General features: G+C 74.1%; 55 protein-coding genes and 1 riboswitch (1 of these 56 cut by a window edge). Of the genes, 29 read left to right on the forward strand and 26 right to left on the reverse strand.

Annotated features, from left to right (window positions below; genetic code table 11):
* The 5 genes from ACIP67_RS35775 to ACIP67_RS35795 form a co-directional block, all read right to left on the reverse strand.
* Nucleotides 1-49 carry the start of an urease accessory protein UreF gene (locus ACIP67_RS35775; RefSeq protein ID WP_401697500.1) on the reverse strand. Its footprint begins 626 nt before the window's first position, so 49 of the gene's 675 nt are visible here — the first part of the coding sequence; the start codon lies at nucleotides 47-49; its stop codon lies off the left edge, out of view.
* Nucleotides 50-59: 10 nt separating this feature from the next.
* Nucleotides 60-1781, reverse strand: coding sequence for an urease subunit alpha (locus ACIP67_RS35780; protein ID WP_401697502.1), 1722 nt, complete (start codon nucleotides 1779-1781; stop codon nucleotides 60-62).
* Entirely contained in the window at nucleotides 1774-2085 is a 312-nt protein-coding gene (locus tag ACIP67_RS35785; protein ID WP_385077339.1) for an urease subunit beta, read from the reverse strand. The genes ACIP67_RS35780 and ACIP67_RS35785 overlap by 8 nt, the downstream gene beginning before the upstream one ends.
* An 11-nt stretch (nucleotides 2086-2096) precedes the next feature.
* A complete protein-coding gene (locus ACIP67_RS35790; protein WP_067256018.1) occupies nucleotides 2097-2399 on the reverse strand; it encodes an urease subunit gamma in 303 nt (100 codons plus the stop codon).
* A 134-nt stretch (nucleotides 2400-2533) separates the two neighbouring features.
* Nucleotides 2534-3163 carry a TetR/AcrR family transcriptional regulator gene (locus ACIP67_RS35795; RefSeq protein ID WP_401697503.1) on the reverse strand — a complete coding sequence of 210 codons (630 nt, stop codon included), beginning with the start codon at nucleotides 3161-3163 and terminating at the stop codon, nucleotides 2534-2536.
* Nucleotides 3164-3280: 117 nt separating this feature from the next.
* Between ACIP67_RS35795 and ACIP67_RS35800 the strand changes: the two genes are divergently transcribed.
* Nucleotides 3281-4294: an ABC transporter permease gene (locus tag ACIP67_RS35800; RefSeq protein WP_401697505.1), complete on the forward strand. Its 1014-nt coding sequence runs from the start codon at nucleotides 3281-3283 to the stop codon at nucleotides 4292-4294.
* A gap of 180 nt (nucleotides 4295-4474) precedes the next feature.
* Here the strand turns inward: ACIP67_RS35800 and ACIP67_RS35805 are convergent, their stop codons facing one another.
* Nucleotides 4475-4756 carry a type II toxin-antitoxin system Phd/YefM family antitoxin gene (locus tag ACIP67_RS35805; protein WP_401697507.1) on the reverse strand — a complete coding sequence of 94 codons (282 nt, stop codon included), beginning with the start codon at nucleotides 4754-4756 and terminating at the stop codon, nucleotides 4475-4477.
* 63 nt (nucleotides 4757-4819) lie between these two features.
* On the opposite strand from ACIP67_RS35805, the gene ACIP67_RS35810 reads away from it, so the two are divergent.
* From ACIP67_RS35810 to ACIP67_RS35820, 3 genes are all read left to right on the forward strand, one after another.
* On the forward strand, nucleotides 4820-5455 hold the full coding sequence (locus ACIP67_RS35810) for an ATP-dependent Clp protease proteolytic subunit (protein WP_401697509.1): 636 nt from the start codon (nucleotides 4820-4822) through the stop codon (nucleotides 5453-5455).
* Nucleotides 5456-5462: 7 nt separating this feature from the next.
* Nucleotides 5463-5771 carry a hypothetical protein gene (locus ACIP67_RS35815; RefSeq protein WP_401697511.1) on the forward strand — a complete coding sequence of 103 codons (309 nt, stop codon included), beginning with the start codon at nucleotides 5463-5465 and terminating at the stop codon, nucleotides 5769-5771.
* 339 nt (nucleotides 5772-6110) lie between these two features.
* Nucleotides 6111-6323: riboswitch (cyclic di-AMP (ydaO/yuaA leader) on the forward strand.
* A 3-nt stretch (nucleotides 6324-6326) separates the two neighbouring features.
* On the forward strand, nucleotides 6327-6800 hold the full coding sequence (locus tag ACIP67_RS35820) for a C40 family peptidase (RefSeq protein WP_389517124.1): 474 nt from the start codon (nucleotides 6327-6329) through the stop codon (nucleotides 6798-6800).
* A 611-nt stretch (nucleotides 6801-7411) separates the two neighbouring features.
* Here ACIP67_RS35820 and ACIP67_RS35825 read toward each other — a convergent pair.
* Nucleotides 7412-7870: an ATP-binding protein gene (locus ACIP67_RS35825; RefSeq protein WP_401697513.1), complete on the reverse strand. Its 459-nt coding sequence runs from the start codon at nucleotides 7868-7870 to the stop codon at nucleotides 7412-7414.
* A gap of 212 nt (nucleotides 7871-8082) precedes the next feature.
* Between ACIP67_RS35825 and ACIP67_RS35830 the strand changes: the two genes are divergently transcribed.
* Together ACIP67_RS35830 and ACIP67_RS35835 are read left to right on the forward strand one after the other, a co-directional pair.
* Entirely contained in the window at nucleotides 8083-8943 is an 861-nt protein-coding gene (locus tag ACIP67_RS35830; protein ID WP_401697515.1) for a helix-turn-helix domain-containing protein, read from the forward strand.
* A 9-nt stretch (nucleotides 8944-8952) separates the two neighbouring features.
* Nucleotides 8953-9195: a DUF397 domain-containing protein gene (locus ACIP67_RS35835; protein ID WP_401697517.1), complete on the forward strand. Its 243-nt coding sequence runs from the start codon at nucleotides 8953-8955 to the stop codon at nucleotides 9193-9195.
* A 71-nt stretch (nucleotides 9196-9266) separates the two neighbouring features.
* Here ACIP67_RS35835 and ACIP67_RS35840 read toward each other — a convergent pair whose 3' ends face one another.
* Nucleotides 9267-10394, reverse strand: coding sequence for an 8-amino-7-oxononanoate synthase (locus ACIP67_RS35840; protein ID WP_401697518.1), 1128 nt, complete (start codon nucleotides 10392-10394; stop codon nucleotides 9267-9269).
* Nucleotides 10395-10543: 149 nt separating this feature from the next.
* Here ACIP67_RS35840 and bioB point away from each other — a divergent pair, with 149 nt between their 5' ends.
* The 3 genes from bioB to bioD are packed head-to-tail and all read left to right on the forward strand — an operon-like array spanning nucleotide 10544 to nucleotide 13864.
* On the forward strand, nucleotides 10544-11785 hold the full coding sequence (bioB, locus tag ACIP67_RS35845) for a biotin synthase BioB (protein WP_401697520.1): 1242 nt from the start codon (nucleotides 10544-10546) through the stop codon (nucleotides 11783-11785).
* On the forward strand, nucleotides 11778-13058 hold the full coding sequence (locus ACIP67_RS35850) for an adenosylmethionine--8-amino-7-oxononanoate transaminase (RefSeq protein ID WP_401697521.1): 1281 nt from the start codon (nucleotides 11778-11780) through the stop codon (nucleotides 13056-13058). The genes bioB and ACIP67_RS35850 overlap by 8 nt, the downstream gene beginning before the upstream one ends.
* 2 nt (nucleotides 13059-13060) lie before the next feature.
* Complete coding sequence (gene bioD, locus ACIP67_RS35855; protein ID WP_401697659.1) at nucleotides 13061-13864, forward strand: dethiobiotin synthase; 804 nt, start codon at nucleotides 13061-13063, stop codon at nucleotides 13862-13864.
* A 29-nt stretch (nucleotides 13865-13893) separates the two neighbouring features.
* Here bioD and ACIP67_RS35860 read toward each other — a convergent pair whose 3' ends face one another.
* Nucleotides 13894-14268 (reverse strand): fic family toxin-antitoxin system, toxin component, encoded by a 375-nt coding sequence (locus ACIP67_RS35860; RefSeq protein ID WP_401697522.1) that lies wholly within the window; start codon nucleotides 14266-14268, stop codon nucleotides 13894-13896.
* 4 nt (nucleotides 14269-14272) lie between these two features.
* The gene (locus ACIP67_RS35865) at nucleotides 14273-14560 is read right to left on the reverse strand and encodes a toxin-antitoxin system HicB family antitoxin (RefSeq protein ID WP_401697523.1); all 288 of its coding nucleotides are present in this window, start codon (nucleotides 14558-14560) and stop codon (nucleotides 14273-14275) included.
* A gap of 138 nt (nucleotides 14561-14698) precedes the next feature.
* Between ACIP67_RS35865 and ACIP67_RS35870 the strand changes: the two genes are divergently transcribed.
* Both ACIP67_RS35870 and ACIP67_RS35875 read left to right on the forward strand, forming a co-directional pair.
* Nucleotides 14699-15733, forward strand: a complete 1035-nt coding sequence (locus tag ACIP67_RS35870) for an ATP-binding cassette domain-containing protein (RefSeq protein ID WP_401697524.1) — start codon at nucleotides 14699-14701, stop codon at nucleotides 15731-15733.
* Nucleotides 15734-15737: 4 nt separating this feature from the next.
* Entirely contained in the window at nucleotides 15738-18302 is a 2565-nt protein-coding gene (locus ACIP67_RS35875) for an ABC transporter permease (protein ID WP_401697525.1), read from the forward strand.
* A 128-nt stretch (nucleotides 18303-18430) separates the two neighbouring features.
* Here the strand turns inward: ACIP67_RS35875 and lspA are convergent, their stop codons facing one another.
* Nucleotides 18431-19027, reverse strand: coding sequence for a signal peptidase II (lspA, locus tag ACIP67_RS35880; protein ID WP_401697526.1), 597 nt, complete (start codon nucleotides 19025-19027; stop codon nucleotides 18431-18433).
* Nucleotides 19028-19587: 560 nt separating this feature from the next.
* Between lspA and ACIP67_RS35885 the strand changes: the two genes are divergently transcribed.
* From ACIP67_RS35885 to mug, 7 genes are all read left to right on the forward strand, one after another.
* Nucleotides 19588-20013: a GNAT family N-acetyltransferase gene (locus tag ACIP67_RS35885; protein WP_401697527.1), complete on the forward strand. Its 426-nt coding sequence runs from the start codon at nucleotides 19588-19590 to the stop codon at nucleotides 20011-20013.
* A gap of 177 nt (nucleotides 20014-20190) precedes the next feature.
* The gene (locus tag ACIP67_RS35890; RefSeq protein WP_401697528.1) at nucleotides 20191-21525 is read left to right on the forward strand and encodes a hemolysin family protein; all 1335 of its coding nucleotides are present in this window, start codon (nucleotides 20191-20193) and stop codon (nucleotides 21523-21525) included.
* Nucleotides 21522-22535, forward strand: coding sequence for a hemolysin family protein (locus ACIP67_RS35895; RefSeq protein ID WP_401697529.1), 1014 nt, complete (start codon nucleotides 21522-21524; stop codon nucleotides 22533-22535). The genes ACIP67_RS35890 and ACIP67_RS35895 overlap by 4 nt, the downstream gene beginning before the upstream one ends.
* Nucleotides 22536-22754: 219 nt before the next feature.
* Nucleotides 22755-23543, forward strand: a complete 789-nt coding sequence (locus tag ACIP67_RS35900; RefSeq protein WP_401697530.1) for an SGNH/GDSL hydrolase family protein — start codon at nucleotides 22755-22757, stop codon at nucleotides 23541-23543.
* A gap of 119 nt (nucleotides 23544-23662) precedes the next feature.
* Nucleotides 23663-23986 carry a hypothetical protein gene (locus ACIP67_RS35905; RefSeq protein WP_401697531.1) on the forward strand — a complete coding sequence of 108 codons (324 nt, stop codon included), beginning with the start codon at nucleotides 23663-23665 and terminating at the stop codon, nucleotides 23984-23986.
* Between the two features lie 193 nt (nucleotides 23987-24179).
* Nucleotides 24180-25622: an adenylosuccinate lyase gene (gene purB / locus ACIP67_RS35910; RefSeq protein WP_401697532.1), complete on the forward strand. Its 1443-nt coding sequence runs from the start codon at nucleotides 24180-24182 to the stop codon at nucleotides 25620-25622.
* The gene (mug, locus tag ACIP67_RS35915; protein ID WP_401697660.1) at nucleotides 25619-26194 is read left to right on the forward strand and encodes a G/U mismatch-specific DNA glycosylase; all 576 of its coding nucleotides are present in this window, start codon (nucleotides 25619-25621) and stop codon (nucleotides 26192-26194) included. Before purB ends, mug begins: the two co-directional genes overlap by 4 nt.
* Here mug and ACIP67_RS35920 read toward each other — a convergent pair.
* From ACIP67_RS35920 to ACIP67_RS35930, 3 genes are all read right to left on the reverse strand, one after another.
* Nucleotides 26172-26615 carry a hypothetical protein gene (locus ACIP67_RS35920; protein WP_401697534.1) on the reverse strand — a complete coding sequence of 148 codons (444 nt, stop codon included), beginning with the start codon at nucleotides 26613-26615 and terminating at the stop codon, nucleotides 26172-26174. The two genes, mug and ACIP67_RS35920, sit on opposite strands and share 23 nt — an antisense overlap.
* Nucleotides 26616-26742: 127 nt before the next feature.
* Complete coding sequence (locus tag ACIP67_RS35925) at nucleotides 26743-27468, reverse strand: ABC transporter permease (protein WP_401697536.1); 726 nt, start codon at nucleotides 27466-27468, stop codon at nucleotides 26743-26745.
* A gap of 1 nt (nucleotide 27469) precedes the next feature.
* On the reverse strand, nucleotides 27470-28390 hold the full coding sequence (locus ACIP67_RS35930; RefSeq protein WP_401697537.1) for an ATP-binding cassette domain-containing protein: 921 nt from the start codon (nucleotides 28388-28390) through the stop codon (nucleotides 27470-27472).
* Nucleotides 28391-28498: 108 nt separating this feature from the next.
* Here ACIP67_RS35930 and ACIP67_RS35935 point away from each other — a divergent pair, with 108 nt between their 5' ends.
* The 3 genes from ACIP67_RS35935 (at nucleotide 28499) to ACIP67_RS35945 (ending at nucleotide 31726) form a co-directional block, all read left to right on the forward strand.
* Nucleotides 28499-29695, forward strand: coding sequence for a sensor histidine kinase (locus ACIP67_RS35935; RefSeq protein ID WP_401697539.1), 1197 nt, complete (start codon nucleotides 28499-28501; stop codon nucleotides 29693-29695).
* Nucleotides 29696-29791: 96 nt separating this feature from the next.
* Entirely contained in the window at nucleotides 29792-30454 is a 663-nt protein-coding gene (locus ACIP67_RS35940; protein WP_401697540.1) for a response regulator, read from the forward strand.
* A gap of 99 nt (nucleotides 30455-30553) precedes the next feature.
* Nucleotides 30554-31726, forward strand: coding sequence for an ROK family transcriptional regulator (locus tag ACIP67_RS35945; protein ID WP_401697542.1), 1173 nt, complete (start codon nucleotides 30554-30556; stop codon nucleotides 31724-31726).
* Nucleotides 31727-32014: 288 nt separating this feature from the next.
* On the opposite strand, the gene ACIP67_RS35950 is transcribed toward ACIP67_RS35945, so the two are convergent.
* Nucleotides 32015-32776, reverse strand: coding sequence for a GntR family transcriptional regulator (locus ACIP67_RS35950; protein ID WP_401697543.1), 762 nt, complete (start codon nucleotides 32774-32776; stop codon nucleotides 32015-32017).
* Between the two features lie 287 nt (nucleotides 32777-33063).
* On the reverse strand, nucleotides 33064-33945 hold the full coding sequence (locus ACIP67_RS35955; RefSeq protein ID WP_401697545.1) for an RNA polymerase sigma-70 factor: 882 nt from the start codon (nucleotides 33943-33945) through the stop codon (nucleotides 33064-33066).
* 135 nt (nucleotides 33946-34080) lie between these two features.
* Between ACIP67_RS35955 and ACIP67_RS35960 the strand changes: the two genes are divergently transcribed.
* The 4 genes from ACIP67_RS35960 to ACIP67_RS35975 all read left to right on the forward strand — a co-directional run bounded on the left by ACIP67_RS35960 (nucleotide 34081) and on the right by ACIP67_RS35975 (nucleotide 40139).
* Complete coding sequence (locus tag ACIP67_RS35960) at nucleotides 34081-34911, forward strand: alpha/beta fold hydrolase (protein WP_401697546.1); 831 nt, start codon at nucleotides 34081-34083, stop codon at nucleotides 34909-34911.
* Between the two features lie 153 nt (nucleotides 34912-35064).
* Nucleotides 35065-36639 carry an alkaline phosphatase D family protein gene (locus tag ACIP67_RS35965; protein ID WP_401697548.1) on the forward strand — a complete coding sequence of 525 codons (1575 nt, stop codon included), beginning with the start codon at nucleotides 35065-35067 and terminating at the stop codon, nucleotides 36637-36639.
* 191 nt (nucleotides 36640-36830) lie between these two features.
* Nucleotides 36831-38246, forward strand: a complete 1416-nt coding sequence (locus ACIP67_RS35970; RefSeq protein ID WP_401697549.1) for a GNAT family N-acetyltransferase — start codon at nucleotides 36831-36833, stop codon at nucleotides 38244-38246.
* Between the two features lie 201 nt (nucleotides 38247-38447).
* Entirely contained in the window at nucleotides 38448-40139 is a 1692-nt protein-coding gene (locus tag ACIP67_RS35975; RefSeq protein WP_401697550.1) for a DUF885 domain-containing protein, read from the forward strand.
* Nucleotides 40140-40231: 92 nt separating this feature from the next.
* Here ACIP67_RS35975 and ACIP67_RS35980 read toward each other — a convergent pair whose 3' ends face one another.
* Complete coding sequence (locus tag ACIP67_RS35980; protein WP_401697551.1) at nucleotides 40232-40729, reverse strand: rhodanese-like domain-containing protein; 498 nt, start codon at nucleotides 40727-40729, stop codon at nucleotides 40232-40234.
* Between the two features lie 159 nt (nucleotides 40730-40888).
* Between ACIP67_RS35980 and ACIP67_RS35985 the strand changes: the two genes are divergently transcribed.
* The gene (locus tag ACIP67_RS35985; protein ID WP_401697552.1) at nucleotides 40889-41335 is read left to right on the forward strand and encodes an Lrp/AsnC family transcriptional regulator; all 447 of its coding nucleotides are present in this window, start codon (nucleotides 40889-40891) and stop codon (nucleotides 41333-41335) included.
* A gap of 86 nt (nucleotides 41336-41421) precedes the next feature.
* Here the strand turns inward: ACIP67_RS35985 and ACIP67_RS35990 are convergent, their stop codons facing one another.
* From ACIP67_RS35990 to ACIP67_RS36010, 5 genes are all read right to left on the reverse strand, one after another.
* Nucleotides 41422-44415, reverse strand: a complete 2994-nt coding sequence (locus ACIP67_RS35990) for an AAA family ATPase (RefSeq protein WP_401697553.1) — start codon at nucleotides 44413-44415, stop codon at nucleotides 41422-41424.
* Entirely contained in the window at nucleotides 44412-45575 is a 1164-nt protein-coding gene (locus ACIP67_RS35995; RefSeq protein WP_401697554.1) for an exonuclease SbcCD subunit D, read from the reverse strand. The genes ACIP67_RS35990 and ACIP67_RS35995 overlap by 4 nt, the downstream gene beginning before the upstream one ends.
* A gap of 124 nt (nucleotides 45576-45699) precedes the next feature.
* Nucleotides 45700-46326 carry a YigZ family protein gene (locus tag ACIP67_RS36000; protein ID WP_401697556.1) on the reverse strand — a complete coding sequence of 209 codons (627 nt, stop codon included), beginning with the start codon at nucleotides 46324-46326 and terminating at the stop codon, nucleotides 45700-45702.
* A 603-nt stretch (nucleotides 46327-46929) separates the two neighbouring features.
* The gene (locus ACIP67_RS36005; RefSeq protein ID WP_401697557.1) at nucleotides 46930-47493 is read right to left on the reverse strand and encodes a SixA phosphatase family protein; all 564 of its coding nucleotides are present in this window, start codon (nucleotides 47491-47493) and stop codon (nucleotides 46930-46932) included.
* Nucleotides 47490-48338, reverse strand: a complete 849-nt coding sequence (locus ACIP67_RS36010) for a hypothetical protein (protein ID WP_401697559.1) — start codon at nucleotides 48336-48338, stop codon at nucleotides 47490-47492. The genes ACIP67_RS36005 and ACIP67_RS36010 overlap by 4 nt, the downstream gene beginning before the upstream one ends.
* Nucleotides 48339-48452: 114 nt before the next feature.
* Between ACIP67_RS36010 and ACIP67_RS36015 the strand changes: the two genes are divergently transcribed.
* Both ACIP67_RS36015 and ACIP67_RS36020 read left to right on the forward strand, forming a co-directional pair.
* On the forward strand, nucleotides 48453-48860 hold the full coding sequence (locus ACIP67_RS36015; RefSeq protein ID WP_401697560.1) for a CoA-binding protein: 408 nt from the start codon (nucleotides 48453-48455) through the stop codon (nucleotides 48858-48860).
* 57 nt (nucleotides 48861-48917) lie between these two features.
* Nucleotides 48918-50141, forward strand: coding sequence for a 4-hydroxybenzoate 3-monooxygenase (locus ACIP67_RS36020; protein WP_401697561.1), 1224 nt, complete (start codon nucleotides 48918-48920; stop codon nucleotides 50139-50141).
* Between the two features lie 46 nt (nucleotides 50142-50187).
* Here ACIP67_RS36020 and ACIP67_RS36025 read toward each other — a convergent pair whose 3' ends face one another.
* On the reverse strand, nucleotides 50188-50535 hold the full coding sequence (locus tag ACIP67_RS36025) for an ArsR/SmtB family transcription factor (RefSeq protein WP_401697661.1): 348 nt from the start codon (nucleotides 50533-50535) through the stop codon (nucleotides 50188-50190).
* 75 nt (nucleotides 50536-50610) lie between these two features.
* Here ACIP67_RS36025 and ACIP67_RS36030 point away from each other — a divergent pair, with 75 nt between their 5' ends.
* A complete protein-coding gene (locus ACIP67_RS36030) occupies nucleotides 50611-51861 on the forward strand; it encodes a cation diffusion facilitator family transporter (RefSeq protein ID WP_401697563.1) in 1251 nt (416 codons plus the stop codon).
* A 2-nt stretch (nucleotides 51862-51863) separates the two neighbouring features.
* Here ACIP67_RS36030 and ACIP67_RS36035 read toward each other — a convergent pair whose 3' ends face one another.
* The 3 genes from ACIP67_RS36035 to ACIP67_RS36045 all read right to left on the reverse strand — a co-directional run bounded on the left by ACIP67_RS36035 (nucleotide 51864) and on the right by ACIP67_RS36045 (nucleotide 54143).
* On the reverse strand, nucleotides 51864-52421 hold the full coding sequence (locus ACIP67_RS36035) for a YbaK/EbsC family protein (protein WP_401697564.1): 558 nt from the start codon (nucleotides 52419-52421) through the stop codon (nucleotides 51864-51866).
* A 240-nt stretch (nucleotides 52422-52661) separates the two neighbouring features.
* Nucleotides 52662-53234 carry a helix-turn-helix domain-containing protein gene (locus ACIP67_RS36040; protein WP_389517206.1) on the reverse strand — a complete coding sequence of 191 codons (573 nt, stop codon included), beginning with the start codon at nucleotides 53232-53234 and terminating at the stop codon, nucleotides 52662-52664.
* A gap of 144 nt (nucleotides 53235-53378) precedes the next feature.
* A complete protein-coding gene (locus tag ACIP67_RS36045; protein ID WP_401697566.1) occupies nucleotides 53379-54143 on the reverse strand; it encodes an acyltransferase in 765 nt (254 codons plus the stop codon).
* Nucleotides 54144-54184 lie beyond the last annotated feature (41 nt).

Consider the following 54184-nt stretch of genomic DNA (forward strand, 5'->3'; position numbering starts at 1 on the left):
CCGCGGGGAAGCGGCCGTCGGCCAGGACAAGAAGTGCTGCCCTTGTCATACCGGCGTCCTCAGAAGAGGAAGTAGCGCTGGGCCATGGGCAGTTCCGCGGCCGGTGTCGCCTCGACGAGTTCCCCGTCGACGCGCACGGCGAAGCTGTCGGGGTCGACCTCGACCCGGGGCCGGGCGTCGTTCTCCCGCATGTCCGCCTTGGTCACGCCCCGCGTGGAGTCGATGGCGACGAACCTCTTGCCGAGGCCCAGCCGTTCCGGCAGCCCGTCGTCGAGGGCGAGCGGGGCCACGAAGTTGACGGAGTTGGCGGCCGGTGCCCGGCCGATCGCCCCGTACATCGGGCGGGGCAGGATGGGCTGCGGGGTCGGGATGGAGGCGTTGGCGTCGCCCATCTGCGCGTACGCGATCTGCCCGCCCTTGAGGACGAGGTGCGGCTTGACGCCGAAGAACGCCGGTTCCCACAGCACGAGGTCGGCGAGCTTGCCCGTCTCGACGGAGCCGATCTCCCGGGCGAGGCCCTGGGCGAGCGCCGGGTTGATCGTGTACTTGGCGACGTACCGCCGTACCCGCCGGTTGTCGGCCCGGCCGTCCCCGGGCAGCGCGCCCCGCCGCCGCTTCATCACGTGCGCGGTCTGCCAGGTCCGCAGGACGACCTCGCCGACCCGCCCCATGGCCTGCGCGTCGGAGGAGATGATGGAGATGGCGCCCAGGTCGTGGAGGACGTCCTCCGCGCCGATGGTCGAGGGCCGGATCCGGGACTCGGCGAACGCCAGGTCCTCGGGCACCGCGGGGTTGAGGTGGTGGCACACCATCAGCATGTCGAGGTGTTCCTCGGCGGTGTTCACGGTGTACGGCCGCGTCGGGTTGGTCGAGCTGGGCAGGACGTGCGGCTCGGAGACGACGGTCATGATGTCGGGCGCGTGCCCGCCGCCGGCGCCCTCGGTGTGGTAGGCGTGGATGCCGCGGCCGGCGATCGCGGCGAGCGTGTCGCCCACGAATCCGGCCTCGTTGAGGGTGTCAGTGTGGATGGCGACCTGGATGCCGGTCTGCTCTGCGACGGTCAGCGAGGCGTCGATGACGGCCGGCGTGGAGCCCCAGTCCTCGTGCAGTTTGAGGCCCAGCGCCCCGCCCCGGATCTGCGACAGCATCGCCTCGTGGGAGACGGTGTTGCCCTTGCCGAGGAAGCCGATGTTCAGCGGGTACTGCTCCATCGCCTCCAGCATGCGGGCGAGGTGCCAGGGGCCGGGCGTCACGGTCGTCGCCTTGGAGCCCTCGGCGGGCCCGGTGCCGCCGCCGACGAGCGTGGTGACGCCCGCCGCGAGCGCCTCGTCGGCGATCTGCGGGCAGATGAAGTGGACGTGCGCGTCGACGGCTCCGGCGGTGAGGATGCGGCCGTTGCCGGCGATGATCTCGGTCTCCGGGCCGATCACCAGGTCCGGGTGGACCCCGTCCATGGTGTCGGGGTTGCCCGCTTTGCCGATGCCGGTGATCCGGCCGTCGCGGATGCCGACGTCGGCCTTGACGATCCCCCAGTGGTCCACGATCACGGCGCCGGTGACGACGGTGTCGGGCGCGCCGTCCGCGCGGGTGGCGCGGGACTGGCCCATGGACTCGCGGATGACCTTGCCGCCGCCGAACACGGCCTCGTCACCGGCGAGTCCGGGACCGCCGGAGCGGTCCTCCTCGATCTCGACGATCAGGTCGGTGTCGGCGAGCCGGATACGGTCACCGGTGGTGGGGCCGAACAGGTCGGCGTACGCGGCACGGGAGATCTCAGGCATCGAGGGCGCCTCCGGTCTCGCCGCGCAGCCCGGGCACCACGCGGGCGCCGGTGAGGGGGACGAGGGCGACGTCGACGGGCAGCCCCGGCTCGAAGCGCACGGCGGTGCCCGCGGGAACGTTCAGCCGCTTGCCGCGGGCGGCGGCGCGGTCGAACTCCAGACCGGGGTTGGCCTCGGCGAAGTGGTAGTGGGAGCCGACCTGGACGGGCCGGTCGGCGGCGTTGAGGACGGTGAGCCGGGTGACCTCGCGGCCCTCGTTGTACACGATCGGGTCCTCGGCGAAGAGGATCTCTCCGGGAATCATCGGGGCCCCTCTCAGACGATCGGGTCGTGGACGGTGACGAGCTTGGTTCCGTCCGGGAAGGTCGCCTCGACCTGGACGTCGTGGATCATCTCGGGGATGCCCTCCATGACGTCGTCGCGGGTGAGCAGCTTGCGGCCGGATGCCATGAGCTCGGCGACCGTCCGGCCGTCCCGTGCCCCTTCGAGGATGTGCGCGGTGATGAGGGCGACGGCCTCGGGGTGGTTGAGCCTCAGCCCGCGCGCGCGGCGCTTCTCGGCGACGTCGGCCGCCACGTGGATCAGCAGCCTCTCTTGCTCGTGCGGCGTCAGTTGCACGTCCCACCTCACATCCTCGCTCCGGACCTTCGCGGGACCCGGTTGCCGCGGCCACGAGGGAAAAGTCCCAGGTGGCGTGAAGGGGCAGGGTAGTTGGGCCGCGTTTCACGCACGTTACCCGAGCGGTGTGAGCGTCAGGTCCCGGGGTCGGTGCCCGGCATACTCATCAACGCGCGCAGGCCGTCCCGCAGGACGTCCACCGAGGCCGGCCCGAACAGGGACTGCTGGGCGATGAAGCCGAGGACGGTGGCGATCATCGTGCGGGCCACGTGGTCCGGCGGTACGTCCGAGCGCATCGTCCCGGCCGCCTGGTGGGCCTCGACGATCCGCGCCCACGCCGCGCGCACGACGGTGTAGCCCTCGCGCAGGACGTCCGCGAGGGTGTCGTTGCGCGGGATCTCCGACCAGACCTGGACGACCAGGCGGGGGAAGGCGGGAACGCCGTCCACGGTGAGGGACTCGCGCAGGCCCAGGGTCCGGTCGAGGACCGCGGGCACGAGGCGGTCGGGCGGCGGGGGCGGGCTCTGCTCGGCCGCCGCCTCGAAGGCGGCCCGGACCTCGCCCAGCACCTCCGAGACGATCGCGGCGATCAGCTCGTCCTTGCCGGCGAAGTACCGGTACACGGCGCCGGCCGAGAGATCGGCCTCCTTCAGGACGTCCTGCATGGAGGTGGCGTGGAAGCCGTTGCGCGCGAAGCAGAGCGCGGCGGCGTCGAGGATCTGCCGGCGGCGGGCGTCGAGGTGGGCCTGGGATACGCGTGCCATGACCCAAAACTAAAACGAACGTTCCTTCTTGACAAGCGCCCCCGGGGCGGAGCACGGTGGTGACAGAACTAAAACGAACGATCCTTCTTTTTCGAGCCGGAGCCGGAGGAGATCCCCATGAACACCGCCCCCACCCCCGCCACCAGGGCTCCCGCCCGGCGCGCGATCGCGGTCGTCGTCCTCGTCCCCGTGCTCGCGGCGCTCGCCCTGTGGGCCTTCGCCTGGCCGGCCGCCCGCACCGCGCCCCGCGACCTGCCGCTCGGCGTGGCCGGCCCCGAGGCCGCGATCACCCAGGTGGAGCAGACCCTCCAACAGCACGAGGGCGCCTTCGAGATCCACCGCTACGACGACGAGGCCGCGGCCCGAGCCGCCATGGCGGACCGGACGGTGTACGGCGCCGTGGTCGTCACTCCCCAGGGCCCCGAGCTGCTGACCGCGTCGGCCGCGAGCCCGGTCGTCGCCCAGCTGTTGCAGCAGGCGGTCGACCGGCAGGCCGCGGCCGACGGCACCGACGTCCGGACGGTGGACGTCGTCGCCGCCTCCCCGAACGACCCGCGCGGGGCGGCGCTGAGCGCGAGCGTGCTCCCGCTGGCGCTGGCCGGCATCGCGGCGGGCGCGGTGGTGACCCTGCTCGGCCTGCGCGGCGTCCGCGCCGTGCTCGCGCTGGTCGGCACCGCCGCCCTGGTGGGCCTCGTCGCGGCGGCCCTCGCGCACAGCTGGCTGGGGGTGCTCCCCGGCGACTGGTGGGCGGAGGCGGCGACGTTCGGCCTGTCGACACTGGCGGTGAGCGCGGCCGTGGCCGGGTGCGCCGCCCTGCTGGGCCCCGCGGGCATCGGCCTGACGGCGTTCACGGTGATGTTCCTCGGCAACCCGTTCTCCGGGGCGGCCTCGGCGCCGGAGATGCTGCCCGAGCCGGTCGGCACGGTCGGCCAGTGGCTGCCGCCGGGCGCGGGGACGACGCTGCTGCGCTCGGTGTCCTTCTTCGACGGCGCGGCGGCCACCGGCCCCGCCCTGACCCTCACCTGGTGGGCCGCGCTGGGCCTGGGAGCGGTGCTGCTGGGGAACGCGCTGAAGGGCCGCGCGCGGAGCGCCGCACCGACCGCCGGCCGGGAGGCCGCCCTCGTCGGCTGACCCCCCCACCGGCAGGCCGCACCCACCGGGAGTCACGCGCACCGGCGCCCCAGCGGCCCGACGGCCCGGACCGGCCGCCACCGGATCCCCGACCCCGACCGTGTGCCCTCCGCCTCGGCGGAGGGCACACGGTCCTGCGCGTCCGGCCGCACCCGCCCGGGTGCGGCCGGACGCGGCCGCCTATCGGTGGTTCGGCCCCCGATGCTCGGCCGCGATCCCGAACCGCTGCTGTTCACGGGGAGCCGAGGCCGCCGCCTCGCGCACCGCGGAGACGGAGCTGATCACCTGCTCGCCCCCCGGGGCGTCGAGCGCGTCGAGCCGTTCCAGGTCGGCGGCGGAGACCAGGGCGACGAGGGGCTTGCCGTGCCGCGTCACGACGACGCGCTCGCCGCCGTACACCACCCGGTTGATCAGGTCGGCGAGCTCTGCCCTGGCTTGCGTCACCGGAATCTCGTAGGCCATGACCCCATTCTAACGTCACGTACGTCCTGTACATTTTTTACAGACGTCAAGGAGGGGGTTCCCATGACCCGACCGTCCGCCCGCCATGTCCTGCCCGAGTTCACCGAACGCACCGGCTCTGGGCACCGGACGCTGGACCCGTACTCCAAGCTGCTGGAGGAGCGCATCGTCTTCCTGGGCACGCCGATCGACGACACCGCGGCGAACGACGTGATGGCCCAGCTCATGTACCTGGAGCACCGGGACCCCGACCGGGACATCTCGCTGTACGTCAACTCCCCGGGCGGCTCGTTCAGCGCGATGTCGGCCGTCTACGACACGCTGCGGTACGTCACCTGCGACGTGGCGACCGTCTGCCTGGGCCGGGCCGACTCGTCCGCCGCCGTCCTGCTGGCCGCGGGCACACCGGGCAAGCGGTCCGTGCTGCCGGGCGCGCGCGTGGTGCTCCGCCAGCCGGCGCTGCCGGAGCCGGTGCGGGGGCAGACCAGCGACCTGGTCGTCCAGGCCGGGGAACTGGCCCGCACCCGCACCCGCCTGGAGGAGATGCTCGTACGGCACACCGGGCGCCGTCCGGAGCAGGTGAGCGCCGACCTCGAACGCGACCGGATCCTCGACGCCCGCCAGGCCGTGGAGTACGGCCTGGCGGACCGGGTGGTCCCGGCCCGCAGGGCTTCCGGCGGCCTGCCGGGCGTGGGGTGAGCCGCCGATGCTGCCTCCCGAGCTGCCCCCGCTGCCCGCGCTGACCCGGGCCGAGGCCGAGTTGATCGACCGTTACCTGGAGGTGGTCGACCTGCTCGGCCGGATCAACCCCGCCCGCGACGGCGACACCTACCGCGGACTGCGCGCCGCCCAGGCGCTGGTGAGCAGGGCGACCGCGCTGCGCGACGCGCTGACGCTGATGCACCAGCGGGGCGAGAGCGAACTGCACGCGCCGACGCTCGCGCGGGCGCTGCGCGTGCTCGACGGGGAGCGCCGCACGGCGCGCGTCACGATGCCTCCGCTCCCCGACCGATGACGTACGGGTGTCCCGACGGCTCCGTGTTCGCCGAAAGCGTGACGCGCGGACCCGAGTTGAAACGGACCGAACGGCGTACCCCCGGGCGGCCCATCCTCGGCTGCTTTTTCCAGCCCACAGCGGTTGCGCGAAATGAGGGGCACCGCGCCGGAACGGAGGGTTCCAGTGCTGGTCGGGGGGTATGTCGTCGCCTTGACACCTGACCCGCCATCAGGGTGTCCACCCGAACGGGTGAGTGGTGAGTAACCCCACAAATCCCCGGTTGCGTTGGGATTTTCGGACATCGGTGCGCCAAGATCCCTGACTGACGACAAGCCCCCGCCACAAGCGGCGGGGCGGTCCGGGCGGACGCCGAGTCCTGCCGCCGCCCGGATGACCGGTCGACAGGAGTGCATCGGCAGGAGTGGAGGACCCAAGCACGACGGGTCGCCGGGAGCGGTCGCGCCATGACCGGACCGAGCAGCCCTTGGGGTGAAGCCGCAGCAGCGGCCGGGCAACTTCGCCAGCCCGAATCCGACAGGTCATCCTTCACAGGCGGCTGACGAAGGGTTGCGCATGACTGCGCTGAATCGTGTCCCGTCGCTCATGGCCCGGGCCGGCACGGCCTCGGCCTTCGCCATCGCCGCCGTGGGCGGCTCGATCGTGGTCCCGGGTGTCGCCTCCGAAGCGGCGGCCGCCACCCCGGCGACGAAGGCACTCCAGATCGCGGCCTCCAAGAAGGGTTCGCCCTACCGGTACGGAGCCGCCGGGCCGAACAGGTTCGACTGCTCCGGGCTCACGCTGTACTCGTTCAAGAAGGCGGGCAAGAAACTGCCTCGTACGGCGGCCCAGCAGTACAACAAGACCACCCACATCTCGGCGAGCAAGCGCAAGGCCGGGGACCTCGTGTTCTTCCACTCGGGGTCGTACGTCTACCACGTCGGGATCTACGCCGGTAAGGGCAAGATCTGGCACTCCCCGAAGACCGGGGACGTGGTGAGGCTGCAGAAGATCTGGACCAAGAGCGTCTGGTACGGCCGGGTCAAGTGACCCTCCGGAGGCGGTGGCGGCGTCCCTGACGCGCCGCCACCGCCTCCGGAGCCCGCCTCCCGGAGCCCGGGGCCGGTCAGGCGGCCTCGCGCCGTCTGCGCCACGCCCAGGGCCGTCACACAGCCGTTCACAGCCGCCCGCAGCCGGTGACAGCCCTCTGTAGCCTTCGCGGCCCTCCGTAGCCTTCGCAGTCCTCCACGGCTGCACAGCCCTCCGCAGCCGCCGATCCCCGCCCGTCCCCACCGGTCGCCTCGGACCTCGCCCGGCTGCGCGGCACCACGCCCTCGGCCGTTCCCGGTCCCTCGGCGGCAGCCGCTGCCACCCCCACGCCGCCTCTGCCGGCCGAGCGCGCGGCCCGCCCTCACGCCCTCCGAAACCACCCGTTCGGCGGACACCCGCGCCCGCACCCCGCACACCACTCGTCCGGCGGACGGCCACGCCCGTGCGGCCCCCGCCTCCCCGCGCACCTCCCACTGGCCCCGCACCCGCACGTCCCCGAGCCCTCCGCACCCCGTCCCCGCACCCCGTCCCCACAGCCGTCCGCCACCCGCCCCCACACACACCCCACCCCCCTCACCGCTCCTCGTTCCGCCACCGGAATCCGAGCGGGGTCAAGGTTCCTGTTGGCCCGCCGTCGCCACCGGCTCCACGGGCACCGTCCACGGGAGGTCGACGCAGATGGTCTTGCCGCCCTCGCGGGTGGGGCGGACGCGGAGTCTGCCACCGCACTCCGCGGTCAGCCACCGGATGATCACCAGGCCACGGCCGTTGTCCTGCTGGACGGCGGCCGGCAGGCGCCTGGGGAAGCGCGGGTGGCTGTCCGTGACGCCGATGCGCAGCAGCTCGTCCCGGTCGAGCCGGAGGTCCACCCTGAAGGTGGGCGACTGTCCGAAGGTGTGCTGTACAGCGTTGGTGGCGAGCTCGGAGACGATGAGGCGGACGGTGTCGGCCGTCTCCGCCTCCGCGGGAAGACCCCATCCCCCCAGCGTGGTCAGCACGAACGCGCGAGCCGTGGACACCGAGGCGGGATCGCTCGGCAGAGTGAGGGATGCTTCCAGATGGTCTGCCATGGCGGTGCCGTCCCTTTCCCACGGGACCGGAGTCCGACACGGTGCGGATGGTTCGAGTACGGTCCCGGACTGGTGCTTCGTCGCCAGATTGCCATCAGCGGGCCGCCACCGGTGGCGATCCCCCAAGATGTGCATATATCTGTCGCTCGATGCGGTGAACTCTGCCACGGCAGAGCGTATTTGGACGGCTCGTAGGGAGTAAGGAGAACTCCATGCAGCACGGTCCCGCGGTGCGCCGCCGGAAACTGGGCGCCGAACTGCGGGCCCTGCGCGCCCGCCTCGGCCTGACCAGTGGCGAGGCGGCCCGGCTCGTGGGCTGGCACCAGTCGAAGGTGAGCCGGATCGAGACCGGCACCAGCGGTACGAAACCCGCCGATGTGCGGTTACTCCTCGACGCCTACGGCGTGTCCGATCCCCGGATGCGGGAGCTCATGCTGGCGCTGGCGGGGTCCGCCGACAGCGGCGGACGGGATCACTGGGTGCACGCCTACCGTGGCGTACTGCCGCCCGCCTACCGGGACTTCATCAGCCTGGAGTCGCAGGCGAGCGCGATGCGCACCCTGGAGACGACCGTGGTCCCGGGGCTGCTCCAGACGCCCGAGTACGCGCGGGCGGTGACGAGGGCCGCTGTCGAGGGCGCCGACGACGACCAGTTGGACACCCTGGTGGAGGTGCGGCTGGCCCGCCAGGACGTACTGCGCGCACAGCCGCCGCTGACGCTGAACGCGGTGCTGGACGAGGCCGTGCTGCGTCGGGAGGTGGGCGGCCCGGAGGTCATGGCCCGGCAGCTGGAACGGCTCGTGGAGGCGGGCCGGCTTCCCCAAGTGACGCTCCAGGTACTGCCGTTCAGTGCCGGAGCTCATATCGGAGTCACAGGTTCTTTCGTTATCTTCTCGTTTACGAGCACTTCTGATCTGGATGTGGTTGTTCTCGACCACTTGACGAGTAGCCTCTATCTCGAACGGAAAGAACACCTCCAGGCCTACACCGAGGCCTTCGACGCCCTTCGGGCGCACGCCCTTTCACCCGAGGACACACTGGAATACATCGCCGCGAAAGCCGCCGGCACGTAAGGAGGCACCATGACTGCACTGCCTCGGAACGTACCCTCCAGTACCGACCTGCACGACCGCCGCCGTCCGCAGGGTCTGCGGTGGCTGCGCAGCAGCTACAGCACGGGAGCCAACAACTGCGTGGAGACGGCCCGCCCGGAGACCGGACCGTGGGCCGGCCTGCTCGCCGTACGCGACTCCAAGGACCCGGCCGGACCCGCCCTGCTCTTCTCCCCCGAGAGCTGGACGGGCTTCACGGCCACGTTCCGCTGACCTTCGTCCGGACCGTCCGGACCCCTGCCCCCCACCCGTATCCCGGCGCCGCCCGGCCGTGTCACGCCGACTCATGGCCGTGTCTCGCCGATCACTCGTACAGCGCGTTCGATCTGCGCCTCGGAGAGGTCCGCACGGGCGGTCAGCCTCAGGCGTGAGACGCCGTCGGGCACGGAGGGAGGACGGAAGCAGCCGACGGTCAGGCCTGCCGCCCGGCAGTCCGCCGCCCAGCGCACGGCCCGCTCCGGGGACGGCGCACGCACGGAGACGACCGCGGCGTCCGGACGCACCGCCTCCAGACCCGCGGCCGTCAGCCGCGCGTGCAGGTCGCCCGCGACCGCACGCGCGCGTGCCGCGCGTTCCGGTTCGCGGCGCAGCAGCCGCAGGGCCGCCAGGGCCGCCCCCGCCGCCGCGGGGGCGAGACCGGTGTCGAAGATGAACGTCCGGGCCGCGTTCACCAGGTGCTCGATCACCCGCGCGGGTCCGAGCACGGCCCCGCCCTGGCTGCCGAGCGACTTGGACAGCGTGACCGTGACGACGACGTCGCCGGCGCCGGCCAGTCCCGCGGCGTGCGGGGCGCCGCGCCCGCCGGCGCCGAGGACGCCGAGCCCGTGGGCGTCGTCGACGACCAGCCCGGCCCCGTGCTCCCGGCACACCTCGGCGAGGGCGGCCAGCGGCGCCGCGTCGCCGTCGACCGAGAACACCGTGTCGGAGACCGTCAGCGCCGGGCCCGGGTGCGTGCCGAGCGCCTTGCGCACGGCGTCCGGGTCGGCGTGCGCGACGACCTGCGTGGTGCCGCGGGCCAGCCGGCAGCCGTCGATGAGCGAGGCGTGGTTCCCGGCGTCCGAGACGATCAGGGTGCCGTGCGGGGCCAGCGCGGTGACCGCCGCCAGGTTCGCGGCGTAGCCGGAGGAGAGGACCAGGGCCGCCTCGAAGCCGCAGAAGCCGGCCAGTTCCCGTTCCAGCTCGGCGTGGAGTTCGGTGGTGCCGGTGACGAGACGGGAGCCGGTGGCACCGGCGCCCCAGGTCCGGGCGGCCCGCGCCGCGCCCTCGGTGACCTCCGGGTGACGGGCCAGGCCCAGGTAGTCGTTGCTCGCGAGGTCGAGGAGCGGCGAGTCGGCCGGCCGGGGACGCAGGGTCCGTACGAGTCCGGCGCGGCGGCGCAGCTCCGCCTGCTCGTCGATCCAGCCGAACGCCATGGGGTCCTCCGGTGCTTTTGTAGGTAGCGGACAGACACTAGCGGCAGGTGTGGCCGCCCATGGTGTGGCACTACCCACACGTCGCAGCGGGCGTGTTGTGTGATCCCTACCTTGGCCCGGAGTGGTTCGGTAGGACAGGATCGGCTCTCATGGACCTGTTGAACACGCTGGTGGACAAGGGGCTTCGGCGCGAGCTGCCGACCCGTGCGGAAGCGCTGGCCGTCCTCGCGACGTCCGACGACGACCTGCTCGACGTGGTGGCCGCGGCCGGCCGGGTGCGCCGGCACTGGTTCGGGCGACGGGTGAAGCTCAACTACCTCGTCAACCTCAAGTCGGGGCTGTGCCCCGAGGACTGCTCCTACTGCTCCCAGCGGCTCGGCTCCACCGCCGGGATCCTCAAGTACACCTGGCTCAAGCCCGACGAGGCCTCCGAGGCGGCGGCCGCGGGGCTGGCCGGCGGCGCGAAGCGGGTGTGCCTGGTGGCGAGCGGGCGCGGTCCGACGGACCGGGACGTGGACCGGGTCTCCGAGACCATCAAGGCCATCAAGGAGCGGAACGAGGAGGTCGAGGTGTGCGCCTGTCTCGGTCTGCTCTCCGAGGGACAGGCGGAGCGGCTGCGCGCGGCGGGCGCCGACGCCTACAACCACAACCTGAACACGTCCGAGGGGACGTACGCGGACATCACGACCACGCACACGTACGCCGACCGGGTGGACACGGTCCACAAGGCGCACGCGGCGGGCCTGTCCGCCTGCTCCGGGCTGATCGCCGGCATGGGCGAGAGCGACGAGGACCTGGTCGACGTGGTCTTCTCGCTGCGCGAGCTGGACCCGGACTCGGTCCCGGTCAACTTCCTGATCCCCTTCGAGGGCACCCCGCTCGCCAAGGAGTGGAACCTCACCCCGCAGCGGTGCCTGCGCATCCTGGCGATGGTGCGGTTCGTGTGCCCGGACGTCGAGGTGCGTATCGCGGGCGGGCGCGAGGTCCATCTGCGCACGATGCAGCCGCTCGCGCTGCACCTGGCCAACTCGATCTTCCTGGGCGACTACCTCACCAGCGAGGGCCAGGCGGGCCGGGCCGACCTGGAGATGATCGCGGACGCCGGCTTCGAGGTGGAGGGCGCGGAACAGGTGACGCTGCCGGAGCACCGCGTCGCCGCCGGCGGCGACTTCGGGGACTGCGGGGGCGGGGGCGGCGGATCGCACGGGAACGCCGGGTGCGGATCGCACGGCACCGCCGGGTGCGGGTCGCACGAGGGCGCGGGCTGCGGGTCGCACGAGGTGGGCGGCGTCTGTGGCTCCGCTCCGGTGGCGGCGGCCGGCGAGCCCCGCACGGACCTGGTCGCCGTACGCCGCCGGGGTGCCGGGACGGACCTCGCGCCCAATGCCTGACCCGAACGTGCCGGAGCTGCTGGATCTCGACCGGCGGCACGTGTGGCATCCGTACGGTCCGATGCCCGGCCGGGCCGAGCCGCTCGTCGTGGAGTCGGCGAGCGGGGTCCGGCTGCGGCTCGCCGACGGCTCGGGCGAGCTGGTCGACGGCATGGCGTCCTGGTGGTCGGCGATCCACGGCTACAACCACCCGGTGCTGAACGAGGCGGTGCGCGCGCAGCTCGGCCGGATGAGCCACGTGATGTTCGGCGGGCTCACCCACGAGCCCGCCGTTCGGCTGGTGAAGCTCCTCGTCGACATGTCGCCGGCAGGGCTGGAGCACGTCTTCCTCGCCGACTCGGGATCGGTGTCCGTCGAGGTCGCGGTCAAGATGTGCCTCCAGTACTGGCGTTCGCTGGGCCGGCCCGGCAAGCGGCGGCTGCTGACCTGGCGCGGTGGCTACCACGGCGACACCTGGCAGCCGATGTCGGTGTGCGACCCCGAGGGCGGCATGCACGACCTGTGGGCCGGGGTGCTGCCCCGCCAGGTGTTCGTGGACGCGCCGCCCGCCGACCACGACGAGGCGTACGCGGAGCGGCTGCGCTCGGCGATCGAACGGCACGCCGACGACCTGGCCGCGGTGATCGTCGAGCCGGTGGTGCAGGGGGCCGGGGGGATGCGGTTCCACTCCCCCGCGTACCTGCGGGTGCTGCGCGAGGCGTGCGACGCGCACGACGTCCTGCTGGTGTTCGACGAGATCGCGACCGGGTTCGGGCGTACGGGCGCCCTGTTCGCGGCGGAGCACGCCGCGGTGACACCGGACGTGATGTGCGTCGGCAAGGCGCTGACCGGTGGTTACCTGACCATGGCGGCCACCCTGTGCACGGCACGGGTGGCCGACGGGATCTCGCGGGGCGAGGTCCCGGTGCTCGCCCACGGCCCCACCTTCATGGGCAACCCGCTGGCGGCGGCCGTCGCCTGCGCCTCGATCGAGCTGCTGCTCGGCCAGGACTGGCTCGCGGAGGTCGAGCGGATCGGGACCGGCCTGCGGGAGGGGCTGGCCCCCGCCCGGGAGGTGCCGGGCGTGAAGGACGTACGGGTCCTCGGGGCCATCGGTGTCGTCCAGCTGGACCACGCCGTCGACATGAAGGCCGCCACGGACGCCGCCGTACGGGAGGGCGTGTGGCTGCGGCCGTTCCGCGACCTCGTCTACACGATGCCGCCGTACGTCACGGACGACGCGGACGTGGCACGGATCGCGCGCGCGGTGTGCGCCGCGGCGCGGGAGGGATGAACATGCCGATCCTGGTGATCACGGGGACGGGTACGGAGATCGGCAAGACGGTCACGACCGCGGCCCTCGCCGCGTCGGCGCTCGCGGCGGGCCGGTCGGTGGCCGTGCTGAAGGCCGCCCAGACCGGCGTACGGCCGGACGAGTGCGGGGACGCCGACGAGGTCGCGCGGCTCGCGGGCGCCGTCACGACCGCCGAACTCGCCCGCTACCCCGACCCGTTGGCCCCGGCGACCGCCGCCCGGCGGGCCGGCCGGGAACCGGTGCGTCCGCGTCGGGTCGCCGAAGCCGCGGAGAAGCTGGCCACCGAGCACGACCTGGTCCTCGTCGAGGGCGCGGGCGGGCTGCTCGTCCGCTTCGACGAGACCGGCGGGACCCTGGCCGACGCCGCGGAGATGCTGCGGGCGCCGGTGCTGGTGGTGGCGTCGGCGGGCCTGGGCACGCTGAACACCACCGAACTGACGGCCCGTGAACTCCGGCGTCGTGGCGTGGAGTTGCTGGGTGTGGTCATCGGCAGCTGGCCCGGCTCCCCCGATCTGGCGATGCGGTGCAACGTCACCGACCTCCCGGAGGTCGCGGGAGCCCCGCTGCTGGGGGCACTGCCCGCCGGCGCCGGGACGCTGACGCCCGCCGACTTCCGTGAGCGGGCGCCGGGTTGGCTGGCGGCGCGCCTGGAGGGGACGTGGGAGGCGGAGGCGTTCCGCCGGGCCGTAGCGAATGCGGCGGGCGTGGCGGACGCGGGGGGTGCGTCAGGTGCGGCGGGTGTGTCAGGTGCGGCGGGTGTGTCAGGTGCGGCGGCTCAGGTCTGAGGGCGCCGGCGTCCGGCACGGGCCGACCCTCACCGGCTCCACTGGCGCAGCTCCCGGGCGATGTCGTGCACCGACGCCTCACCGTTCTTGACCAGGCGGGCCAGGTCGCGGACCTGCTCGGGCGAGGTGACGACCTTCACCCCGCTGGCCACGAGGTAGGCGTAGGCGACGGAGCAGGCGAAGAGGGCGTTGGAGCGCTCCAGCGCGGGGACGTGGAGGAGGAGCTGGAGCAGCGACGCCGCGCGGGCGTGCGGGGTGTCGTAGACGGGGACGTCGAAGATCTCGGCCTGGTGGCGCGCCACCGCCGCGACCAGTGCTCCCCAGTCGGTGACCTGGGGGTCTCCCGGCGTCTTCTGCTCGGCGAGCATCAGCAGCCAGGCGAGGTCGATGGTCAGGTCGTCCAAGGGGTCAGCGGCCACCTTCGTGCGTGCCGCTCCCGGCCGTGCCGCTCCCGGCCGTGCGGCCCTCGGCCGTTCGGCCCTCGCGGGCCGCGCCGAATTCCTCGGCGAAGACGGTCTCGTACTGCTTCATGAAGTCGGCCGCGGCCTCCAGGAAGGTGTGGCCCGCCTCGCCGGTGTCCTGTCGGACCAGCTCTTCGATGTAGCGGTTGACGCTCATGCCGCGCGCGGTGGCCCGCTCGCGGGCGGCGCGGGCCGTACCCTCGTCGACGCGGACGTTCAGCTGGGTCTTCGCCATACCGTCGACGCTAGCGCCGGAACGCTAGCACCGGCAAGGGCGGTCAGGTGGGCAAAAGGGATACCGGGTGTGCGCCCGGTCACACTACGCTCGTCGGAACCGGCACGTCGGCACGTCCCCCCGATCGAGGAGGCAGCCTTGTCCACACCTGCTGTGCGGCACGCCCCCGGCCTGGCGTCGGCCGACGGCGTGGCGGCCCGGGCCCGTGCGCTGACCAAGGCCTACGGCTCGGGCGAGACCGCCGTGCTGGCGCTGGACTCGGTGGACGTGGACATCGCGCGGGGACGCTTCACCGCCGTGATGGGGCCGTCGGGCTCGGGGAAGTCCACGCTGATGCACTGTCTGGCCGGGCTCGACACCGTCTCGGGCGGGCAGGTGTGGCTCGGCGACACCGAGATCACGGGGCTGAAGGAGCGGGAGCTGACCCGGCTGCGCCGCGACCGGGTCGGGTTCATGTTCCAGTCGTTCAACCTGATCCCGACCCTCGACGCGGCCGAGAACATCACGCTGCCGATGGACATCGCGGGGCGTGAGCCGGACCGGGAGTGGCTGGACCGGGTGATCGACACGCTGGGGCTGCGGGACCGTCTCAAGCACCGGCCCGCCCAGCTGTCCGGCGGTCAGCAGCAGCGCGTGGCCTGCGCGCGGGCGCTCGCCTCCCGCCCGGAGCTGATCTTCGCGGACGAGCCGACCGGCAACCTGGACTCGCGCGCCGGCCTGGAGGTCCTCGCCTTCCTCCGGGAGGCCGTGGACGGCCTGGGCCAGACCGTCGTCATGGTCACCCACGACCCGGGTGCCGCCGCCCACTCCGATCTGGTGCTCTTCCTCGCCGACGGACGGATCGTGGACGAGATGGGGCGTCCGACGGCGGAGACGGTGCTGGAGCGCATGAAACGCTTCGACGGAATCCGCACCCAGGCCGGCGCGGCCCCGGCCGAGCCCGGCACAGCCCAGGACAGGTCCGGCACGGATCCGGGGGAGCCCGGCACGGCTCCGGACGAGTCCGGCACGGCTCCTGCCGCCCAGGCCGGCGCGGCCCCGGACGAGCCCGGCACAGCCCAGGACAAGTCCGGCACGGCTCCAGGCGAGCCCGGCACGGCTCCTGCCGCCCAGGCCGGCGCGGCCCCGGACGAGCCCGGCACGGCTCCGGGCGAGCCCGCCGGAAAGGGCTGAGCCGGTGCTGCGGGCCACGCTCCGGAGCTTCCTCGCGCACAAGGGCCGCCTGCTGCTGTCCGCCCTCGCCGTCGTGCTGTCGGTGGCGTTCGTCGCGGGCAGCCTGATCTTCTCCGACACGGTGGCGCGCACCTTCGACCGCCTCTTCGCGTCCACGTCGGCCGATGTGACGGTCGAGCCGGAGGAGGACCTGACCGCCTCCGTGCCCACCGGCGCGGTCCGGACCCTGCCCGCCGCCCTGGCCGACCGGGTGGCCCGCACCGCCGGAGTGGCCTCGGCCCACGCCGACGTCAGCGTGGAGAACATCACGGTCGTCGACGCCGCCCACACGTCCGTGGGCCGGTCCGGCGGAGCGCCGACCATCGCCTCCGACTGGTACGTCACCGAACGCAGCGCCGTGGAGCTGACCTCCGGCCGCGCCCCGCGCGGCGCCGGGGAGGCCCTGATCGACGCCGACACCGCCGGCCGCAAGGACGTGGAGATCGGCGACACGCTGACGGTGATGGCCCAGCCCGGGTCGTTCCCGGTCCGCGTCGTCGGCATCGCCACCTTCCGGACCACCAACCCGGGCGCCGCCCTGGTCTTCCTCGACCCCGCGGTGGCCGCCCCACGGCTCCTGGGCTCGCCCGACCTGGCCACCGGCATCTCCGTCGACGCGGCGGAGGGCGTGACCGACGCCGAGCTGAAGCGCCGCGTCGCCGCCGCGGTCGGCTCCGGCCCCTACGTCGTGCAGACGGCCGACGAGCAGGCGAAGTCGGCGGCGGAGGAGCTGGGCGGGTTCCTCGACGTCATCAAGTACGTGATGCTCGGTTTCGCCGGGATCGCCGTGCTGGTGGGCGTGTTCCTGATCGTCAACACGTTCGCGATGCTGGTCGCCCAGCGGACCCGTGAGCTGGGCCTGCTCCGCGCGCTCGGCGCGGACCGGCGTCAGGTACGGCGCTCGGTGCTCACCGAGGCGGTGCTGCTGGGCCTGGCCGGCTCGACGCTGGGCCTCGCGGCCGGCATCGGTCTGGCGGCCGGTCTGATCCGGCTGATGAGCGCGCTCGGTATGAACCTCAAGACCACGGAGATGGTCGTCGGCTGGGCGACCCCGGTGTCGGCGTACGCCGTCGGCGTCGGCGTCACCTTCGTGGCCGCCTACCTCCCGGCCCGACGCGCGGCGGCCGTGTCGCCCATGGCGGCCCTCGCGGACGCGGAGGTCGCCGGTGTGGGACGGCCGCTGCGGGTGCGCGCGGTGGCGGGGGCGGTCGTCGGCGGGCTCGGTGCCGCCGCCCTGGTGGGCTGCGTGACCGCGTCCCGTACGGCGACGGCGGCCTCGCTGCTGGGTCTGGGGGTCGTCCTCACGCTCGTCGCCACCGTCGTGGCGGGCCCGCTGCTGGTGCGTCCGGTGATCCGGGTGCTCGGCGCGGGTTTCCCGGTCCTGTTCGGCGCGGTCGGCCGGATGAGCCGGCGCAACGCGCTGCGCAACCCGCGCCGCACGGGCGCGACCGCCGCCGCCCTCATGGTGGGCCTCGCCCTGGTGGGCGGCATGTCGGTGGCGAGCGCCTCGATGTCGGAGTCGTTCGACCGGCAGATCGACGAGACGCTCGGCGCCGACTTCGTCGTCCAGGACGCCGGCTTCACGCCGTTCCCGCGGGAGGTGACCGACCGGGTGCGTGCCACGGACGGCGTCGGGGTCGTCGTACGGCAGCGGTTCGCGCCGGTCGCCGTGCGGCTGCCCGACGGCGAGCGGCTCGAGACGACGGCCGCCGGGTACGACGACCGGGTCGACGAGGTCGCCCGGGTCCGGTACGCGCGGGGTGACTCGGCGGCCGCGCTGGCCGACGGCGCGATCGGCATGGACGCGGACTTCGCCGCGGAGCACGGCGTGCGGATCGGCAGCGTGCTGCCAGTGCGGTTCCCCGGCGACCGGACCGTCCCGCTGAGGGTGGGCGCGCTCACCGACCAGGACACCGAGGGCTTCGGCATGCGGGGCGGACTGTTCCTCAACGCCGCGACCGTCGAGGAGTACGTGCCCGGGGGCCAGGACTCGGTGCTGTACCTGAACGCCGCCCCCGGCACCGACGCCGACGAGCTGCGGCCCCGGCTGGAGCGGGCGCTGCAGCCGTATCCGCAGGTGCAGGTGCGCGACCAGGCCGACTACAAGGAGCTGGTCCACGGCCAGATCGCCGTGCTGCTGTACCTGGTGTACGCGCTGCTCGGGCTCGCGATCGTCATCGCGGTGCTCGGGGTGGTCAACACCCTGGCGCTGTCGGTGGTGGAGCGGACCCGGGAGATCGGGCTGCTGCGGGCCATCGGGCTGGCGCGGCGGCAGGTGCGCCGGATGATCCGGCTGGAGGCGGTGGTGATCGCGGTGTTCGGCGCCGTGCTGGGGCTCGGGCTGGGGCTGGTGTGGGGCGTGTGCATCCAGCGGGTGCTGGCCCTGGAGGGCATGAAGGCGCTGGCGATCCCGTGGGGGACGGTCGTCGTGGTCGTCGTCGGCTCGGCGGTGGTCGGCGTCGTGGCGGCACTGCTGCCGGCGCTGCGCGCCTCACGGATGAACGTGCTGGCGGCCATAGCGCACGAGTGACCGCAGCGGGGCGGGTGCCCGCACCTGACGACAGCGCTGCGGAAGCCCACGCACGATGGAAGCACGCACCGCGCACCGCACCGCACCGCACCGCACCGCACCAGTCGAGCTCTCGGGTCTGGAGCGTCTCACCGTGGAGCGAGAATGCTCCGGTCCTGCCGATCTTTCGGGGGCGAGCCGTCCAGGGAAGTGCCCCGGATCGACAGGAGGACCATCAGGGCACCGCCGCAGACAATGGCCGAATCGGCGAGATTGAACACCGCGAAGTGCTCAACGGAGATGAAGTCGACGACGTGCCCGCGAAAGACCCCCGGCGCCCGGAAGATCCGGTCAGTCAGATTGCCGAGCGCGCCCCCCAGCAGAAGGCCCAGGGCGACAGCCCACGGAAGGCTCTGAAGCCTACGCGCGACACGCACGATGACCACGACGATCGCGACCGCGATCGCCGTGAACACAGCCGTGAAAGCCTGGCCCGTACTGAAAGCCGCACCCGAGTTACGGAACACGTGCAGCGTGAGCACGCGGCCCGCTATGGCGACGGGCTCCTGGCCTTCCCAGCGCGAGACAGCCACAAGCTTGCTGCCGAGGTCCAAGGTGTAGGTGAGAGCGGCCGCCGTCAGCAGAGCGGTCAGTGGGCCCTGAGCCAGTGCGCGCTCATCAACAGCACGCGTTGCGGTCTCGGGCTGGGATTGCGAGGCATTGTCGGTAGTGATGATCCGCTCCATGGATGCCGAGCCGCCCTAAACACGACCACACTACAAGAGCCTGCGGGGTGAAACGTCCAGCAGGTGCTCGGCTCCGGCTTTCACACCACTGCGGTCAGTCCGCGTCCTCGCCGTCGGACGGGCACCGGTCGAGCACGGCTTCGCCCATCCCGATAACTGGCGGACCCTCACCAAAGGCCGGCGCCCTCGACGAGCGCGTGGCGCGCTACCGGGAGCCGGCGCGCGGGCGCGAGGAACCGGCGGAGCTCGACCTGCTCGTCCAGAGGGTGGTCGTCACCTAGGACCGTGAGGCTGCCGTCCGGCCCCTCCTGCAGCGCAGCGGACGGCGCACCTGACGCCGGAAAAGGCGCCGGAGCCGCCCATCCTGTCGGTCGGCACACTGCGGGAGATCGTCGCGCAGGTGCTCGCCCGGCGCGGGTTACGGGTTCTCCTGCCTGACGGTGCCGGATCCGTACAGGGAGGCCTTCGCGCCCGTGATCGCGGAACTGCGGGGCCGCTGACAACCGTCCGGATGCTGGAATTCCGCCGTTCGGTCCGTGCTCCGTGGTGTGATCATCGGCATGTCTGAACTGCAGATACGGGCCGCGACGCCCGACGACCTCGACGCCGTGCTGGACTTCTGGAAGACCGCCGCCGAGGGCACGAGCATCAGTGACGACCGGGAGGGCGTGGAGCGGCTGGTCGCCCGTGACCCGGACGCTCTGATCCTGGCCGAGCGGGACGGGCGGCTGGCCGGCACGGTGATCGCCGGGTTCGACGGGTGGCGCTGCCACCTGTACCGGCTGGCGGTGCATCCGCACCACCGCCGCCAGGGGATCGGCTCGGCGCTGCTGGCCGCCGCGGAGGAGCGGTTCGTCCGGCTGGGCGGGCGGCGCGGCGACGCCATGGTGCTGACACGGAACGAGACCGCGCACCATGCCTGGCGGGCCGCGGGGTACACGCCGGAGGAGCGCTGGCGGCGCTGGGTGAAGCCGCTCACCGACTGACCTCACCCACCAGCAGCTTTGCCGATCCTTTACACTTGGGGGACCGTGCGGATCGTACGGTCCCCCTACCGTCCCGAAACGTGAAAGGTGTGAGCGTCCGCCCATGGGCGAGCCTCCCAGTACGCGACATCGCGCGATCCTCCCTGCCCTGTCCGACCATGGGACGGAGGTGACACGATGACGGAAGTCCTCCTGCTGCTGGTGGCGATCCTGCTGTCCCTCGCGTGCGGCGCCTTCGTCGCGGCCGAGTTCTCGCTGACGACCGTGGAGCGCAGCGAGCTGGAGCGGGCCGTCGAGCGGGGCGAGACCGGCGCGGCCGGTGCCCTGAAGGCCGTGCGCAACCTCACGTTCCAGCTGTCCGGCGCCCAGCTCGGCATCACCGTCACCAACCTGGTCGTCGGCATGCTCGCCGAGCCGTCGATCGCCGCGCTGATCTCCGGGCCGCTGGAGTCGGCCGGTCTGTCCGCCACCGCGGCGAGCTCCGTCGCGCTGGTGCTGGGCACAGCCCTGTCGACGGTGTTCCTGATGGTCGTCGGCGAGCTCGTCCCGAAGAACTGGGCGATCTCCTCGCCGCTGGCCGTGGCCAAGCGGGTGGGCAACGCCCAGCGCTGGTTCAGCGCCGCCTTCCGCCCCTTCATCACGCACCTGAACAACACGGCGAACCGTGTGGTGCGCCGGTTCGGGCTGGAGCCCGCCGAGGAGCTGGCCTCCGCCCGCGGCCCCCAGGAGCTGGTCGCGCTGGCCCGGCACTCCGCCAAGCAGGGCGCGCTGGAGGCGGACACCGCCGAGCTGTTCGTGCGCACGCTGAACCTGGCCGACCTGACCGCGGAGAACGTGATGACACCGCGCGTCCAGGTCGTCGCCCTGGAGGCGCGGGCCACCTGCGAGGACGTCGCGAACGCGACCCGGGCGACCGGTCTGTCCCGCTTCCCCGTCTACCGGGACAGCCTGGACCAGGTGGTCGGCACCGCCCACGTCAAGGACGTCATCGCGATGCCCGCGGAGCGCCGTACCCGCGTGCCCGTCGCCGAGATCATGCGCGAACCGCTGCTGGTGCCCGAGAGCCTGACCGTGGACCGTCTCCTGGACCGGCTGTCCGGCAAGCGGACGATGGCCGTGGTCATCGACGAGTACGGCGGAACGGCCGGGGTGGCGACCCTGGAGGACATCGTCGAGGAAGTCGTCGGCGAGGTCCGTGACGAGCACGACCCGCACGAGACGCCCGACCTCGCCCCCGCGGGCACGGACGACGCCGGCCGCGCCCTGTACACCGCCGACGGAGCCGCCCGCACCGACCAGCTCGCGCGCGTGGGCCTGCACGTCCCGGAGGGCCCCTACGAGACGCTCGCCGGCCTGGTCGCCACCGAGCTGGGCCGTATACCGGCCGTCGGTGACCGGGTCGAGGCCGCCGGCTGGCGCATGGACGTGGTCGACGCGTCCGGCCACCGGGCCGCGCGGGTGCTGCTGCACGCGCCGCTCGACGACCCGTCGGAACAGGAGGTCGGCCGGTGACCGCCGTCCAGTTGCTGATCGGCCTGGCGACCCTGGTCGTCAACGCCTTCTTCGTCGGCGCGGAGTTCGCGCTGATCTCCGTACGCCGCTCGCAGATCGAGCCGTACGCCGAACAGGGCGACCGGCGCGCCCGGAGCGTGCTGTGGGGCCTGGAGCACGTGTCCGCGCTGATGGCGGCCGCCCAGCTCGGCATCACGCTGTGCACCCTGGTCCTCGGTGTGGTCGCCGAACCGGCGATCGAGCACCTGCTGGAACCGGTGTTCCACGCGGTCGGCGTGCCCGAGGGGGCCGGTCACGCGGTGTCCTTCGTGATCGCGCTGACCCTGGCGACGTACCTGCACATGCTGCTGGGCGAGATGGTGCCGAAGAACATCGCGCTCGCCGAGCCGGTGCGCAGCGCGCTGCTGCTCGGCCCGCCGCTGGTCGCGCTCTCCCGGGCGCTGCGTCCGGTGATCTTCGCGATCAACGCCTTCGCCAACGCGCTGCTGAAGCTGCTGCGGATCGAGGCCAAGAACGAGGTCACCGCCACGTTCTCGGACGCGGAGCTGGCCCAGATCGTCAAGGACGCGGGGGAGGCCGGCCTCCTCGACGACCGTGCCCAGGAGCGGCTGCACGACGCCCTGGAACTGGGCCGGCGCCCGGTGCGGGACGTCGTCGTCCCCCTGGAACGGGTCGTCTACGCGCGCGTGGGCGTCACTCCGGACGGGCTGGAGCGGCTCGCGGGCGAGTCGGGGTTCTCCCGCTTCCCCGTCGTCGACGAGGGCCGCCGGATCGTCGGGTACCTGCACGTGAAGGACGCGCTCGACGCCTCGCCCCGGGACGAGGCGTTCCGGCTGCGGGACCTGCGGCCCATCGCGCGCGTGCGGGAGACGACGCCCCTGGACGACGTCCTCACGGCCATGCGGGGCAGCCGGACGCACCTGGCGGCCGTGATCGGCGCCGACGGGCGGCTCGCCGGGCTGGTGACCATGGAGGACGTGCTGCGCGAGCTGTTCGGGCAGCGGGCCTGAGCGGGGGGCGGGGTGAGCGGGCGCGGGCGCGGGAGGTGAGCGGGCGCGGGCGCGGGAGGTGAGCGGGCGCGGGCGCGGGAGGTGAGCGGGCGCGGGCGCGGGAGGTGAGCGGGCGCGGGCGCGGGAGGTGAGCGGCTGCGGGCGCGGGAGGTGAGCGGCTGCGGGCGGCAGGGGTGACCGACCGCTGGGTATGCCCGGCGGGATACCATCGCTGACGCCATGCAGACGAACACCACACCCCCGTACTCCAGCCTGGTCGCGGTCGGCGACTCGTTCACCGAGGGCATGTCGGACCTGCTGCCCGACGGCACCTACCGCGGCTGGGCGGACCTCCTGGCGGGCCGGATGGCGGCCCGCACGCCCGGCTTCCGGTACGCCAACCTCGCGGTGCGCGGCAAGCTGATCGGCCAGATCGTCGAGGAGCAGGTGGACGTGGCCGCCGCGATGGGCGCCGATGTGATCACCCTGGTCGGCGGCCTGAACGACACCCTGCGCCCGAAGTGCGACATGGGCCGGGTCACGGGCCTGCTGACGGAGGCCGTGGAGCGGCTGGCCCCGTCCTGCAAGCGGCTGGTGCTGATGCGCAGCCCCGGCCGGCAGGGCCCGGTCCTGGAGCGGTTCAGGCCGCGCATGGAGGAGCTGTTCGCCTGCGTCGACGGCCTCGCCGCCCGCCACGACGCCCTGGTCGTCGACCTGTACGGCGCCCCCTCCCTGGGCGACCCGCGGATGTGGGACGTGGACCGGCTGCACCTGACGGCCGAGGGCCACCGCCGGGTCGCCGAGGCGGTCTGGCAGGCACTCGGCCACGAGGCCGAGGACACCGACTGGCACACGCCGATGCCCGCGACGCTGCCGCCGGGCTGGCTCACGCGGCGCGTGGCGGACGCCCGGTTCGCCCGGCGGCACCTGCTGCCGTGGATAGGCCGCCGGCTCACCGGCCGCTCGTCCGGCGACGGACTGCCCCCCAAGCGCCCCGAGCTGCTGCCCTACGAGGTCCCGCCGGCGTAGGTGTGCGACGGAGAACGGCACGTCGATAATTCGCCATCGAACATGGCGAGTTGCGGCACCCGCTCGGGTGAATAAAGTGGAATGTGACCAATTGACCCACGCCCCGAAAGGGGACAGTCATGCGTGCACACAGCGGAAAGCGGGCCACAGCCCTCGGTTCCCTCCTCCTCGCCGTCGGCGTGGTCCTCACCCCTGTCACCCTCCAGCAGGCATCGGCGGCCACGCCGAGCACACCTCACGCCGGCGTGTCCACGGTGGTGGCCAGTCCATGGGACTACCGACGGGGCTTCAGGGACGGTTTCCGCGACGGGTACGCGGACGCCAGGGACGACTGCCGGCGCGAGAAGGCGAAGAAGTACGCCTTCAGCAACGACGACTACACGCGCGGCTACGCCGACGGCTACAGCTCCGGGTACGCCCGGGCCGAGCGGCGGTACTGCTGAGCCGCACGGGCCCGGCGGAGCGTCCGGAACACGGCCCCGCCCCGGTGGAAGGCCACCGGGGCGGGGCCGCCCCTGTCACACACCTGTCACGCACTGTTCGTGACGTGACCGCATCGACCGCCCCTGACCTGGGCGTTCTCACACTGCGTAGACGGTGACGGACCACTGTGGACGGTAGGTAAACTCCGTACACGTGACTTCCGCTCCCGCCAAGCCCCGCATCCCGAACGTCCTCGCCGGACGCTACGCCTCCGCCGAGCTCGCCACGCTCTGGTCGCCCGAGCACAAGGTGAGGCTGGAGCGTCAGCTCTGGCTCGCCGTGCTGAAGGCGCAGAAGGACCTCGGGATCGAGGTGCCCGACGCGGCGATCGCCGACTACGAGCGCGTCCTCGACCAGGTCGACCTGGCCTCCATCGCCGAGCGCGAGAAGGTCACGCGACACGACGTGAAGGCGCGGATCGAGGAGTTCAACGACCTCGCCGGGCACGAGCACGTGCACAAGGGCATGACCTCCCGCGACCTCACCGAGAACGTCGAACAGCTCCAGATCCGCCTCTCGCTGGAGCTGATGCGCGACCGTACGGTGGCCGTCCTCGCCCGTCTGGGCAAGCTGGCCGGCGAGTACGGCGAGCTGGTCATGGCCGGCCGCTCCCACAACGTGGCCGCGCAGGCCACCACCCTCGGCAAGCGGTTCGCGAGCGCCGCCGACGAGCTGCTCGTGGCGTACGGGCGGGTCGAGGAGCTGCTGGGCCGTTACCCGCTGCGCGGCATCAAGGGCCCGGTCGGCACCGCGCAGGACATGCTGGACCTGCTCGGCGGGGACGCATCCAAGCTGGCCGGGCTGGAGCAGCGCATCGCCGACCACCTGGGCTTCGCCCAGGCCTTCACCTCGGTCGGCCAGGTGTACCCGCGGTCGCTGGACTACGAGGTCGTCACCGCGCTGGTGCAGCTGGCGGCGGCGCCGTCGTCGCTGGCGAAGACGGTCCGGCTGATGGCCGGGCACGAGCTGGTGACCGAGGGCTTCAAGCCGGGCCAGGTCGGCTCCTCCGCGATGCCGCACAAGATGAACACCCGCTCCTGCGAGCGCGTCAACGGCCTGATGGTGATCCTGCGCGGCTACGCCTCGATGACGGGCGAGCTGGCCGGCGACCAGTGGAACGAGGGCGACGTGTCCTGCTCGGTGGTCCGCCGGGTGGCGCTCCCCGACGCGTTCTTCGCCCTGGACGGCCTGCTGGAGACGTTCCTGACGGTGCTCGACGAGTTCGGCGCCTTCCCGGCGGTCGTGGCGCGTGAGCTGGACCGCTACCTGCCGTTCCTCGCCACCACCAAGGTGCTGATGGGCGCGGTGCGCGCGGGCGTGGGCCGGGAGATCGCACACGAGGCGATCAAGGAGAACGCCGTGTCGTGCGCGCTGGCGATGCGCGAGCAGGGCGCCGAGCGCAACGAGCTGCTGGACCGGCTCGCGGCCGACGAGCGCATCCCGCTGGACCGCGCCGGGCTCGACGCGCTGATGGCCGACAAGCTGTCCTTCACGGGTGCCGCCGCCGACCAGGTGGCCCTCGTCGTCGGCCGGATCGAGGAGATCGTGAAGCAGCGCCCCGAGGCCGCGGGTTACACCCCCGGAGCGATCCTCTGACCCGCTTCACCCAGGCGGACCTGGAGGCCGCCCGCGACCGTCTCGTCCCGGACGTGGTCGCGGGCGGTCTGCGTGTGCTGTTCTGCGGGATCAACCCGGGGCTGATGACGGCGGCGACCGGCCACCACTTCGCCCGCCCCGGCAACCGCTTCTGGCCGGTGCTGCACCTGTCGGGTTTCACGCCGCGCCTGCTGAAGCCGGCGGAGCAGCGGGAGCTGCTGGAGTACGGGCTCGGCATCACCAACGTGGTCGCGCGGGCCAGCGCCCGCGCCGACGAGATCACGGCGGAGGAGTACCGCGAGGGCGGGCGGCTGCTGGCGGAGAAGGTGGCCCGGCTGAAGCCGCGCCGGCTGGCCGTGGTGGGCGTCACGGCCTACCGGGCGGCGTTCGACGACCGCAAGGCCACGGTGGGCCCGCAGGAGCGGGTCATCGGGGACACGCGGGTGTGGGTGCTGCCCAATCCCAGCGGGCTCAACGCCCATTGGACGGCGGCGACGATGGCGGAGGAGTTCGCGCGGCTGCGGGTCGCGGCCGAGACGGATCCGCCCGCTACGGGGGATCCGTCTCGGTGACGACGGCGAGCAGCTGGAACGGCAGCTCCTTGTCCCACTGGGAGACCCCGAGGGCTATCCAGCGCGCGGTGTCCGGCGACCGCCACAGGTGGAGGTCCGGTACGTGCGCGCTGAGCGAGGCCCAGGGCTCGGGTATGTCCTCGCCGTCCATGGACCGCTCCAGCGTGCTCGCCAGACTGATGCGGTGCGGTGGGCCCCAGCGGTCGGCGAGCCGCTCCGTCAGCCCGTCCCGGTCGGCCTCGTACTGCGCCTCCGTCTCCTCCCACTCCGTCCCGTCGTCCTCCCAGAAGTCGCCGCTGGTCTGTAACTCGGCGACGAGATAACCGGGTCCGCCCGTGCCCACGTCCGTCCTGCCGTGCTCCGCGGGGAGGTCCCGGGCGCACAGCAGGTCGACGGTGGCGAGGCAGCGTGCGATGTCCATGCGAGCCAGTAAACAGGCCGCCACTGACAAGTGGCGTGGCGTCAGCCACCGTGCGGATCGGGCGTCGTGGAGCGTGCGTCGCGGATCGGGCGTCGCGGATCAGGCGTCGTGGATCGGACCGCCCGCGTCAGGCGTCCCTGCGCCGCACGCTCCACGCGCCCGCGAGGAGCGCGGCGGCGGTCCACAGCGCCGTCACCCCGAGCCCGGACCACGGTCCGAGCGAGCCGTCGTGCGTCTCGTACAGGACCACCTGGCCCGCCTTGTCGGGCAGGAAGTCGGTGGCTGCGCCGGCGACGTCCCCGATCACGAACGAGACCACGATGAGGAACGGGATCAGCAGGGACAGCGCGCCCACCCCACTGCGCAGCACGGCCGTGAGACCGGCCGCGAGGAGCGCCATCAGGGTCAGGTAGACAGCGCAGCCCACGACACCGCGCGCCTGCTCGCCCACGGTGAGACCGCTCGCCGCGTCGCCGAGCCCCGCCCTGGCGGCGACGAGGGCGGTGAAGGCCGTGACCAGCCCGACGGCCAGCACCGGTACGGCGATCGCCGTCGCCTTCGCCGCGAACCACCGTCCGCGCCGCGGCACCGCGGCGAGCGAGAGCCGCAGCGCGCCCCCGTGGAACTCCGCGGACACGGCCATGGCACCGAAGGAGATCGCGGCGATCTGACCGGGTGTGACACCGGACAGGGCCATGAACAGCGGGTCGAACTCCGGGTCGGACGTCTCGGAGACGCCCGCGACCGCGGAGAACGCCGTGGTCGCCGCGGAGAGCGCGAGCAGCGCCCCGAGCAACGAGCGGAGCGTGCGGATCTTCAGCCACTCGGAGTGGAGGACGGGTGCGAACGACATGTCAGGCCTCCTGCGGCCGCGCGGTGAACTCGGTCTCGGTCGACGTCAGATCGAGGTAGGCCTGCTCCAGCGTTCCCGCCTCCGTGGCGAGTTCCAGGACCGGCACTCCCGCGGCGGACGTGAGCCGTCCGATGTCGTCCACGCGCGCGTGGTCGACGGTCCAGTGCCCGTCCTCGTGTTCCACGGCGCGGTGGCCGTGCGGGGCCAGGGCGCGGCCGAGCGCGACGGGGTCCGTGGTGCGGACCCGTACGCGGGGGCGCACGCGCGCGTCGATGAACTCCCGCATCGGGGTGTCGGCCAGGAGGCGTCCCCGGCCCAGGACGACAAGGTGGTCGGCGAAGGACGCGGTCTCGTTCATGAGGTGGCTGGAGACCAGGACCGTACGGCCCTCCCCCGCGAGCCGGCGCAGCAACGCCCGGATCCAGACGATGCCTTCGGGGTCGAGGCCGTTGGAGGGTTCGTCGAGCAGGACCACCTCGGGGTCGCCGAGCAGGGCCGCCGCGATGCCGAGGCGCTGGCGCATGCCCAGGGAGTACGTCTTCACCCGGCGCCGCGCCACCGACGCCAGACCCGTCTCCTGCAGCACCTCGTCGACCCGGCCGCGCGGGATGCGGTTGCTCACCGCCAGGGTCAGCAGGTGGTCGCGTCCGGTACGGGAGCCGTGCGCGGCCTGCGCGTCGAGGAGCGCGCCCACGTGGCGCAGGGGTGCGCGGAAGGTGCTGTACAGGCGGCCGCCGAGGGTGGCGGAGCCGGAGGCCGGCCGGTCGAGGCCGAGCACGAGCCGCATGGTGGTGGACTTCCCGGCGCCGTTGGGGCCGAGGAAGCCGGTGACGCGGCCGGGGAGGACGTCGAAGGTGAGGTCGTCGACGGCTCGCCGGGTGCCGTACTCCTTGGTGAGGTTCCGGACTTCGATGCTGGTCATGGCCGGAGCATGGCCGTCGGGCGGGGCGGAGGGCCTCCCCCGGCGGTGGAGTCCGTCTCCCCCGTGCGGGGGAGGTCCGTTGTCGGTGGCGGCTGGCACGATGACGGGATGGTCCGCTCGCTGCGCCCGTTCGTCCGGGCGGTGACGTACACACGGTGGCTGCATCTGTTCATGGCCGTCGTGTGGCCGGCCATGTGGTGGTACGTCTTCGCTCCGTCCTGGGCGGCGCTCACGGCGTTCGTCCTGCTCGGCTGCGCCGGACTGCTGCCCGCGCTGCGGACCGTCGAGGGGCTCCAGGCCAGGCTGCTGCTGCTCGGCGGGCGTCACGACGGCGGGCACCCGGAGATCGTCGTCGCGCCGTCCGCCACCTGGGGCGACCGCGCACGCACCGTCCTGTGGCTGGAGATCCGGCTGCTGCTGGGCTGTACGGTGGCCTTCCTCACCATCCACCTCCCCCTGCTCACCGACGACCTGGCGCGCACCGCCCGGGGAGGCAGCCCCGACCCCGCCACGTTCGTCCAGGTCCCAGGCCACCACTGGTGGTACGCCTGGATCACGCCGCTCCCGCTGATCGCGCTGGCCGCCGTCGTCGTCGCCTCCGGCAGGCTGATCACCGTCCTCGCCCGGCGCCTCCTCGGCCCCTCGCCCGCGGAGCGGCTCGCCGCCCTGGAGGAGCGCACCGAACAGCTCCTGGAGCGGACGCGCATCGCACGCGAGTTGCACGACTCGATCGGCCACGCCCTGACCGTCGCCGTCGTCCAGGCGGGCGCGGCACGGGCGGCGGGCGATCCCGCCTTCACCGACCGCGCCCTGGACGCCATCGAGGAGACCGGCCGCGCCGCCCTGGAGGACCTGGAACGCGTCCTGGGCGTTCTGCGCGAGTCGGAGCGCCCGGTCGGCAGCCGCCCGACGCTCACCCACGCCGACCGCCTCCTCGACTCCGCCCGGGCCTCGGGTGCGAAGGTCGACGCGGACCTGACCGGCCCGCTGGACACCGTCCCGGGCCCGGTCTCGCGCGAGGGCTACCGCATCCTCCAGGAGTCACTGACGAACGTCCTGCGGCACGCGGGCGCCGTCCCCGTCCGGGTCCGCGTCGGGGTCAGCGGCGACGTCCTCAGCCTGGAGGTGCGCAATCCGCTGACCACCCGCATACCCGGCCCGGGCCGGGGCGACGGGCTGCGCGGCATGCGCGAGCGGACCGCGCTGCTCGGCGGACGGGCCTCGATCGGACCGCACGGGGACGAGTGGCGGGTGCGGGCCGAGATCCCGATCGCTCCGGCCGCGATACGCCCGCGTTCGCGCTGATCGACACCGGCCCCCGTCCCCCGTACCGACGGCCCCGCCGCTTCACGGGGCGGTAGCGGTGCCGGAGCACGCCAAGTCCTGATCTACGCTGGCCGGATGCCGGTGACCGTACTGCTCGTCGACGACGAACCCCTGGTCCGCGCGGGTCTGCGCGCCGTGCTGGAGGCGCAGCCCGACATCGAGGTCGTGGGGGAGGCCGCCGACGGGGCGGCGGTGATCCCGCTGGTGCGGAGCCTGCGGCCCGACGTGGTCGCCATGGACGTCCGCATGCCGCTGATGGACGGCATCGAGGCCACGCGGACGGTGCTGCGGACGGTGGCGGAACCTCCGAAGATCGTCGTGGTGACGACGTTCGAGAACGACGAGTACGTGTACGAGGCGCTGCGCGCGGGCGCCGACGGGTTCCTGCTGAAGCGGGCCCGGCCGGCCGAGATCGTGCACGCGGTGCGGCTGGTCGCCGAGGGCGAGTCGCTGCTGTTCCCGGCGTCGGTCCGACGGCTCGCCGCCGAGTACGGCGACGGGCACGGCAGCCGGGCGGCCCGGGACGTGCTGGCGCGGGCCCGGCTGACCGAGCGGGAGGCGGAGGTGCTGCGGCTGATGACGCGGGGGCTGTCCAACGCGGAGATCGCCGCGCGGCTGGCCGTCGGGGTGGAGACGGTCAAGTCCCATGTGAGCGCGGTGCTGGCCAAGCTCGGGGCGCGGGACCGCACCCAGGCGGTGATCACGGCGTACGAGTCGGGGTTCGTGGCGGCGGGCTGAGCCGGGGCGCCCCGGCCCGGGTGCGGGTTCGGCACTCGCCGGGGTCCGCCGCGCCGAGTACGATCCGCCCCACACGCGCACGAGCTGGGAGGACGGACGTTGGGGCGGCTGACCGGCGGGGATCCCTCGCTGCTGCGAAGGATCAACTCCGCGGTGGTGCTGCACGCGTTGCGTGCCGCCGACTGCGCGACGCTGACGGAGATCACCCGGGTGACCGGTCTGTCCCGGCCGACCGTCGAGGGGGTCGTCGAGGATCTCATCGGTGCCGGTCTCGTCGTCGAGAAGGCGGCCGAGGAGGGTGCCGCCCGACGCCAGGGGCGCCCGGCGCGGCGGTTCCGCTTCCGTGCGGAGGCCGGTCATCTGCTGGGTCTGGAGATCGGCGCGCACCGGGTGGCCGCGCTCCTGGCCGACCTGGACGGGCGGGTGCTGGGCGCCCAGGCGAAGGACGTCGACGAGTCGGCCCCGGCGGACGAGCGGCTGGAGCGGCTGCGGACCGCGGTCGCCGAGCTGCTGCGCCGGGCGGGCGTCCCGCGCAGCTCCCTGCGGGCCGTCGGTGTCGGCACGCCCGGGATCGTCGAGGCCGACGGGACGGTACGGCTGGGGACCGCGCTGCCCCAGTGGACGGGGCTGCGGCTGGGCGAACGGCTGAGCCGCTCCTTCAAGTGTCCGGTGCTGGTCGAGAACGACGCCAACGCGGCGGCCGTCGCCGAGCACTGGAAGGGCTGCGCCACCGAGTCCGACGACGTGGTGTTCGTGCTGGCGGGGCTGAGCCCGGGCGCCGGCTCGCTGATCGGCGGGCGACTGCACCGGGGGTACGGCGGGGCGGCCGGGGAGATCGGCGCGCTACACCTGCTGGGCCGTGAGGTGACGCCGGAGACGCTGCTGTCGACGACGGGCGAGCCGCTGCACCCGTTGGACGAGCAGGCGGTCGCCGAGGTGTTCGCCCAGGCCCGCCGGGGCGACCAGCGAGCCCGGGCGGCCGTGGACCGCTTCCTCCAGCGGCTCGTCCACGACGTGGCCGCGCTGGTCCTGGCCCTCGACCCGGAGCTGGTCGTCGTCGGCGGCTGGGCGGCCGGACTGGACGGCGTACTGGAGCCGCTGGGGCGGGAGTTGGCACGGTACTGCCTGCGGCCCCCGAGGGTGGCCCTGTCGTTGCTCGGGGAGGCGGCCGTGGCGACGGGGGCGCTGCGGCTGGCCCTCGACCACGTGGAGGAACAGCTCTTCGCGGTGGAGGGGACGGTGACGGGGCGCTCGCCGGCGGAGCGTCCGTGAGACGGGCGGCGCCGCGGGGGGGCCGGGGCGGTCCGGGGCGGTCCGGGGGTGGGTGATTCGGGAGGCTCGGGAGCAGTCCAGGGCAGTCCAGGGCGGTGCGGAACGGTCCAGGGCGGGCCGGCCGGGGCCCGCCGCACGGGCCGGACGGTCGGCCCGTAGGGCGGGCCCTGTGCACGGGCCTCACGGCGAGCCCGGCGAGCCGGCCTCACGGCGAGCCCGGCGAGCCGGCCGTACGGCGAGCCCGACCTGCGGGGCGCGCGGCGGGCCCGGCGGGCCGGGCCGCGGTCGTCAGGACGCCTGGTGCTGCGGGCCGGGGTGGATCTCCACGCCGCCCGACGCGCCGAATGTCAGCCGGCAGGTGTCGGCACGGTAGGTGGCGACGGAGAGCGCCGCGGTGCGGCCCCCGGTGAAGAAGCGGGTGGTGACGACCAGGACCGGCGCGCCGGGCAGCCGGTCGAGTTCCTTGGCGTCGTCGGCGCGGGCCGAGCCCAGTTCCACGGCGCGGTCCTGCCCCGCCAGCGCCAGGCTCTGCAGCTCGCGCAGCACCGCACGCGCGCGTGCCGCCCCGGACGGGGCGTCGATGCCGGTGAGGTCGGGCACCGACGAGTGCGGCACGTAGAGAAGTTCGGCGGCGACGGGCTGGCCGTGCGAGACCCGCGAGCGGCGCACGATGTGCACGGGGGTGTCGCGGCCGGTGTCCAAGGCGTCGGCGACGGCGGCCGGCGGGGCCGCGACCGCGCAGTCGACGGGCTGCCAGGCGTCGTCGCCGGCGCCCGGCCAGGCCTGCCGCTCCACGCCTACGTCGACGCCCACGCGGGGCGGCGCGACGGTGGTGCCGACGCCGCGGCGACGCTGGAGCCGGCCCTCCAGCTCCAGCTGCTCCAGCGCCTGCCGGAGCGTGGCGCGGGCGACGCCGAAGCGGGCGGCGAGCTCACGCTCGTTGGGGAGGATCTCGCCCACGGTGAACTCGGAGTCCAGTGCCTCGGTGAGCACGGTCCTCAGATGCCAGTACTTCGGTTCCGCTACCGATTCCAGTTGCGTGGTCCCCACCCTGTCCTCCGCAATCACCGTGGTCCGGCGGCGTTTTCGCGCCCTTGTTTATTAAAGGTTGTTGTACTTCTCTGCGACCATAGGACGGCCCCCACCCTTGGTCAAGACCAATCCTCGACGCCTCGGGGCGCCGACAGGCCCCCGCAGCACGGCGTTCACACGGCGTTCGTACGGAGCGGTGTGCGGGTGGCGCCGCGCGCGGGTGACGGAACGGCGAGGCCCCCGTCCGGGGAACGGGGGCCGTGGCCGGGGCCGGGGGCGGGCCCGGGACGCGGTCGCACCGTCGGTCAGTCCGCCAGGGCGCGCAGCTTGTCGGGGTTGCGGATGACGTAGACGGCCTGGATGCCGCCCTCGGCCACGTCGATCTGGAAGAGCGTGTCCGGCTTGCCGCCGGACAGCACCAGGACGGCGAAGCCGCCGTTGACCTCCAGGTAGCGGCGGGACACGTCGGGGAGACCCTTGCCCGCCACGCCGACGAGGAACCTGCCGACGTGGTCGGCGCTCTCCAGGACGCGCAGCGGCGCCTTCGCCTTGCCGCCGCTGTCGCCGACGAGCCGGGCGTCCGGCGCGAGCAGCGCCATCAGGCCCTCCAGGTCCCCCTCCACGGCGGCCGCGAGGAACCGTTCGGTGAGCTCGCGGCGCTGGACGGGGTCGACCTCGTAGCGGGGCCGCCGCTCCTCGACGTGCCGGCGGGCGCGGCCGGCCAGCTGGCGCACCGCGGACTCGGTCCGGTCGAGGACGGCGCCGATGTCGGCGTACGGGTAGCCGAACGCCTCCCGCAGGACGAACACCGCCCGCTCCAGCGGGGACAGGGACTCCAGGACGACGAGGACGGCCAGGGAGACGGAGTCCGCGAGCACGGCCCGTTCGGCCGTGTCCTCGACGGTGTCGCCGAAGTCGGTGACGTACGGCTCGGGCAGCCAGGGGCCGACGTAGGCCTCGTTGCGGGTCTTGATGCGGGCGAGGCGGTCGAGGGCGAGGCGGGTGGTGACACGCACCAGGTAGGCGCGGGGTTCCCGCACGTCGCCGCGGTCGGCGGCGGACCAGCGCAGCCAGGCGTCCTGGACGACGTCCTCCGCGTCGGCGACCCGCCCGAGCATGCGGTAGGCGACGCCGAGGAGGAACGGACGGTGCTCTTCGAAGACGTCGGTGGCGGTCTCTGCGGTCACGGTGCCATCCCATCCGACGGGCAGGCGGGTGTCCAGCCGGTTCGCGCACTAAGGGCTACCCACGGGTAGCAGTTGCTGACAAGCTGTCTACGTACGCGTCCGGCCGGCGTCCGCCCGTTGACACGAGGAGCCTCCATGTCCGCCACCGCCTCCTTCACGGTCCCCTCCCCCCACGGTCCGACGCCCGTCACCATCTCGTACGCGCGCGTGGGGCGGGGCGAGCCGCTGCTCCTGCTGCACGGCATCGGGCACCACCGGCAGGCATGGGACCCGGTGGTGGACATCCTGGCCATCGAGCGGGACGTGATCGCCGTCGACCTGCCCGGCTTCGGCGCGTCCCCGGCCCTGCCCGACGGGCTCACCCACGACCTGCCCACGACCACCGCGGTACTCGCGGCCTTCTGCGCGGCGCTGGGGCTCGAACGCCCCGACGTGGCGGGCAACTCGCTGGGCGGTCTGCTGGCCCTGGAACTGGCCCGCGAGCAGCGGGTACGGTCCGTCACCGCACTGTCCCCGGCCGGGTTCTGGTCGGAGGCCGAGCGCCGCTACGCCTTCGGCGTGCTGCTCGCCATGCGGAGGATCGCCCAGCGGCTGCCGCTGCCCCTCGTCGAGCGCCTCTCCCGCACCGCGGCCGGCCGCACGGCCCTCACCAGCACCATCTACGCCCGCCCGGCCCGCCGTTCGCCCGAGGCGGTGGTCGCCGAGACGCTCGCGCTGGCGCGGGCCACCGGCTTCGACCAGACCCTGCGGGCCGGTGCGACCGTGAGGTTCACCGACGACCTTGCCGGAACACCCGTCACCGTCGCCTGGGGCACCCGGGACCTGGTGCTCGTACGCCGCCAGGGGGTCCGCGCCAAGCGGATCATCCCCAAGGCCCGCCTGGTCCGCCTGCCCGGCTGCGGCCACGTCCCGATGAACGACGACCCGGCCCTCGTCGCCCGCGTGGTCCTCGACGGCAGCCGCTGAGACGGGCCGGGCCGCCGTTCGCCGCTCCGGATGACGGCCGGACGGCCCCTGGACGTCGCGCCCAGTTGTTCACCTGCGGTTTCCGTGTGCGCTGCGGCGTACCAGTAGGTGTGACGGTGCACACCGGCCGGTACCGTCCCAGGAGGCCCCTCCATGTCGTTCAGTCCGCTCCCCGGGCGCCGCAGTGTTCTGCGGGGCTCGTTGGCCGCGTCCGCGGCGCTGACCCTTCCCGTCGCCGCCGGGGCGGCGCCCGCCCTCGCCCTGTCCGGGCGGCCCGCGGCGAAATGGGGTGTGCAGACCGGGGACGTGTCCGCACACACCGGACTGGTGTGGGTACGCTCCGACCGTCCCGCGCGGATGATCGTGGAGACGGCCGCCACGGAGTCGTTCCGCGACGCGCGCCGCTTCCACGGTCCGCTGCTCGGCGCGGGCACCGACTTCACCGGCACGACGCAGTTGCGCGGGCTGCCGGCCGGCGAGCAGGTCCACTACCGCGTGCTGCTCGCCGACCCGGACGATCCGCGCCGCACCGGCGAGCCGGTGACCGGCACGTTCCGGACCGCGTCCGACACGCGGCGCGACGGCGTGCGGTTCGTCTGGTCCGGCGACCTGGCCGGGCAGGGCTGGGGCATCAACCCGGAGATCGGCGGTTACCGGATCTACGACGCGATGGCCGCCCTCGACCCGGACTTCTTCCTGTGCAGCGGCGACAACATCTACGCCGACGGCCCGCTCACCGAGACGGTCACCCTGCCCGACGGGCGGACCTGGCGGAACGTCACCACCGAGGAGAAGGCGAAGGTCGCCGAGACCCTGGCGGAGTTCCGCGGCAACTTCCGCTACAACCTGCTGGACGAGAAGCTGCGGGCCTTCAACGCCCGGATCCCCTCGATCATCCAGTGGGACGACCACGAGGTCACCAACAACTGGTTCCCGGGCGAGATCTTCACCGACACCCGGTACACCGAGAAGAACGTCGACGTGCTCGCCGCGCGGGCCCGGCAGGCGTTCTCGGAGTACTTCCCGCTCTCGACACTGCGCCGCCCCGACGGCCGGATCTACCGGGTGCAGCACCACGGACCGCTGCTGGACGTCTTCGTCCTGGACATGCGCACCCACCGGAACGCGAACTCGGCGGACGACCAGACCACCGACGCGCAGGGCATCCTCGGCCGTGAGCAGCTGGAGTGGCTCAAGCGCGAGCTGTCCCGCTCCCGGGCCGTGTGGAAGGTGATCGCCTCGGACATGCCGATCGGCCTGGTGGTGGCGGACGGCACCGACGGGGCCGCCAACTTCGAGGCGGTGGCGCAGGGCGACCCGGGCGCACCCCTCGGCCGTGAGCTCCAGATCGCCGAACTGCTGCGGTTCGTCAAACACCGGCGGATCACCGGCACGGTGTGGCTGACCGCCGACGTCCACCACACCTCGGCCCAGCACTACGACCCGTCCCGGGCCGCATTCCAGGACTTCGCGCCGTTCTGGGAGTTCGTCTCCGGGCCGCTCAACGCGGGCGCCTTCCCGGCGAGCGCGCTGGACGGCACGTTCGGCCCGGACCGCGTCTTCGTCAAGGCCCCCACCGCGTCCAACGTCTCCCCCGCGGAGGGCTACCAGTTCTTCGGCGAGGTCGACATCGACGGCGACAGCGGGGAGCTGACGGTCCGGCTGCGCGAGCAGGACGGCACCGTGCTGTTCACCAAGGTGCTCCAGCCGGGCCGAGTCGGTCAGTAACTCCCGTACTCTGTAAGGGCGCTCCGCGCATCGGCGTCATCCCCCGGTGCGCGGCGCGGTCCCGTACGACCTGCGGCTCCACAGCCGTAGAAGAATCAACAAACCGGACATATGCTCCCTTTACCCATCAGTCACACAGCGTTCGCGATCACGCAACACCACTCCTTCACAGTGGCCGCATGAGTCGAGACATGTCTGATGTGACGCGCCACAAACACGGGCGCCCGGTGCACCACTGGCGGCGGGACGCGGTCGAGCTCGCCGCGCTCTTCACGGCGGTCGCGGTGGCCGACGTCGTCGCGAACCTCGTGGGGCACGGCCCCGACGGCCCCGGACTGCTGGTCCTCTCCGCCGCCGCGCTGATCGCCACGGCGGGGTTCCACATCTGGTGGTCACGCCGCCACGGTCACGCACCTCCCACGAGTGATACCGATGCCCGGCCGCCCTCCCCCGAGGGCCAGGCCGGGCCGTCCGGGCTCCCCGGCCGGGCCGCCGGGGAGAGCGCCCTGTGGCGGATGCGGACGACGGTGAAGGACGAGCCGGGGTCGCTGGCCGCGCTGTGCGCGGCGCTGGCCGAGCACCGGGTGGACATCCTCAGCCTGCAGACGCACCCGCTGGGCGAGGACACCGTCGACGAGTTCCTGCTGCGCGCCCCCGGCGCGCTGGCGGGCGCCGACATCACCCGGGCCGTGGCACGGGCGGGCGGCGCGGACACCTGGATCGAGCGGGCCGACGCCCACGACCTGGTGGACGCCCCGACCAGGGTGCTGGGCCTCGCCACCCGTACGGCCCTGGACGCGGCGGAACTCCCGCTCGCGCTACGCCAGTTGCTCGGCCGGTGCACGATCCGTTCGCTGCCCGCCACGGCGCGCGGCGCTGAGCGGCGGCCGGACGGCGTGCCCGTGGAAGGGGTCCTGGAGGACACCGTGATGCGTCTGCGGGCGCCGGAAGGCGGAGTGATCACCGTGGAGCGGCCGTACCTGCCGTTCACCCCGACCGAGTTCGCGCGGGCGCGGGCACTGGTGGAACTGGACGCCCGCCTGGGCCCGCGCGTCCCGCGCGGACACGACGTGCTGACGCTGCCGGAGGGCGACGACATCACCGTGCGCCGGGCGGACCTCGGTGACCTGGAGGCGGCGAAGGCGATGCACGAGCGCTGCTCGGCGCGCACGCTCGGCATGCGCTACCACGGGCCGGTCGGCGACGCCGACCGCTACCTCGACCACCTGCTCAGCCCCCGTTTCGGCCGCACCCTCGCGGTGCAGACGCCGTCCGGGCGCGTCGTCGGCCTCGGGCACCTCCTGTGGGACGGCGACGAGACGGAGGTGGCGCTGCTCGTCGAGGACCAGTGGCAGCGGCGCGGCATCGGCGGCGAACTGCTCGGCCGGCTGGTGGCGATGGCCGTCGAGGCGGGCTGCGAGAGCGTCTACGCCGTGACGCAGTCCTCCAACACCGGCATGGTCGCCGCCATGCGCGGCCTCGGCCTGCCCCTCGACTACCAGATCGAGGAGGGCACCCTCGTCATCACCGCCCGGCTGAACCTGCCGGCCGGGAGCGGTGCGGAGCTGTCGCTGGAGGGGTCCGGGGAACGGACCGTCCGCGACTGACCCCGGTCACCCCGGTCACCCCGGTCACCCGCGGACGGCCCGGTCACCCCGGTCACCCGCGGACCGCCCGGTCACCCGCGGACCGCCCGGCGTCCTTCGGCGCCGGGCCGTCCCGCATCAGGGGCCTCGGCGGATGCTGCCGCCCGCCGCGTCGGAGCAAACGCCGTGACGCGCGCCTCCCCGCGTACGAGGATGGTGCGCATGTCGCAGACCCACACCCCGCTGCCCCGCGAGGTCGCCGACGCCTACGTCGACGAGCTCATCGCCCTCGACCCGGTCACCGGTACCTATCTCGGCGTGAAGGAGAGCTCGAGCCGTCTGCCCGACTTCTCACCCGCGGGCCAGGAGGCCCTCGCCCGGCTCGCCCGGGACACGCTGGCCCGGCTCGACGAGGCGGAACGGCGGCCCGGCGCGGACCAGGACGTCGAGCGCCGCTGCGGACGGCTGCTGCGCGAGCGGCTCACCGCCGAACTCGCCGTGCACGACGCCGAGGAGGGCCTGCGCTCGGTCGGCAACATGTCCACCCCGGCGCACCACGTGCGCGAGGTGTTCACCGTGACGCCGACACAGACCGACGAGGACTGGGCGGCGATCGCCGAGCGGCTGCGCGCGGTGCCGGCGGCGCTGGCCGGCTACCGCGAGTCCCTGGCGCTCGGCCTGGAGCGCAAGCTGTACGCGGCGCCGCGGCCGACCGCCACGTTCATCGGCCAGCTCACCGAGTGGGCGGACCCGGACGGCTCGGGCCGCGGCTGGTTCGAGACCTTCGCCGCCGACGGGCCCGACGCGCTGCGCACGGAGCTGGACGAGGCGGCCCGGGCGGCCACCGCGGCGATCGTCGCCCTGCGGGACTGGGTGCGTGATGTGTACGCGCCGACCGTGGAGGCCGCGCCGGACACCGTGGGCCGCGAGCGCTACGCGCGCTGGTCCCGCTACTTCAACGGCACCGACCTCGACCTCGACGAGGCGTACGCGTACGGCTGGTCCGAGTACCACCGCATCCTCGCCGAGATGAGGCGGGAGGCGGAGAAGGTCCTGCCGGGCGCCGAGACGCCGTGGACGGCGCTCGCGCACCTCGACGAGCACGGCAAGCACATCGAGGGCGTCGACGAGGTCCGCGACTGGCTCCAGGGCCTGATGGACCAGGCGATCGACGCGCTGGACGGCACCCACTTCGAACTCGCCGAGCGGGTGCGGAAGGTGGAGTCGCGCATCGCCCCGCCCGGCAGCGCGGCGGCCCCGTACTACACGTCCCCGTCGGAGGACTTCTCCCGCCCGGGCCGCACCTGGCTGCCGACGATGGGCCTGACCCGCTTCCCCGTCTACGACCTCGTCTCCACGTGGTACCACGAGGGCGTCCCCGGCCATCACCTCCAGCTCGCGCAGTGGGTGCACGTGGCCGGGGACCTCTCCCGCTACCAGGCCACGGTCGGCATGGTGAGCGCCAACGCCGAGGGCTGGGCGCTGTACGCGGAGCGGCTGATGGACGAGCTCGGCTTCCTCACCGACGCCGAGCAGCGGCTGGGCTACCTGGACGCGCAGATGATGCGCGCGGTGCGGGTCATCGTCGACGTCGGCATGCACCTGGAGCTGGAGATCCCGGCGGACTCCCCCTTCCACCCGGGTGAGCGCTGGACCCCGGAGCTCGCCGAGGAGTTCTTCGGCGCGCACAGCAGCCGTCCGGCGGACTTCGTGGCGAGCGAACTGACCCGCTACCTGAGCATCCCCGGCCAGGCCATCGGCTACAAGCTCGGCGAACGGGCCTGGCTGCTGGGCCGGGAGAGGGCCCGCGAGCGGCACGGCGACGCCTTCGACCTGAAGTCCTGGCACATGGCGGCCCTCTCGCAGGGGTCGCTGGGGCTGGACGACCTGGTGGACGAGCTGGCACGGCTGTGACCCACGGCGCGCGGAGAGGGGGCGGGGCCTCCCGCGGGGCCCTGACTCCGCGCGCCTCAGCAGCAGCCGCGGGGCCCTCTCTCCGCGCGGCCTCAGCAGCCGCAGTCCCCGGCGTCCACCGGCGCGGTCAGCGGATCGGCGTCGCGCCGCTCCCGGCCCTGCCAGGTCTCGAACTCGAAGCCCTCACGCACCCAGTACTCGAAGCCGCCGAGCATCTCCTTGACGCGGTAGCCGAGTTCGGCGAGCGCGAGGGCGGCACGGGTCGCGCCGTTGCAGCCGGGTCCCCAGCAGTACGTCACGACCGGGACGTCCTTGTCGAGGAGCTGTTCCGCCTGCTCGGGTATGAGCGCGGTGGGCAGGTGGACCGCGCCGGGAACGTGCCCCTGGTCCCAGGACGCGGTGGAGCGGGAGTCCAGGACCACGAAGCCGGGGTCGCCGCCGGCCGCGAGCGCGGCGGCCACGTCGGAGACGTCCGCATGGAAGACCAGGCTCGCCCGGAAGTAGGCGGCGGCCTCGGCCGGGGCCGCGGGAGCCACCCGCAGGACGGGGTGGGCGGGGGTGACGGCGGGGGTGGCGCTGAGGGCGGTCATCGCAGGGCCTTTCGCGGTGGTGCTGACTGCTTGGAGACTGGTCGGGGTGCTGACTGGTTCCCGATGACCGGAAATCTACGGCCGTCCATCCTCACGCTGAAGGGCAGTTCCCCGGCCGGCACCTTGCCCGGCCGGGGATTTCCCTGCTATTCCTCGGCCATGACCGCGTATTCCCCGGACGCCACCGACCGGCACATCCTCGACGTCCTCCAGCGGGAGGGCCGGGCCAGTTTCGCCGACCTGGCGCGTGCCGTGTCGATGTCGGCGAGCGCCGTCACCGAGCGGGTGCGGCGCCTGGAGGAGGCGGGCGTCATCCAGGGCTACGCGGCCGTCGTGGACCCGGAGCGGCTGGGGCTGCCGATCCTGGCGTTCGTCCGGCTGCGCTACCCCACCGGCAACTACAAGCCGTTCCACGACCTGGTGGCCGTCACCCCGGAGATCCTGGAGGCGCACCACGTCACCGGCGACGACTGCTTCGTCATCAAGGTCGCCGCCCGCTCGATGCGGCACCTGGAGGAGGTGTCGGGCCGGATCGGCACGCTGGGGTCGGTGACCACCAGCGTCGTCTACTCCTCACCGCTCCCCCGGCGCCCGCTCGCTCCTTGAGCCACCCGCACCCCCGCACCCCCGCACGCCCACGCGCCGGGGCGCCAGGGCGCCAGGGCGCCGGGGTCGGGCACAGGCGTCAGGCGTCAGGCGTCGGCGCGCTGGCGCACCACCGACCCGGCCCTGCCCTTGACGACCTCCAACTGCGCGTGGATCCGCCGCCGCAGGTCGGCCACGTGGCTGACGATGCCGACGCTGCGGTCGCGCTCGCGCAGGGAGTCCAGGACGTCGAGGACCTCGTCCAGGGTCTGGTCGTCGAGGCTACCGAACCCCTCGTCGATGAAGAGCGTGTCCAGCCGGACCCCGCCCGCCTCGTCGGTGACGACGTCGGCGAGGCCCAGGGCGAGCGCCAGCGAGGCGAAGAAGGTCTCGCCGCCCGACAGCGTGGACGTGTCCCGCTCCCGCCCGGTCCAGGCGTCGACGACGTGCAGTCCCAGCCCGCTGCGGCCGCGTCCGGTCCGGTCGTCGGAGTGGACGAGGGTGTAGCGCCCGGCGGACATGCGGTGCAGGCGCGCGGTCGCGGCGGCGGCCACCTGCTCCAGCCGGGCGGCCAGGACGTACGACTCCAGGCGCATCCTGCGCCCGTTGTCCGCCGAGGTGCCGGCGGTGAGGCCGGCCAGGCGGGCCACGCGGTCGTACTCCTCCCGCAGGGGGGCGAGCCGGCGCACGCCGTCGGCCGCGCGCGCGGACAGGCGGTCGAGTTCGGCGCAGCGGCGGGCGGCCGCGTCCTCGGCGGAGGCGGCCCGGCGCAGCCGTTCGGCGGCCTCGGCGGCGGCCTGTTCGGCCCTGGGGAGGTCGGCGGCGGGCCGCTGCGCGGCGGCCGCGGTCTCCGGCTCGGCGAGCACGGCCCGTACGGCCGCCTCCTCGGCCTGCCGGGCGTCCAGGCGCCGTTGCAGCTCGCGGTGGGCGCCGGCGTCGAGGAGGGCGTCGGCGGCGGCCCGCGGGGTGTCGAAGCCGGCCCGGAAGGCGGCCTCGTCGAGGCGTCCGTCGGCGGCCTTGAGGCGCTGGGCGCTCTCCTCGGCGGCGCGGGCGGCGTCGGCGGCGTCGGTGAGCCGGGCGGCCTGCCGCTCCAGGTGCGCGGCCCGCGCGGCCACGCTCTCCGCGGTGCCGCGCGCCTCGGCCAGTTCCTCCTCCAGTGCCGTCCGTTCCCGCTCCAGCCGCTCCCGGTGGCCCACCCGGGAGGCGGCGCGCACGGCGGCGTCGCGCAGGGCGGCCGTGCGCCGCTCGTGTTCCTGCTCGGCCCGGCGCTGCTCCTCGCGGGCCGGATGCAGCGCGGAGGCGTCCCGGCGGGCCTCGGCATGGCTGCGCTCCAGCTCGTCGGCCTCGGCGGCGAGCCGGTCGGTCGGGGTGTCGCCGGCCTCGGCGGTGGCGGCGGCGAGCGCCTCCCGGGCGAGACCGAGGTCGCGTTCGGCGTCCGCCCGCTCCCGCTCGGCCCGCTGGTGGGCGGCGAGGGCCTGTTCCTCGGCCTCCCGGCCGACGTGTCCGGCGACCTTGCGGGCGGGCGCGGGGTGGTCGGTGGCGCCGCAGACGGCGCAGGGCTCGCCGTCCCTCAGGGTGGCGGCCAGTTCGGCGGCGATGCCGTTGAGCCGCTGCTCCTTGAGGTCGAGCCAGTGCGTACGGGCCGTCAGCGCCCGCTCCGCGCAGGCGAGGACCCGCCGCTGGGCGTCCTCCGTGTCACGGACCAGCGCGTCGCGCAGCCGGGCCGCGGTCAGCCGCCGCCGGGCGGGCTCGCGCTGCACGGCGAGCTGCTCGGCGCGGGTGGCGGCCTCCTGGGCGGACTCGACGCGGGCCTGGAGCGACGCGCGGGTCGCCTCCCAGTCCGCGAGCCAGCCCTCGGTCTCCGCCAGCACGTCGTCGTCGGCGCGCTCCTGCCGGTCCAGGTCGGCGCGCTCGGCGAGCAGACCGGCCAGGCGCCGCTCGCCGCGACGGGCCGACTCCAGGCCGCCCAGCTCCTGCGCGGCGCGGCGTGCGGCGGCGGCGAGCCCGGCCGCGCCGGCCTGCGCGAACCGCTCCGGGAGCAGCCCGCGCGCGCGGGCCTCGGCGTCGGCCGCCCGGCGGTGCTCGGCCTCGGCGGCGTCGCGCAGCTCCAGCGCCGGCGCCACCGCCTCCGCCTTGCGGGCCCGCTCCATCCGCTCCCGCGCCTCCCGGTGCTCCCCGGCCCGCTCATGAAGCAGCCGGGACCGCTCCCGGGCCTGCGCGAACCGCTCCTGCAACCGGGCCAGTTCCCGTACGTCGGACAGGACGCGCTCGGCGGCGGCGCGGGCGGACTCGGCCGCGAGGCTGCCGCACTCGGCGACCGTCAGCTGCTCCCGCGCGGTGCCGCGGGCGACGGCGGCGGCGCCCAGCACGGCCTCGGCGAGTCCCGGCTCGCCCGGGGCCAGCTCGGGCAGTTCCATGGCGTCACCGGCGGCCTGCTGCATGCGGTGCGCGTCCGCCAGCAGAGCCGCGTCGCCCTCCCGCACGCGTGCCTCCGCCGTGCGCCGCCGTTCCGCGAGGCGCTTTTCGACCTCGGCGAACCGCGCGGTGTCGAAGAGGCGTCCGAGCAGCCGGCCGCGCGCCTCGGCGTCGGCCCGCAGGAAGCGCGCGAAGTCGCCTTGGGGCAGCAGCACGACCTGGCAGAACTGCTCGCGGCTCATGCCGAGCAGCTGGGTGATCTCCTCGCCTATCTCCTGGTGGGAGCGGCTGAGGTCCTTCCACGTCCCGGCGACGGCGTCGTACTCGCGCAGCTCGCTCTGGGCCTTCTCGACGGTCGTGCCCGTCCCGCGCCTCTTGGGGCGTTCCCAGGGCGGCCGGCGGGTGACCTCCAGCCGGCGTCCGGCGACGGTGAGTTCGAGGGTGACCTCGGTGCGGGTGCCGGGGGCGGCGTGGTCGGAGCGCAGGGTCAGGCCCTGGGCGCTCTGTCGGGCGCCCGGGACGGAGCCGTACAGCGCGTAGCAGACGGCGTCCAGGACGGACGTCTTGCCGGCGCCCGTCGGTCCGTGCAGCAGGAAGAGGCCGGCGGCGGACAGCTCGTCGAAGTCGACGCTCTGGGAGCCGCCGAAGGGGCCGAAGGCGGTGAGGCCGAGCCGGTGCAGCCTCATCGGGCGACCTCCCGGACGGCGTCGTCGGCGCGGACGGCGTCGAAGGCGTCGCGCAGGACGGCCCGCTCGCGTCCGTCCGGGCCCGCCCCGCGCACATGGGCGACGAAGTCCTCGGCGACCTGCTGGTCGCTGCGGCCGGCGAGACGCCGGGCGTACGAGACGCCGGGGTCGTCCGGTGCGCGGTCGGGGGCGAAGACGAGGCTGAGGGTGTGCGGGAAGCGCTCGGTGAGCCGGGCCATGGGTTCGGCCGGGCGGACGGCGTCGGTCAGCGTCGCCTCCACCCAGGCCTCCTCGTGCCGGGCCAGCGCGGGGTCGGCGAGCAGTTCCTCCAGCGTGCCCCTGAGGCGGGCCAGCGCGCGCGGCACCGGGCAGTCGATCCGCTCGGCGTCGACCGAGCCGTCGGCTCCGAGGTCGACGAGCCACATCGTCTTGCGGTGCCCGGCCTCGGAGAAGGAGTACGGCAGGGGCGAGCCGGAGTAGCGCACGCGCCCGGTGATGGTCTGGCAGCCGTGCAGATGCCCGAGCGCCACGTAGTCGACGCCGCCGAAGACGCCGGCGGGCACGGACGCGACGCCGCCGACGGTGATGTCCCGCTCGCTGTCGCTGGGTTCCCCGCCGGTGACGAAGGCGTGGGCGAGGACGACGGAGCGCGTTCCGCGCGCGCGGCCGGCGAGGTCGGCGCGGACCCGGTCCATGGCGGCGGCGAGCACCGTCTCGTGGCCCGCTCTCTCCACGCCGAACTCGTCCTTCACCAGGGCCGGCTCCAGGTAGGGCAGCCCGTAGAAGGCGATGTCGCCGTGTGCGTCGGTGAGCACCACCGGGGTGCCCGCCGCCGCGGGGTCGGTGCGCAGGTGGACGCCCGCGCGCCCGATCAGTCCGGCGCCCACGCCGAGGCGCCGGGCGGAGTCGTGGTTGCCGGAGATCATGACGGTCGGCACGCCCAGCGCGGCGAGCCGGTGCAGGGCGTCGTCGAACAGCTCCACGGCGGCGAGCGGCGGCACCGCCCGGTCGTACACGTCTCCCGAGACGACCACCGCGTCCACCTCGCGCTCCCGCACGGTGGCGACGAGGTGGGCGACGAACTCGGCCTGGGCGCCGAGCATGTTCACCCGGTGGAACGCCCGGCCGAGATGCCAGTCGGAAGTGTGCAGGAGCCTCATGGGCTCCGAGACTAACGGCCGGGTCCGACATCACGGCCGGTCACTCGCGCGGCGCACCGTCACACCGAGCACCACAAACGGACGTTACGGACATTTGCCTTGCGTGAGCGGAGTGACCGCCGCCTCACGCGTCCCCGTACGCCTCCCCGCCCACCTCGAAGCCGGCCGTGCCCGCCGTCACGTCCGCGAGCCACGCGCGGACGGCGTCCACGTCGGCGTCCGGCAGCCCGATCTCGATCGCGACCGCCTCCCCGTAGCGCACGTCCCGCACCTCGCGGCCGGTGGCGCGCAGGTCGTTCTGCACCTTTCCGGCCCGCTGGTGGTCCACCGTCACCGTGGCCAGGCGGAAGCGGCGGCGGGTGATCGTGCCGAGGGAGTCGAGGGCCTCGCCGACCGCGCCGCCGTAGGCGCGGATCAGTCCGCCGGCGCCGAGCTTCACACCGCCGTAGTAGCGGGTGACGACCGCCACGACGTGACGCATGTCACGGCGCAGCAGCATCTGGAGCATCGGCACGCCCGCGGTGCCGCCGGGTTCGCCGTCGTCACTGGCCCGCTGGACGGCGGCGTCGGCGCCGATGACGTAGGCCCAGCAGTTGTGGGTGGCGTCGGCGTGCTCCTTGCGGACGGCCGCGACGAAGTCCTGGGCCTCCCGCTCGGTGGCCGCCGGCGCCAGGGCGCACAGGAAGCGGGAACGGTTGACCTCGGTCTCGTGCACGCCCGCGTGGGCGACCGTGCGGTACTCGTCCTGCATCCGGCCAGCCTATGCGGTGGCACGTGGACCGCCGTCGCCGCGTGTGCGGGCGGGAGGGGTGCGGGGCCGCCGTGCCGTCCACCCCCCGGGCGGCCTCCCGACGGGGCCGGGCGCGTCCGGCCGTCGGGCGCGTCCGTCGTCGGGCGCGTCCGGCCGTCGGGCGCGTCCGTCGTCGGGCGCGTCCGTCGTCGGGCGCGGGCCTTCCCGGCTCGGGCCCGGCAGCAGGGCGGGCCCCCGCACCTGCACCCGCGCACCCGCACCCGCACCCGCACCCGCACCCGCACCCGCACCCGCAAGTGATCACGGTCCGCCGGGGCACCCAAGTGCCGGGGCGTCGGGGCGTCTGAGTACCGGGGCGTCGGAGTGCCGGAGTGCCGCACTCGCGAGCCGTCTCCGGACCGGGAGCGCGCCCCGGGCCGGCGCCGAGGTGGCCGAGCGGGGCGCCCCGGTGACTCGGGGCACACCCTCCGGACGTGGGGCGGCAACGCCCCGCTGCCGGGCCGCCCCCGACGACTCGGGGCACACCGCCGCCGGGGACGCTACCCGCCGGGAACGCCGCCGCCGAAGCGTCCGGAGCGCCGGCCGAGCGGACCGCGGACCGGCTCAGCGGGCGCCTCTGGGAACGGCCGCCGCCGTCAGCCGGGCCCGGCCCGGAGCCAGGTCCGCCCAGCCGGGCCCGGACCAGTCCAGCACCGCGATCGCCGACGTGGGGAACTTCACCCGCACCCGCTCCAGGGTGTCGCCGGGCCCGTCCCCGGCCAGGGCGAGGACCAGTTCCTGGAGGCCGGGGTTGTGCCCGACCAGCAGCAGCGTCCCGACGTCGGCGGGCGTCTCCCGGACGACCGCCAGCAGGTCGTGCCGGTCGGCCGCGTACAGCCGGGGCTCGTACCGGACGGGCGGCCGGCCGTCCCACTCGGCGCCGGCCAGCTCCCAGGTCAGCCGGGCGCGCACGGCGGTGGAGCACAGCGCGAGGTCGGGGACCCAGCCGCCCTGCGCGAGCGCCCGCCCCGCGGCGGGCGCGTCCCGGCGACCGCGCGCGCCCAGCGGCCGCTCGTGGTCGGCGACGCCCTCCGGCCACGCCGACTTGGCGTGCCGCAGCACCACCAGCCGCCGCGGCGGCCCGGCGGCGGCCCCGGGTCCGGCACCCGTGCCGGTGCCGGTGTTCACGCCGGAGCTCCCAGGTCGCGGGTGAGGTCGAGGCCGAGGAGACGGTCGGCGTAGGCGTACGTCTCGAAGCGGGCGCCGGGCGGGAGGTCCGTCCCGGCTTCTTCCACCGTCCGCAGCACGCGCAGCACCTCCGGCACGTCCAGGTCGTCCTCCCAGGCGGCGCGGAGCCGTCCGCGCACCTCGTCGGGGACGGGCCGTGAGGGCTGTCGCGCCCAGTCGGCGACGGCGCGCCGCCAGCGCGCGAGGGTGTCGTGGGCGGCGTGCAGCGCGTCGGCGTCGAGCGGGGCGGGCCGGCGGTGGTGGTGCGACAGCAGGGCGAGACGCAGAACGGCGGGGTCGGTCCCCGGACGGCCGTCGTCACCGTACTGCCGCCCGGCGGGACCGGACGACCCGACGGCGGACGCCCCGACGGCGGACGGCACCTCGCCGGACGACCCGACGCCGGACGGCCCGAGCAGATCCGGCGGTAGCACGTCGGCGGGGGCGGGCCGGACGGGTGCCACGGCGATCCGGACGCCGTCGGGCGTCTCGCCGTCCTCCGCGACCACGTGCAGGGCACGGGCCGCACCGGTCCCGGCCGCGAGGTCCCGCCCCTCCTCGAAGGGCCGGACCCCCAGGGCCGTCCCGGCCGCCCGCAGTTCCCGCTGGTCCCCGCCGCCGGTGAGCAGGGCCAGGACGGGCGTGCCACCGAGCTCCAGGGCACGGACGAGGAGATCGGCGACCAGGAGGACCCGGAGCGCGCCGGGGCCGTACCCGGGCGCGTGGACCTGGACGCGGGTCAGGCCCCGGCGGGCGGGGGCGGCGACGACGGACTCGCCGGTTCGGGCGTCGATGATGCGCAGCACGGGGCGAGCGTAGGCGGGTGGCGGGCCGTTCGCAGTCCGACGGCACGGAATCAGGGCCGCCCGTGAGGTGTTGACCCGGTCACCACACGTCCCCGTCCGTCAAGGAGGCCGCCGGTGCACGGCGACGAGGCAACGATCCGCAGGATCCTCACCGAGCTCGGCGACACCTGGGCGGTGGTGGGCCTGTCGACCAACTCCCGGCGGGCGGCGTACGGCGTCGCCGGGGTGCTCCAGCGCTTCGGCAAGCGGATCGTGCCGGTCCACCCCAAGGCGGAGACGGTCCACGGGGAGCGGGGGTACGCCTCGCTCGCGGACATCCCGTTCGAGGTGGACGTCGTCGACGTCTTCGTCAACAGCGACCTCGCCGGAGCCGTCGCGGACGAGGCCGTCGCCAAGGGTGCCGAGGCCGTGTGGTTCCAGCTCGGCGTGGTCGACGAGGGCGCCTACGACCGCACGCGCGCCGCGGGGCTGGACATGGTGATGGACCGCTGCCCGGCGATCGAGATCCCCCGCCTGGGCTGAACCGCTGGACCGCTCCGGCCCCCTGACGTCCTTCGAGGGGGCACCCATAATGTGCGGATGACCACCGCCTCCTCCCGCCCCGACTCCCCCGCGCCGGAACGGACTCCGGTCGTCGTCGTGGGCGCCGGCCCCGCCGGTCTGACCGTCGGCAACATCCTGCGTGCCGCGCGCGTCGACTGCGTGGTCCTGGAGACGGAGAGCCGCGCCTTCATCGAACGCCGGCCGCGGGCCGGAGTCCTGGAGGAGCGGGCGGTGCGCGCGCTCCAGCGGCGCGGCCTGGCCGCCAACCTGCTGGTGCGCGCCCAACGGCACACCGCCTGCGAGTTCCGCTGCGACGGCGAGCGGTACCGCTTCTCCTACGGTGAGCTCACGGGCCGCCACCACTTCGTCTATCCGCAGCCGCTGCTGGTGACGGACCTCGTGCGTGAGTACGTCGACGTGCGCGGCGGGGACGCCCGGTTCTCGGTGCGCGAGGTCGCCCTGCACGACCTCGACACGGACGCCCCGTCGGTGTCGTACCTCTGCCCCGAGACGGGGGAACGGCGTCTGCTGCGCTGTGACGTCGTGGTCGGCGCGGACGGGGCGCGCGGGGTCAGCCGGGCCGCGCTGGTGCCGGAGCGGGCGCGCATCGCGCGGCACGACTACGGCACGGGCTGGCTGGCGCTGCTGGCGGAGGCGCCGCCGTCGTCCGACTGCGTGCTGTTCGGCATCCATCCGCGCGGGTTCGCCGGTCACATGGCCCGCAGCCCCGAGGTCACCCGTTACTACCTCCAGTGCCCGCCCGGCGACGACCCGGCGAACTGGTCCCACGAACGCGTCTGGGCCGAGCTGCGCGAGCGCCTCGGGGCCGCCGGCGCGCCGGAGCTCACCGAGGGCAGGCTGATCGAGAGACGCGTGCTCGACCTGCACGACTACGTCGTCGAGCCGATGGCGCACGGGCGGCTGTTCCTGGCCGGGGACGCGGCCCACCTGGTGGCGCCCATCGCCGCCAAGGGCATGAACCTCGCCCTGCACGACGCCTTCCTGCTCGGCGACGCCCTGGTCGCGTCGGTGCGGGACGGTGACGCGTCGGGGCTGGAAGGCTATTCGGAGGCGTGTCTGCGTCGGGTGTGGGACTACCAGGAGTTCTCGCAGTGGCTGTCCGAGGTGTACCACGGCTCCGCCACGGGCGATCCGTTCCGCACGGGGACCACGCGCGCCCGGCTGCGCCGCCTGTTCACCTCGCCCGCCGCCGCGGCGGCGTTCGCGGAGCAGTATCTGGGGGCGGCGGAGCGGTACTGACCGGGTCTCGGACCGTCAGCCGGGCCTGCGGCTGGTCGTGCACTGCCTACTCGTGCACCGGCTGGTCACCGAGCCGGTGGTCCGCCACGCTCAGCGCCTCGTCGACCAGGCGGCGCAGATGGCCGTCGCGCAGGGAGTAGATCACCCGGCGGCCCTCCTTGCGGGTGCCGACGAGCCCCGCCAGCCGCAGCCGTGCCAGATGCTGGCTCACCGCCGGACGGGCCGCCCCGCACACCTCCGTCAGCGTCGTCACGTCCGCCTCGCCCGAGGTCAGGGCGTGCAGCAGGGTCAGGCGCGTACGGTCGCCGAGCAGGGCGAGCAGCTCGGCCGCGAGGGCGAACTGCTCCTCGCCGGGACTGCGCGGGTGCGCATGATGCGCAGGTGACAGGTGCATGCGTGCGCTCACACGCACATAATGGCGGAGTGGGCGGACGTACGTCCACCGCGGCGCACCGGAAAGGGGATCGACGTGAGCGAGCGGCACCGGCACGACCACGGTCACCACCACGACGGACACGAGCAGCACGGCGGCGACGAGCAGCACGGCCACCCCGGACACGACGGCCACGACGGCCACGACGGCCACGACGGCCTTCACGGACACGACGGCCACCATGGCGCAGAACCCCTCCACGGTGACCACCACGCTCACCCCTCCGACAGCCGCGATTCCGGGCACCACCACGGCGACCGGCACCCGCACCACCACCCCCGCCCGGGTCCGCGCCTGCGCCTGCGCCTGCGCCACCGCCTCGCCCACCTCCTGACCCCCCACTCCCACGAGACCGCCGACAAGCTGGACCGCGCCCTGGAGTCCTCGGCCCAGGGCGTGCGCGCGCTGTGGATCTCGCTGGCGGTCCTCGGCGTGACGGCGGCGGCGCAGGCGGCCGTGGTGGTGGCCTCCGGCTCGGTGGCGCTGCTGGGCGACACCGTGCACAACGCGGCGGACGCGCTGACCGCCGTACCGCTCGGGATCGCGTTCGTGCTGGGACGGCGGGCCGCCACCCGCCGCTTCACCTACGGCTACGGGCGGGCGGAGGACCTGGCGGGACTGGTGATCGTGCTGACGATCGCCGCGTCGGCGGCCTTCGCCGGATGGGCGGCCGTCGACCGGCTGCTGGACCCCCGGCCCGTGGCGCACGTGCCCGCGGTGGCGGCGGCCGCGCTCGTCGGCTTCGCGGGCAACGAGTGGGTGGCCCGCTACCGCATCCGCGTCGGCCGCGCGATCGGCTCGGCGGCGCTGGTCGCGGACGGGCTGCACGCGCGCACCGACGGTTTCACGTCCCTGGCCGTGCTGCTGGGCGCCGGCGGGTCCGCGCTGGGCTGGCGGGCGGCCGACCCCGTGGTGGGGCTGGCGATCACGGCGGCGATCGTGCTGGTGCTGCGGGACGCCGCTCGGGAGGTGTTCCGGCGGGTGATGGACGCCGTCGACCCGGCGCTGGTGGACCGGGCGGAGCGGGCGCTGCGCGAGGTCGAGGGCGTGCGCGGGGTGGGCGAGCTGCGGCTGCGCTGGATCGGGCACCGGCTGCGTGCCGAGGTCGCGGTCGTCGTGGACGGCGAGGCGACGGTCCGTGCGGCGCACGCGATCGCCGTGGACGCCGAACACGCCCTGCTGCACGCCGTGCCGCGGCTGACGGCGGCGCTGGTGCACGCGGATCCCGCGCCGGTGCCGGGCGAGGACGACCCGCACCGGGCCCTCGCCCATCACGCCGCGCTCTGAGGTCAGGCCGTGCCCAGGCCGTCCAGCACCACCGCGCCCGGCAGGCCGGCGAACGCCTTGCCCGGCACGAGCAGCTTCCCGCGCCGGCGTCCGCTGCCCACCAGGACGTAGGGCAGGTCGACGACGGCCGAGTCGACCAGTACCGGCCAGGTCTCGGGCAGTCCGACGGGGGTGATGCCGCCGTACTCCATGCCGGTCTCCCCGGTGGCCGTGTCCATCGACGCGAAGGAGGCCTTGCGGGCGCCGAGTTGACGGCGTACGACGCCGTTGACGTCGACGCGGGTGGTGGAGAGGACGACGCACCCGGCGAGCGTGGTGTCGCCGCCGCGCCGGCCCGCGACGACCACGCAGTTCGCCGACCGTTCCAGCAGTTCCTGCCCGTAGTGCTCCACGAAGACGGCGGTGTCGGCCCACCGCGGGTCGGTGTCGACGTAGAGGATCTGGTCGGCGGGGACGCTGCTGCTCCAGTGGCGTACGGCGTCGGCGACCGGGCGGGTCAGTTCGTCGAGGCAGTCGGGGGCGGGCCGGGCGTCGTCGAAGTGTCCGATGGGTGCGTCCATGGCCGCACGCTAACAGCAGCCCCACGGCGGGCGGACGCCCGTCCCGGCGCACCGGGGGGACGAACCCCGCGGCCGACGGGCCCGCCTCCGGACACCGCAGGCCGGACCGTACGGCCACCGGACGCCCGCCCCCGGACACCGCAGGCCGGACCGTACGGCCACCGGACGCCCGCCCCCGGCGCGGCAGACCGGACCGAACGGCCGCCGGACGCCCGTCTCGGCGTTCGGCGGACGCCCGTCTCAGCGCACGGGCGGCACCGACACCGTCAGCACCATCTCGGTCGGCACCTCGCCGTGGTTGGCGTAGGTGTGGGCCGCGTCGGCCTCGAAGGTGACGCTGGCGCCGGCCGGGACGCGGTACTCCGTCCCCTCGACGGTGAGGCTCAGCTCGCCGGCCGTGACGTGGGCGATCTCGACCGTGCCGGCCGGGTGCGGGTCGGAGCCGCTGCTCTCGCCCGGCATCAGCCGCCAGTTCCACATCTCCAGCGGGCCGGGTGCCTCCGTGCCCGCGAGCAGCCGGCTGTAGCTGCCGGCCTCGGTGTGCCACAGCCGGACCACCTGGTCGGCCGGGACGACACGGACCTTGGGGCCCCGCTGGTAGTCGAGCAGGGTGGTGATGCTGACGCCGAGCGCGTCACCGATCTTGACGACCGTGCCGAGGCTGGGGTTGGTGCGGGCCTGCTCGACCTGAATGAGCATCCCCCGGCTGACGCCGGCCCGGGCGGCCAGCACGTCCAGGGTGAAGCCGCGCACCGCGCGCCAGTGCCGGACGTTGCGCGCCAGGGACTGGGTCAGCAGGTCGAGGTCCGACACGTTCCGTCCACTTCGTTCAAACGTCGTTCACGTGCACCCGATGGTGCACCGAACTGTACTGCGAGCCTCCCGTGACAGCGCTCTCCACCCTGGCCGCGAGCCCTTCGGGGGCCGGCCGCCCTGGTGGCGGACCGCCGGCGCGGGTCAGGCCTCGGGCTCCAGCCGGGCCAGCCGCTCCGCCGCCTCCTCGTCCAGCCCCGACAGCGCGACCAGCTGCTGCGAGGTGACCCCGTCGGGGATCGGCACGGGCGCCGGGGTCCGCAACGGCGGCTGCCAGCCCTCGGCGGGCGTCCAGCGCCGTACGACGCGGGCGGGCGCCCCCGCCACCACGGCGTGGTCGGGCACGGTCCCGCGCACCACCGCCCCGGCCGCGACCACGACGTTCCGCCCGATCCGCGCCCCGGGCAGGATCACGGCCCCCGTGCCGATCCAGCACCCCGGCCCGATCTCCACGGGCTCCATCCGCGGCCACTGCCTGCCGATGGGCTCGTGCGGGTCGTCGTAGGAGTGGTTGGTGGAGGTGACGTAGACGTACGGCCCGAAGTAGCAGTCGCTGCCGATGGTGACCGTGGTGTCGGCGATGACATGGCTGCCGCGGCCCAGGACGACGCCGTCGCCGACGCGCAGGATCGGATCGGGCCCGAGGTCCAGGTCGGGCATCAGGCCTGCCGTCAGCGTGACCTGCTCGCCGACGATGCAGTGCGCGCCGAGGCGGATCCACGGCTCCCCGAAGACCGTGCCGAGCGGGAACGCGAGCCGGGTGCCGGTGCCGATCGAGCCGAAGCGGAAGCGGCCGGGGTGCTCGGCGGTGACCGAGCCGGTCCGCTGCACCCAGGCCCAGCCCGCGTGGACGGCGCGCTGCGCGAGGCGGCGCCGCCAGGATGAGAACGTGTTCTTGCGCTTCGGCACCCGCACACGGTACTCAGCCCGCGCGGACCCCAGGACGCCGC

The sequence above is a fragment of the Streptomyces sp. NPDC088812 genome (assembly GCF_044750285.1).
In the GTDB taxonomy this organism is placed as follows: domain Bacteria; phylum Actinomycetota; class Actinomycetes; order Streptomycetales; family Streptomycetaceae; genus Streptomyces.

What these genes read in the sequence shown, in the direction of transcription:
- ACIP67_RS35825 (WP_401697513.1), bottom strand. Translation starts at nt 7,870, where the DNA reads ATGGCAGACCATCTGGAAGCATCCCTCACTCTGCCGAGCGATCCCGCC.
- ACIP67_RS35960 (WP_401697546.1), top strand. Translation starts at nt 34,081, where the DNA reads ATGTCCGCCACCGCCTCCTTCACGGTCCCCTCCCCCCACGGTCCGACG.
- ACIP67_RS35805 (WP_401697507.1), bottom strand. Translation starts at nt 4,756, where the DNA reads ATGGCCTACGAGATTCCGGTGACGCAAGCCAGGGCAGAGCTCGCCGAC.
- bioD (WP_401697659.1), top strand. Translation starts at nt 13,061, where the DNA reads ATGCCGATCCTGGTGATCACGGGGACGGGTACGGAGATCGGCAAGACG.
- ACIP67_RS35965 (WP_401697548.1), top strand. Translation starts at nt 35,065, where the DNA reads ATGTCGTTCAGTCCGCTCCCCGGGCGCCGCAGTGTTCTGCGGGGCTCG.
- ACIP67_RS35820 (WP_389517124.1), top strand. Translation starts at nt 6,327, where the DNA reads ATGACTGCGCTGAATCGTGTCCCGTCGCTCATGGCCCGGGCCGGCACG.
- ACIP67_RS36000 (WP_401697556.1), bottom strand. Translation starts at nt 46,326, where the DNA reads ATGCAGGACGAGTACCGCACGGTCGCCCACGCGGGCGTGCACGAGACC.
- ACIP67_RS35830 (WP_401697515.1), top strand. Translation starts at nt 8,083, where the DNA reads ATGCAGCACGGTCCCGCGGTGCGCCGCCGGAAACTGGGCGCCGAACTG.
- ACIP67_RS35810 (WP_401697509.1), top strand. Translation starts at nt 4,820, where the DNA reads ATGACCCGACCGTCCGCCCGCCATGTCCTGCCCGAGTTCACCGAACGC.
- ACIP67_RS36025 (WP_401697661.1), bottom strand. Translation starts at nt 50,535, where the DNA reads ATGCACCTGTCACCTGCGCATCATGCGCACCCGCGCAGTCCCGGCGAG.
- ACIP67_RS35970 (WP_401697549.1), top strand. Translation starts at nt 36,831, where the DNA reads ATGTCTGATGTGACGCGCCACAAACACGGGCGCCCGGTGCACCACTGG.
- ACIP67_RS35935 (WP_401697539.1), top strand. Translation starts at nt 28,499, where the DNA reads ATGGTCCGCTCGCTGCGCCCGTTCGTCCGGGCGGTGACGTACACACGG.
- ACIP67_RS35850 (WP_401697521.1), top strand. Translation starts at nt 11,778, where the DNA reads ATGCCTGACCCGAACGTGCCGGAGCTGCTGGATCTCGACCGGCGGCAC.
- ACIP67_RS35815 (WP_401697511.1), top strand. Translation starts at nt 5,463, where the DNA reads ATGCTGCCTCCCGAGCTGCCCCCGCTGCCCGCGCTGACCCGGGCCGAG.
- ACIP67_RS35920 (WP_401697534.1), bottom strand. Translation starts at nt 26,615, where the DNA reads ATGGACATCGCACGCTGCCTCGCCACCGTCGACCTGCTGTGCGCCCGG.
- ACIP67_RS35890 (WP_401697528.1), top strand. Translation starts at nt 20,191, where the DNA reads ATGACGGAAGTCCTCCTGCTGCTGGTGGCGATCCTGCTGTCCCTCGCG.
- ACIP67_RS35925 (WP_401697536.1), bottom strand. Translation starts at nt 27,468, where the DNA reads ATGTCGTTCGCACCCGTCCTCCACTCCGAGTGGCTGAAGATCCGCACG.
- ACIP67_RS35990 (WP_401697553.1), bottom strand. Translation starts at nt 44,415, where the DNA reads ATGAGGCTGCACCGGCTCGGCCTCACCGCCTTCGGCCCCTTCGGCGGC.
- ACIP67_RS35975 (WP_401697550.1), top strand. Translation starts at nt 38,448, where the DNA reads ATGTCGCAGACCCACACCCCGCTGCCCCGCGAGGTCGCCGACGCCTAC.
- ACIP67_RS36020 (WP_401697561.1), top strand. Translation starts at nt 48,918, where the DNA reads ATGACCACCGCCTCCTCCCGCCCCGACTCCCCCGCGCCGGAACGGACT.
- ACIP67_RS35785 (WP_385077339.1), bottom strand. Translation starts at nt 2,085, where the DNA reads ATGATTCCCGGAGAGATCCTCTTCGCCGAGGACCCGATCGTGTACAAC.
- lspA (WP_401697526.1), bottom strand. Translation starts at nt 19,027, where the DNA reads ATGGAGCGGATCATCACTACCGACAATGCCTCGCAATCCCAGCCCGAG.
- ACIP67_RS35885 (WP_401697527.1), top strand. Translation starts at nt 19,588, where the DNA reads ATGTCTGAACTGCAGATACGGGCCGCGACGCCCGACGACCTCGACGCC.
- ACIP67_RS35840 (WP_401697518.1), bottom strand. Translation starts at nt 10,394, where the DNA reads ATGGCGTTCGGCTGGATCGACGAGCAGGCGGAGCTGCGCCGCCGCGCC.
- ACIP67_RS35940 (WP_401697540.1), top strand. Translation starts at nt 29,792, where the DNA reads ATGCCGGTGACCGTACTGCTCGTCGACGACGAACCCCTGGTCCGCGCG.
- ACIP67_RS35980 (WP_401697551.1), bottom strand. Translation starts at nt 40,729, where the DNA reads ATGACCGCCCTCAGCGCCACCCCCGCCGTCACCCCCGCCCACCCCGTC.
- ACIP67_RS35865 (WP_401697523.1), bottom strand. Translation starts at nt 14,560, where the DNA reads ATGGCGAAGACCCAGCTGAACGTCCGCGTCGACGAGGGTACGGCCCGC.
- ACIP67_RS35905 (WP_401697531.1), top strand. Translation starts at nt 23,663, where the DNA reads ATGCGTGCACACAGCGGAAAGCGGGCCACAGCCCTCGGTTCCCTCCTC.
- ACIP67_RS35930 (WP_401697537.1), bottom strand. Translation starts at nt 28,390, where the DNA reads ATGACCAGCATCGAAGTCCGGAACCTCACCAAGGAGTACGGCACCCGG.
- ACIP67_RS35995 (WP_401697554.1), bottom strand. Translation starts at nt 45,575, where the DNA reads ATGAGGCTCCTGCACACTTCCGACTGGCATCTCGGCCGGGCGTTCCAC.
- ACIP67_RS35800 (WP_401697505.1), top strand. Translation starts at nt 3,281, where the DNA reads ATGAACACCGCCCCCACCCCCGCCACCAGGGCTCCCGCCCGGCGCGCG.
- bioB (WP_401697520.1), top strand. Translation starts at nt 10,544, where the DNA reads ATGGACCTGTTGAACACGCTGGTGGACAAGGGGCTTCGGCGCGAGCTG.
- ACIP67_RS35795 (WP_401697503.1), bottom strand. Translation starts at nt 3,163, where the DNA reads ATGGCACGCGTATCCCAGGCCCACCTCGACGCCCGCCGCCGGCAGATC.
- ACIP67_RS35835 (WP_401697517.1), top strand. Translation starts at nt 8,953, where the DNA reads ATGACTGCACTGCCTCGGAACGTACCCTCCAGTACCGACCTGCACGAC.
- ACIP67_RS35985 (WP_401697552.1), top strand. Translation starts at nt 40,889, where the DNA reads ATGACCGCGTATTCCCCGGACGCCACCGACCGGCACATCCTCGACGTC.
- ACIP67_RS35900 (WP_401697530.1), top strand. Translation starts at nt 22,755, where the DNA reads ATGCAGACGAACACCACACCCCCGTACTCCAGCCTGGTCGCGGTCGGC.
- ACIP67_RS35780 (WP_401697502.1), bottom strand. Translation starts at nt 1,781, where the DNA reads ATGCCTGAGATCTCCCGTGCCGCGTACGCCGACCTGTTCGGCCCCACC.
- ACIP67_RS36035 (WP_401697564.1), bottom strand. Translation starts at nt 52,421, where the DNA reads ATGGACGCACCCATCGGACACTTCGACGACGCCCGGCCCGCCCCCGAC.